The sequence below is a fragment of the Cutibacterium sp. LaCa_89 genome (genome assembly GCF_058177555.1).
On sequence record NZ_CP190889.1, the window covers coordinates 1897416 to 1955086 of the forward strand.

The 57671-nt window shown below is 63.1% G+C and carries 48 protein-coding genes, 1 pseudogene and 2 riboswitches (1 of these 51 only partly in view); of the genes and pseudogenes, 17 read left to right on the forward strand and 32 right to left on the reverse strand.

Annotated elements, in window-relative coordinates; all coding sequences use genetic code 11:
- A pseudogene (locus ACP8LP_RS08720) lies at positions 1-1459 on the forward strand (alkaline phosphatase family protein); its annotated part reaches 768 nt to the left of the window's first position; the annotation flags it as partial.
- 942 nt (positions 1460-2401) lie between these two features.
- Complete coding sequence (locus tag ACP8LP_RS08725) at positions 2402-2722, forward strand: hypothetical protein (protein WP_252908228.1); 321 nt, start codon at positions 2402-2404, stop codon at positions 2720-2722.
- A gap of 77 nt (positions 2723-2799) precedes the next feature.
- Here the strand turns inward: ACP8LP_RS08725 and purH are convergent, their stop codons facing one another.
- From purH to iolG, 11 genes are all read right to left on the reverse strand, one after another.
- Complete coding sequence (gene purH / locus ACP8LP_RS08730; protein WP_063279530.1) at positions 2800-4350, reverse strand: bifunctional phosphoribosylaminoimidazolecarboxamide formyltransferase/IMP cyclohydrolase; 1551 nt, start codon at positions 4348-4350, stop codon at positions 2800-2802.
- Positions 4347-4976 carry a phosphoribosylglycinamide formyltransferase gene (gene purN, locus ACP8LP_RS08735; protein WP_016665977.1) on the reverse strand — a complete coding sequence of 210 codons (630 nt, stop codon included), beginning with the start codon at positions 4974-4976 and terminating at the stop codon, positions 4347-4349. Before purN ends, purH begins: the two co-directional genes overlap by 4 nt.
- 9 nt (positions 4977-4985) lie before the next feature.
- A complete protein-coding gene (ribH, locus tag ACP8LP_RS08740; protein WP_016665978.1) occupies positions 4986-5501 on the reverse strand; it encodes a 6,7-dimethyl-8-ribityllumazine synthase in 516 nt (171 codons plus the stop codon).
- A gap of 2 nt (positions 5502-5503) precedes the next feature.
- Complete coding sequence (ribB, locus tag ACP8LP_RS08745; protein WP_016665979.1) at positions 5504-6799, reverse strand: 3,4-dihydroxy-2-butanone-4-phosphate synthase; 1296 nt, start codon at positions 6797-6799, stop codon at positions 5504-5506.
- Positions 6793-7392: a riboflavin synthase gene (locus ACP8LP_RS08750; protein ID WP_484483115.1), complete on the reverse strand. Its 600-nt coding sequence runs from the start codon at positions 7390-7392 to the stop codon at positions 6793-6795. Before ACP8LP_RS08750 ends, ribB begins: the two co-directional genes overlap by 7 nt.
- A gap of 8 nt (positions 7393-7400) precedes the next feature.
- On the reverse strand, positions 7401-8396 hold the full coding sequence (ribD, locus tag ACP8LP_RS08755) for a bifunctional diaminohydroxyphosphoribosylaminopyrimidine deaminase/5-amino-6-(5-phosphoribosylamino)uracil reductase RibD (protein WP_016665981.1): 996 nt from the start codon (positions 8394-8396) through the stop codon (positions 7401-7403).
- Positions 8397-8466: 70 nt separating this feature from the next.
- Positions 8467-8601, reverse strand: a riboswitch (FMN riboswitch).
- Between the two features lie 104 nt (positions 8602-8705).
- Entirely contained in the window at positions 8706-10289 is a 1584-nt protein-coding gene (locus ACP8LP_RS08760) for a cell division protein PerM (protein WP_016665982.1), read from the reverse strand.
- A 154-nt stretch (positions 10290-10443) separates the two neighbouring features.
- Positions 10444-11337 carry a succinate--CoA ligase subunit alpha gene (gene sucD, locus ACP8LP_RS08765; protein WP_063279532.1) on the reverse strand — a complete coding sequence of 298 codons (894 nt, stop codon included), beginning with the start codon at positions 11335-11337 and terminating at the stop codon, positions 10444-10446.
- A gap of 3 nt (positions 11338-11340) precedes the next feature.
- Positions 11341-12516 carry an ADP-forming succinate--CoA ligase subunit beta gene (gene sucC, locus ACP8LP_RS08770; RefSeq protein ID WP_063279533.1) on the reverse strand — a complete coding sequence of 392 codons (1176 nt, stop codon included), beginning with the start codon at positions 12514-12516 and terminating at the stop codon, positions 11341-11343.
- A 211-nt stretch (positions 12517-12727) separates the two neighbouring features.
- Positions 12728-15163, reverse strand: coding sequence for a DNA helicase PcrA (pcrA, locus tag ACP8LP_RS08775; protein ID WP_484483116.1), 2436 nt, complete (start codon positions 15161-15163; stop codon positions 12728-12730).
- Between the two features lie 114 nt (positions 15164-15277).
- Positions 15278-16264, reverse strand: coding sequence for an inositol 2-dehydrogenase (gene iolG, locus ACP8LP_RS08780; protein WP_016665986.1), 987 nt, complete (start codon positions 16262-16264; stop codon positions 15278-15280).
- A gap of 198 nt (positions 16265-16462) precedes the next feature.
- On the opposite strand from iolG, the gene ACP8LP_RS08785 reads away from it, so the two are divergent.
- A complete protein-coding gene (locus ACP8LP_RS08785) occupies positions 16463-17326 on the forward strand; it encodes a sugar phosphate isomerase/epimerase family protein (RefSeq protein WP_016665987.1) in 864 nt (287 codons plus the stop codon).
- Positions 17327-17453: 127 nt separating this feature from the next.
- Here ACP8LP_RS08785 and ACP8LP_RS08790 read toward each other — a convergent pair whose 3' ends face one another.
- The 4 genes from ACP8LP_RS08790 to ACP8LP_RS08805 form a co-directional block, all read right to left on the reverse strand.
- Complete coding sequence (locus ACP8LP_RS08790; RefSeq protein WP_147612066.1) at positions 17454-18590, reverse strand: zinc-binding dehydrogenase; 1137 nt, start codon at positions 18588-18590, stop codon at positions 17454-17456.
- Between the two features lie 230 nt (positions 18591-18820).
- On the reverse strand, positions 18821-20428 hold the full coding sequence (locus ACP8LP_RS08795; protein ID WP_036975443.1) for an MFS transporter: 1608 nt from the start codon (positions 20426-20428) through the stop codon (positions 18821-18823).
- 152 nt (positions 20429-20580) lie between these two features.
- Positions 20581-21792 (reverse strand): Gfo/Idh/MocA family protein, encoded by a 1212-nt coding sequence (locus ACP8LP_RS08800; RefSeq protein WP_065673822.1) that lies wholly within the window; start codon positions 21790-21792, stop codon positions 20581-20583.
- A 363-nt stretch (positions 21793-22155) separates the two neighbouring features.
- The gene (locus ACP8LP_RS08805) at positions 22156-23649 is read right to left on the reverse strand and encodes a CoA-acylating methylmalonate-semialdehyde dehydrogenase (protein ID WP_016665991.1); all 1494 of its coding nucleotides are present in this window, start codon (positions 23647-23649) and stop codon (positions 22156-22158) included.
- Between the two features lie 490 nt (positions 23650-24139).
- Between ACP8LP_RS08805 and ACP8LP_RS08810 the strand changes: the two genes are divergently transcribed.
- On the forward strand, positions 24140-24376 hold the full coding sequence (locus ACP8LP_RS08810; RefSeq protein ID WP_036975449.1) for a hypothetical protein: 237 nt from the start codon (positions 24140-24142) through the stop codon (positions 24374-24376).
- Between the two features lie 157 nt (positions 24377-24533).
- Here the strand turns inward: ACP8LP_RS08810 and iolD are convergent, their stop codons facing one another.
- Genes iolD through iolC form a run of 4 tightly spaced genes read right to left on the reverse strand, consistent with a single transcriptional unit; the run spans position 24534 to position 29174 of the window.
- On the reverse strand, positions 24534-26432 hold the full coding sequence (gene iolD, locus ACP8LP_RS08815; protein ID WP_016665993.1) for a 3D-(3,5/4)-trihydroxycyclohexane-1,2-dione acylhydrolase (decyclizing): 1899 nt from the start codon (positions 26430-26432) through the stop codon (positions 24534-24536).
- Entirely contained in the window at positions 26432-27307 is an 876-nt protein-coding gene (gene iolB, locus ACP8LP_RS08820; RefSeq protein WP_063279534.1) for a 5-deoxy-glucuronate isomerase, read from the reverse strand. The genes iolD and iolB overlap by 1 nt, the downstream gene beginning before the upstream one ends.
- On the reverse strand, positions 27304-28191 hold the full coding sequence (locus ACP8LP_RS08825) for a Cgl0159 family (beta/alpha)8-fold protein (RefSeq protein ID WP_016665995.1): 888 nt from the start codon (positions 28189-28191) through the stop codon (positions 27304-27306). Before ACP8LP_RS08825 ends, iolB begins: the two co-directional genes overlap by 4 nt.
- Positions 28188-29174 carry a 5-dehydro-2-deoxygluconokinase gene (gene iolC / locus ACP8LP_RS08830; protein ID WP_016665996.1) on the reverse strand — a complete coding sequence of 329 codons (987 nt, stop codon included), beginning with the start codon at positions 29172-29174 and terminating at the stop codon, positions 28188-28190. Before iolC ends, ACP8LP_RS08825 begins: the two co-directional genes overlap by 4 nt.
- 220 nt (positions 29175-29394) lie before the next feature.
- On the opposite strand from iolC, the gene ACP8LP_RS08835 reads away from it, so the two are divergent.
- The 3 genes from ACP8LP_RS08835 (at position 29395) to ACP8LP_RS08845 (ending at position 32186) form a co-directional block, all read left to right on the forward strand.
- Positions 29395-30138, forward strand: coding sequence for a GntR family transcriptional regulator (locus tag ACP8LP_RS08835; protein ID WP_016665997.1), 744 nt, complete (start codon positions 29395-29397; stop codon positions 30136-30138).
- A 102-nt stretch (positions 30139-30240) separates the two neighbouring features.
- A complete protein-coding gene (locus ACP8LP_RS08840) occupies positions 30241-31317 on the forward strand; it encodes a transaldolase family protein (protein ID WP_016665998.1) in 1077 nt (358 codons plus the stop codon).
- 140 nt (positions 31318-31457) lie between these two features.
- On the forward strand, positions 31458-32186 hold the full coding sequence (locus ACP8LP_RS08845; protein ID WP_147612067.1) for a sulfite exporter TauE/SafE family protein: 729 nt from the start codon (positions 31458-31460) through the stop codon (positions 32184-32186).
- A 183-nt stretch (positions 32187-32369) separates the two neighbouring features.
- Here the strand turns inward: ACP8LP_RS08845 and ACP8LP_RS08850 are convergent, their stop codons facing one another.
- The 4 genes from ACP8LP_RS08850 to ACP8LP_RS08865 all read right to left on the reverse strand — a co-directional run bounded on the left by ACP8LP_RS08850 (position 32370) and on the right by ACP8LP_RS08865 (position 36478).
- A complete protein-coding gene (locus tag ACP8LP_RS08850; RefSeq protein WP_016666000.1) occupies positions 32370-33239 on the reverse strand; it encodes a sugar phosphate isomerase/epimerase family protein in 870 nt (289 codons plus the stop codon).
- Positions 33240-33325: 86 nt separating this feature from the next.
- Positions 33326-34333: a Gfo/Idh/MocA family protein gene (locus ACP8LP_RS08855; protein ID WP_484483117.1), complete on the reverse strand. Its 1008-nt coding sequence runs from the start codon at positions 34331-34333 to the stop codon at positions 33326-33328.
- Between the two features lie 48 nt (positions 34334-34381).
- Positions 34382-35314, reverse strand: coding sequence for a sugar phosphate isomerase/epimerase family protein (locus tag ACP8LP_RS08860; protein ID WP_016666002.1), 933 nt, complete (start codon positions 35312-35314; stop codon positions 34382-34384).
- A 123-nt stretch (positions 35315-35437) separates the two neighbouring features.
- Positions 35438-36478 carry a LacI family DNA-binding transcriptional regulator gene (locus tag ACP8LP_RS08865; protein ID WP_063279536.1) on the reverse strand — a complete coding sequence of 347 codons (1041 nt, stop codon included), beginning with the start codon at positions 36476-36478 and terminating at the stop codon, positions 35438-35440.
- 192 nt (positions 36479-36670) lie between these two features.
- Here ACP8LP_RS08865 and ACP8LP_RS08870 point away from each other — a divergent pair, with 192 nt between their 5' ends.
- The 8 genes from ACP8LP_RS08870 to ACP8LP_RS08905 all read left to right on the forward strand — a co-directional run bounded on the left by ACP8LP_RS08870 (position 36671) and on the right by ACP8LP_RS08905 (position 44438).
- Entirely contained in the window at positions 36671-37873 is a 1203-nt protein-coding gene (locus tag ACP8LP_RS08870; protein WP_016666004.1) for a Gfo/Idh/MocA family protein, read from the forward strand.
- A 31-nt stretch (positions 37874-37904) separates the two neighbouring features.
- Complete coding sequence (locus tag ACP8LP_RS08875; protein ID WP_016666005.1) at positions 37905-38903, forward strand: sugar phosphate isomerase/epimerase family protein; 999 nt, start codon at positions 37905-37907, stop codon at positions 38901-38903.
- A gap of 125 nt (positions 38904-39028) precedes the next feature.
- A riboswitch (SAM riboswitch) is annotated at positions 39029-39140 on the forward strand.
- 341 nt (positions 39141-39481) lie between these two features.
- Positions 39482-40426 (forward strand): MetQ/NlpA family ABC transporter substrate-binding protein, encoded by a 945-nt coding sequence (locus ACP8LP_RS08880; RefSeq protein ID WP_016666007.1) that lies wholly within the window; start codon positions 39482-39484, stop codon positions 40424-40426.
- A gap of 30 nt (positions 40427-40456) precedes the next feature.
- On the forward strand, positions 40457-41536 hold the full coding sequence (locus ACP8LP_RS08885; protein WP_016666008.1) for a methionine ABC transporter ATP-binding protein: 1080 nt from the start codon (positions 40457-40459) through the stop codon (positions 41534-41536).
- Positions 41536-42189, forward strand: coding sequence for a methionine ABC transporter permease (locus ACP8LP_RS08890; protein ID WP_016666009.1), 654 nt, complete (start codon positions 41536-41538; stop codon positions 42187-42189). Before ACP8LP_RS08885 ends, ACP8LP_RS08890 begins: the two co-directional genes overlap by 1 nt.
- 87 nt (positions 42190-42276) lie before the next feature.
- Complete coding sequence (locus tag ACP8LP_RS08895; RefSeq protein WP_016666010.1) at positions 42277-43539, forward strand: phospholipase D-like domain-containing protein; 1263 nt, start codon at positions 42277-42279, stop codon at positions 43537-43539.
- Positions 43540-43685: 146 nt separating this feature from the next.
- Entirely contained in the window at positions 43686-43949 is a 264-nt protein-coding gene (locus tag ACP8LP_RS08900) for a GlsB/YeaQ/YmgE family stress response membrane protein (protein ID WP_015582220.1), read from the forward strand.
- Between the two features lie 162 nt (positions 43950-44111).
- Positions 44112-44438 (forward strand): PspC domain-containing protein, encoded by a 327-nt coding sequence (locus ACP8LP_RS08905; protein ID WP_021107796.1) that lies wholly within the window; start codon positions 44112-44114, stop codon positions 44436-44438.
- 67 nt (positions 44439-44505) lie between these two features.
- Here ACP8LP_RS08905 and guaA read toward each other — a convergent pair whose 3' ends face one another.
- On the reverse strand, positions 44506-46059 hold the full coding sequence (gene guaA, locus ACP8LP_RS08910; protein WP_202725738.1) for a glutamine-hydrolyzing GMP synthase: 1554 nt from the start codon (positions 46057-46059) through the stop codon (positions 44506-44508).
- Positions 46060-46261: 202 nt separating this feature from the next.
- Between guaA and cysE the strand changes: the two genes are divergently transcribed.
- The gene (gene cysE / locus ACP8LP_RS08915; RefSeq protein WP_016666012.1) at positions 46262-46834 is read left to right on the forward strand and encodes a serine O-acetyltransferase; all 573 of its coding nucleotides are present in this window, start codon (positions 46262-46264) and stop codon (positions 46832-46834) included.
- 4 nt (positions 46835-46838) lie between these two features.
- Here cysE and ACP8LP_RS08920 read toward each other — a convergent pair whose 3' ends face one another.
- The 4 genes from ACP8LP_RS08920 to mptB all read right to left on the reverse strand — a co-directional run bounded on the left by ACP8LP_RS08920 (position 46839) and on the right by mptB (position 51496).
- Complete coding sequence (locus ACP8LP_RS08920; protein WP_069102561.1) at positions 46839-47189, reverse strand: chorismate mutase; 351 nt, start codon at positions 47187-47189, stop codon at positions 46839-46841.
- 58 nt (positions 47190-47247) lie between these two features.
- Positions 47248-48351, reverse strand: coding sequence for a GuaB3 family IMP dehydrogenase-related protein (locus ACP8LP_RS08925; protein ID WP_023033142.1), 1104 nt, complete (start codon positions 48349-48351; stop codon positions 47248-47250).
- Between the two features lie 34 nt (positions 48352-48385).
- Complete coding sequence (gene guaB, locus ACP8LP_RS08930) at positions 48386-49900, reverse strand: IMP dehydrogenase (RefSeq protein WP_023033143.1); 1515 nt, start codon at positions 49898-49900, stop codon at positions 48386-48388.
- 96 nt (positions 49901-49996) lie between these two features.
- A complete protein-coding gene (gene mptB, locus ACP8LP_RS08935; protein WP_334353275.1) occupies positions 49997-51496 on the reverse strand; it encodes a polyprenol phosphomannose-dependent alpha 1,6 mannosyltransferase MptB in 1500 nt (499 codons plus the stop codon).
- A 284-nt stretch (positions 51497-51780) separates the two neighbouring features.
- Here mptB and ACP8LP_RS08940 point away from each other — a divergent pair, with 284 nt between their 5' ends.
- Positions 51781-53505: an alanine/glycine:cation symporter family protein gene (locus tag ACP8LP_RS08940; RefSeq protein WP_021107803.1), complete on the forward strand. Its 1725-nt coding sequence runs from the start codon at positions 51781-51783 to the stop codon at positions 53503-53505.
- 146 nt (positions 53506-53651) lie between these two features.
- Here ACP8LP_RS08940 and groL read toward each other — a convergent pair whose 3' ends face one another.
- The 4 genes from groL to ACP8LP_RS08960 form a co-directional block, all read right to left on the reverse strand.
- A complete protein-coding gene (gene groL / locus ACP8LP_RS08945; RefSeq protein ID WP_065673842.1) occupies positions 53652-55247 on the reverse strand; it encodes a chaperonin GroEL in 1596 nt (531 codons plus the stop codon).
- An 11-nt stretch (positions 55248-55258) separates the two neighbouring features.
- Positions 55259-55555, reverse strand: a complete 297-nt coding sequence (groES, locus tag ACP8LP_RS08950) for a co-chaperone GroES (RefSeq protein WP_065673843.1) — start codon at positions 55553-55555, stop codon at positions 55259-55261.
- 206 nt (positions 55556-55761) lie between these two features.
- On the reverse strand, positions 55762-56724 hold the full coding sequence (locus ACP8LP_RS08955) for an LppM family (lipo)protein (RefSeq protein ID WP_179856585.1): 963 nt from the start codon (positions 56722-56724) through the stop codon (positions 55762-55764).
- A 102-nt stretch (positions 56725-56826) separates the two neighbouring features.
- Positions 56827-57654 carry an LppM family (lipo)protein gene (locus tag ACP8LP_RS08960; RefSeq protein ID WP_490292896.1) on the reverse strand — a complete coding sequence of 276 codons (828 nt, stop codon included), beginning with the start codon at positions 57652-57654 and terminating at the stop codon, positions 56827-56829.
- Positions 57655-57671: the final 17 nt, after the last annotated feature.

The window sequence follows — 57671 nt, forward strand, 5'->3', positions numbered from 1 at the left end:
GCCAAACACTTCCCCTTCCCGTGGTTCCACTCCATCATCGGCAATGACGGCACTGGCAAGGACTCCTTGACCAAGCCGACCGACGGTGGCATTCCGTCGGACTCCAAGCACATTGCCAACGCCGACGACCCGTCCAACGGACTTCTCGCCGATCTGGCCAAGCCCGCGGACGAGGTGCCGGCCTTCAGCTGGATCACCCCGAACAACTGCTCGGACGCCCACGACGCCACCTGTAAGGGCAACAATCTTTCCGGTCTCTTCGACGCCGACGGCAAGCCGGACTACTCCAAGCCGCTGAGCACCCCGCCGAAGAACCACACCGGTGGCCTCTACGCCGCTGATCTGTGGCTGCGCTACTACATCCCGCTCATCGAGAAGTCGGATGCCTTCAAGGACGGTGGACTCATCGACGTCACCTTCGACGAGGCCAACCCACCCTTCACGAACATGTCGTTCAACAACGCCACCGATGACACCGACGTTGCGAAGGCCGCTCGCAAGGAGGAGCTGTACAACTACTCCCCGCAGACCATCAAGGATCTCGCGGAGGGGTACAAGAAGTACGATGCCAACACCTTCCCGAAGCCGTCCAAGATGTCGAAGAACTACGTCAAGGCCGACCTCGCCGGGCAGAACATCAACGGTGAGAACGTCGACTGGGAGCCGACCGGCCCGAACTCGACCCTCGAGACCGACGAGCACGGCAACCAGTTGTTCCCAGGACCGGGTGACAACGGTTACATCACCCGCCCGCCGTCCTGTGAACAGGACACCGATCTGGTGAACGCCGACAAGTCCAACTGCGTACACGGTGCCAAGAACACCGGTGCCGGCTGGGGCTACTCCAAGGCCAAGACGATTGACGTCAGCAACACTGCTGGCACCTCCAAGCTGACCGGCAAGGTCACCGTCACCGATCTGGGTCGCAAGGTCACCGGCGAGGGCATCCCCGACGGTGCCCACGTCGGCAAGGTCGCCAACCAGGGCCCGAACATGGTCGCCGATCCCAAGGATGATGTGACGAACCCCTCCTTCATCATCGTCGATGCCAACGACAAGCCTCTGAAGACCACCGCCGACGTCACCTCGGTGACCTTGTCGGCAACTGGTGTCCCAGGCCATCTGGCTGACGACGAGTCCCCGCTGGCCACCTTCAACGCCCAGGACGCCACCCCTGGCGGCGGCGCCACCGGTTCCGTGCTCATCTCCCCGTACATCAAGCCGGGAACCGTCTCGAACACCTACTACAACCACTTCTCATGGCTGCGCACCATGGAGGATCTCTTCGAGGTCTCCAAGGGCAATGACACCCGCGAGCTCGAGGCTGGCACCGTCTCCACCGGTCTCGATGGAGACGGCCACCTCGGTTTCGCTGCTCAGGCTGGTCTGGGGACCTTCGGCAAGGACGTCTTCAACAACCTACCGACTGAGCCGAACCCGTCCGCCTCGGCCAGTGCATCCACGCCCGCCTCCGCTGCCCCGACTGCCACCGCCACCTCGAGCACCTCGGCCAGTGCATCCACGCCCGCCTCCGCTGCCCCGACTGCCACCGCCACCTCGAGCACCTCGGCCAGTGCATCCACGCCCGCCTCCGCTGCCCCGACTGCCACCGCCACCTCGAGCACCTCGGCCAGTGCATCCACGCCCGCCTCCGCTGCCCCGACTGCCACCGCCACCTCGAGCACCTCGGCCAGTGCATCCACGCCCGCCTCCGCTGCCCCGACTGCCACCGCCACCAGGAGCACCTCGGCCAGTGCATCCACGCCCGCCTCCGCTGCCCCGACTGCCACCGCCACCTCGAGCACCTCGGCCAGTGCATCCACGCCCGCCTCCGCTGCCCCGACTGCCACCGCCACCAGGAGCACCTCGGCCAGTGCATCCACGCCCGCCTCCGCTGCCCCGACTGCCACCGCCACCAGGAGCACTGCCCCCGGCGCTGCTCCTGGTGACGACGGCAACGGTTCGCGCCCCAGCCTGCCGCGCACCGGTAATGGTGAGGTTTCCGACCCGGCTGCCGCGGAGTCCGCAATTGCCGGTCTGGTCGTCGTCGGTGCCGCCGTCTCCGCCTGGGCTATCCGCCGCAAACGACGCTGAGAGGTGGGGAATGAGTAATCGTCACGCAATCGCCACGGGCCTTCGCAGGGCTGTCGTCATCGGTCTGTGCTCAGGTGTCGTCCTGATCTCGGGATGCTCGGCGTCTGGTCACGACGCTGCCTCGCCCGCGCCGTCGGCCTCGGCCGAGGCTGGCAGCCCCGCCGAACAGCTGGCTACCCAGTCCATGCCTTCCTGGTTGCCCTCGCAGAGCGCCCCGGGAACCGTCGTCGGAACCGTTCAGAAGCCGGCCCTCTCCTATCAGGGAGTCGAGGTCAAGGTGAACCTTGATCGTGGCAACTCGGTGGTCATGAACGTCAACGGTCCCACTGCCCCGCCTGGAACGAAGGTTGGCGCGGAGGAAGCAGACCTCACGTGGACGGTGACGGTCTCCGAGGCGACCGGGACGGTTCCGCTGTCGGTCAAGCAGTTCAACGTCCAGGACGAAGCCGGTGAGTACCACTGGGCACGGCCGGTCAAGAGATCGACGATTCCCACCAAGATCGACAAGGGCCAGAAGGTGACCTTCAAGATCCACACCATTGCCTCCTCGGGCGAGGGCATGGTTCGCTGGGCACCTGACGGCAAGCACGTCGTCGCCCTGTGGGATTACATCGCTGAGCTCGACTGACCTTCCCGAAGAACCACGAGGGGCCCGGACCATCATGGTCCGGGCCCCTTCACGTGTCGTTGGTCCTCGAGCCGGGATCAGTGGAAGAAGTGCCTCGTTCCAGTGAGATAGAGAGCGACGCCAGCCTTGCGGCAGGCCTCGATGGTCTCGTCGTCACGAATCGATCCGCCCGGCTCGACGATGGCCTTGACGTTGGCATCGATGAGAACCTGAGGACCGTCGGCAAAGGGGAAGAAGGCGTCGGATGCGGCCACCGATCCGGCGGCGCGATCGCCGGCCCGCTCCACGGCCAGACGGCATGAGTCGACGCGGTTGACCTGACCCATGCCGACGCCGACCGAGGCTCCGCCATGGGCCAGGAGGATGGCGTTGGACTTCACCGAGCGGCAGGCCTTCCACGCGAAGAGCAGATCGGCCAGGGTGGCATCGTCGACGGCCTCACCAGCCGCGAGGGTCCACTGGCTCGGGTCGTCACCCTCGGCCTGGAAGACGTCCGCCTCCATGGCCAGCAGCCCACCGTCGATCTGGCGCAGCTCCCAGCCGGCCACCTCGGGCGCGGGTGCCTCCAGCAGGCGGATGTTCTTCTTGCGGGACAGGATATCCACGGCCCCGTCCTCGTATCCGGGAGCGACGACAACCTCGGTGAAGATCTCAGCGACCTGCTCGGCCATCGCGACACTGACCGGGCGGTTGGTGGCGATGACGCCGCCGAAGGCGCTCAGCGAATCACAGGCGTGGGCCTTGCGATGGGCCTCGGCAATGTCCGAACCGGTGGCGATGCCGCACGGATTGGAGTGCTTGATGACGGCGACGCACGGCTCCTCGAAGTCGAAGGCGGCGCGACGGGCCGAGTTGGTGTCAACGTAGTTGTTGTAGCTCATGGCCTTGCCATGCAGCTGCCGAGCTCCGGCCAGACCGGGCTCGCCGGGGCTCTGGTAGACCGCAGCAGCTTGGTGGGAGTTCTCGCCGTAGCGCAGCGGATGGATGAGCTCACCAGTCATGCCGACGAAGGCAGGCACTCCCTCGCCGGAGACCCCGTTGCGAGTGGCGAACCAGGTGGCCACCGCGACGTCGTAGGCAGCGGTGTGGGCGAATGCTCGGGCTGCCAGGACGCGACGCTCCTCGCCGGTGTAGCCGCCCTCGGACAGGGCTCGGGCGAGGTCCTCGTACTGGTCAGGGTTGGTGACGACGGCAACGCTCGCGTGGTTCTTGGCGGCCGCGCGGACCATCGACGGGCCACCGATGTCGATCTTCTCGATGCACTCGTCGAAATCTCCCCCGCGCGCCACGGTCTCGGAGAAGGGGTAGAGGTTGCACACCACGAGGTCGAAGGGCTTGACGTCGAGCTCGGCCAGCTGATCACGGTGGGACTCCAGTCGGCGATCAGCAAGGATGCCGGCGTGAATCTTCGGGTGGAGGGTCTTGACGCGACCGTCGAGGCACTCCGGGAACCCGGTGACCTCACTGACCTCGGTCACCGTCACCCCGTGGGAGGCCAGCTCCTTGGCGGTCGAGCCGGTCGAGACGACCTCGACCTTGGCGTCGATGAGGGCCTCGGCCAACTGGCCAAGGCCAGACTTGTCATAGACGGAGACGAGGGCTCGACGGATGGGTTGACGTTCACTCACTGTGGATCCTTCCGGGACGGTTCGGTGCCGAGTTCTTGCGTACCGGGGCGAGCCCCGGCAAGTTCTGTGACGACTTCGACGAGCATCTCTCGTTCCTCCACCTTGATACGTTCGTGGAGGGACTCGACGGTGTCGTCGGTCAGGACGGGCACGGCCCGCTGGGCGAGGATCCGACCAGTGTCGACCCCGGCGTCGACTATGAAGACGGTGGCACCGGTGATCTTGACTCCGTAGTCCAGGGCATCGCGGGGGCCGTGTATCCCGGGGAAGGACGGCAGCAGGGCCGGGTGGGAATTGATGGTGCGTCCCCCGAAACGATCCAGGAAGGTCGTCCCGAGCAGCTTCATGAAGCCAGCACAGACGACCAGGTCAGGATCGAACCGGGAGACGTCATCGGTCAGTCGCGCATCCCAGGCCGCCCTCATGGTGACCCGCTGGTCGGCGTCGGCCCTGGGGAGGGGCTCGGCAAAGGTGGGGATGCCGGCCTTCTCGGCTCGTTGCAGGGCGACGGCGCCAGGCTGGTCGGAGCCGACGGCGACGATGGTCACCTCTTCGGGCAGGTTGTCGATGAGGGATTGCAACAGGGTTCCGGTGCCCGAGACGAGCACGACAACACGAACGGTCACGCCCCCACCCTAAGCCCTCAAGGCCTGTGTGGGGCGCGAGGCTGTGACGGCGGACAGGGTCGTGAAGGTAGCGACTGCGGCTTGAGCGGCCTCATGTCCCTTGTCCTCATGGGATCCTTCCAGCCCCGCGCGGTCGAGAGCCTGAGCATCATCATCGCAGGTCAAGACGCCAAAACCGATGGGGGTCCTGGTGCGTACGGCGACATCCGTGATGCCCCGCGTGGCGGCGTCGCAGACGTAGTCGAAGTGCGGGGTTCCTCCCCTGATGACCACGCCGAGGGCAACGAGGGCGTCGAAGTGGTCGGCGAGGGCGGCACAGGCCACCGGGAGTTCGAAGGACCCCGGCACCCTGACGACGACGGGATCGGCCACCCCTGCGTCGGCCAGGCCACGCAGGGCACCGGCAAGCAGGCCATTCATGACCTTGTCATGCCATTGCGATGCGACGACGGCGACCTGAAGGCCACTGCCGTCGAGGTTGCTGAAGTCAGGGGCGGCGGGCCCCGCATTAGTACGAGAGCTCATGATCATTCTCCTTGGGTGCTCAAGGTGGGTTCAGGGTGATTCGGGTCGGGCGTGGTGATCTCGGGCATGTCGTGGTCAAGTGCCAGCAGATGTCCCATCCGATCGCGTTTCGTACGCAGGTACCGCTCGTCCTCGGGACGGGCCGGAATCTCGAGAGGCGACATCGTCACCTCAAGTCCTCCTTCACGCAGGGCGTCCACCTTGGCAGGGTTGTTCGTGAGCAGGCGGACGGCAGAAACACCGGCATCAGCCAGAATCGCCACCGCCGCGCCGTACTCACGAGCGTCGATGGGTAGGCCAAGGTGAGTCTGGGCATCGACGGTGTCGAGTCCACCATCCTGGGCCCGGTATGCCGCGATCTTGTTGAGCAGACCAGTCGCCCGTCCCTCGTGGCCACGCAGCAGGATGATGGCCCCACCATGCTCATTGACGTGGGCCTGTGCGGCTGTCAGCTGGTCGCCGCAGTCGCAACGCAGGGATCCCAGAGCATCACCGGTGAGGCATTCCGAGTGCACCCTCACCCAGGCTGGGCCACCGTCGTCGGGGTGGATCCCCTTGTCAGACATGAGTAGGACGTGTTCTGCCCCGGTGAGGTTGTCGCGGTAACCGGTCATCGTGAATTGGCCGTGCCGGGTCGGCAATTCCGCGCTGGCAAGGGCCGTCACGCGAGGTGCCGCAGTGGTGTCAGCCGGATCATGGGAGAGCCGCCACTGCGCCAGTTGATCGATGGTGACGAAGGCCAGATCCTCGGTGCGAGCCAGCTCGGCTATGGAGTCGGTACGCAGACACATACCGTCATCCCCCACGAGTTCGCCGATGAGACCGACGGGCTCCAAGCCGGCCAGCCGGGCGAGGTCGACGGCTGCCTCGGTGTGACCGCGCCTCTCCAGCACTCCCCCGGCGCGGGCCCGCAGCGGCAGGACGTGACCGGGGCGGACGAGGTCAGCGGAGGTCGAGGTGGCGCTTGCGAGTACTCGGGCGGTGCGAGCACGCTGGGCGGCATCGATACCGGTCGTTATCCCGGACGCCGCGTCAACGGCGACGGTGTAGCGGGTTCGCAGCGGGTCCTGGTTGGCGGGCCACATGAGGGGCAGACCGAGTTGGTCAGCGTGCTCGTCGGTCATGGGTGCGCACAGGTACCCGGAAGTGTGGCGGACCATCCATCCGACCCAGCGTGGATCAGCCAGCTCAGCGGCGAGGATGGCGTCTCCCTCGTTCTCCCGGTCGGCGTCGTCGGCAACCAGCACCGGACGTCCGGAGCGCAGCTCGGCCAGCGCCTCCTCGATGGTGTTCAGCATGACTTCTCCTTGTTCACGAGGGATTCCAGATACTTCGCGATGACGTCGACCTCGATGTTCACGGGTTCGCCAGGTTCGAGACCACCGAGGACCGTGCCGGTGAGGGTGGTCGGGATGAGGCTCACCTCGAACCACTCGGAACTGACCTCGCAGACCGTCAGGGATGTGCCGTTGATCGCGATCGACCCCTTTTCGACGACGTACCTGGCCAGCGTGGTGGGAAGGCTGAATCGGAAGACCTCCCAGTGGTCGCCGGGAGTACGGGAGACGAGTTCGGCGACCCCATCGACATGCCCCTGGACGATGTGCCCACCGAGGCGTCCCGCCACAGCCACCGGGCGCTCCAGATTGACCCTGCTCCCTGGGACCAGTCGCCCCAGGGCAGTGCGGTTGAGGGTCTCGGCCATGACGTCACAGCCGAAGGTCACCTCGTCGAGATCGGTGACCGTCAGGCAGGTGCCGTTGACGGCGACGGACGACCCGAGCCGGGCGTCGGAACAGACCACGGGTCCGCGGATGGACAGTCGAGCCGACTCCTGTCCCTTGTCGATGGCGACGACCTCGCCAATCTCCTCGATGATTCCGGTGAACATGGGTCTCCTCACTCGTGGTGTGCGCGGATTTGGATGTCAGGGCCCAGCCGGCGCACGTCGTCGATGACGAAGTGGTGGGCCAAGGTCAAGGTGGTGACGGTGGGATCGATGACGGCTGCCCGACCGTCTCCCAACACCGTCGGCGCGATGTGGGCGACGACCTCGTCAACGAGGCCGGCGGCCAGGAATGCTCCGGCCAAGCGTGGACCACCCTCGAGCCAGACCCGGTGGATGCCGCGATGCCACAACACGTCAAGCACCTCGACGGGGTCGTGGCTGCGAATCTGCAAGGTCTCGGCGGAATCGTCGTGGAGATGGCAACCAGCAGGCAGGTCCCTCATCCCCACCACGACGCGCAGCGGCTGACAGGTGACCTCGGACAGCCGGACAGTCAGTCGAGGATCGTCAGCCAGAGCTGTTCCGGTACCGACGACGATCGCCCCGCACCGGGAGCGGCCGATCTGCACTTGGTGACGCGCCTCTTCCCCGGTGATCCACTGACTTGTGCCGTCGGGAGCGGCGCTGCGTCCGTCGAGGGTGGCGGCGTACTTCCAGCACACCCGGGGGCGTCGGTGGATCTGGCTGAACGTCCAGTCGGCGTTGAGAGCCATGGCAGCCTCGGGAAGAACACCCGTGACGACCTCGACCCCGTTGGTGCGCAGGAACTGTTCTCCCCCAACTGCCACCGGATTGGGGTCGGACTGGGCGATGACGACGCGGGAAACCCCGGCCTCGCGCAGGGCATGGCTGCATGGACCGGTGCGTCCGGTGTGATTGCACGGTTCCAGGGTGACGACGGCAGTGGCTCCCCGGGCAGCGTCGCCAGCCTGATGCAGTGCCTCTACCTCGGCGTGTGAGGTTCCCGCCCCGTGATGCCATCCCTGTCCGACAACCTGACCATCGGCGACGATGACGCAGCCGACACGCGGATTCGGGTCAGGGCATGGCGAGTTCGCTGCCAAGTTCAGGGCGAGCGTCATGGCGTCGTCCCACCGCTGGTCCATCTGTCCTCCCGGGCCGTTGCGGCTCCGGGGTGCGCAAGGACGACACACGGGGCTGACGACGCCAGCCACCTGCCGTGCTGCCTCCCATCCGGACTTTAACCGTCGGTACCGGAATTCCACCGGTTCAACCTCACCGTCACGAGGACGGCTCGGGTCGCGGACTATCACCGCCGGTTCGGACTTTCACCGACCCCGGAGCACGTGTGCTTGCGGACAAGTATGCACCCATTTGCCACGGCGTGTGGCGTCATCCCAGGAGTTCATGTCGGCAGGGGGGCAACGCCACTCCTGAAGGCGGTCTCGCCCGGCTCAGGAATGGTGGGTGGTGTCCCCGTTGTCGGGGTTCCCGTGATCGTTCTGAATGGAGTCGTAGATGCCGTGGCCGATGGTCTCTTCCTCGACCGCCTTGATGTCCTTGGACGCAGCCGTGGGACGGGTGGTCCTCCTCGACCCGGTGTCCTTCCACGACGACTCATTTTCGACCGAGGTCGCACCCTCACCAGCATCTAGGTCCTCGGCCTGAACGGCGCGGGTCTCCTCCGCGTCAGCTGCTTTCGCAGCAGCTTTCTTCTCGGCCTTAGCCTGTTTCCTGGCAGCCCGGCTCCGGGCCCTCTCCTCGGACTTGGCTGCGTGGGCTTCCTTGTGTGCCTCGCGACGCTCTGCACGCCCCTGACGCGACTCCTCGGATTGCAGCTGGCGAGTCATACCGACGGCGAACCCGCACAGCATCGTCACCAGGGTGAGGATACCGACCGCGCATCCAGCCATAGCCGGCATGATCGTGCCGACCTCACTAAGGCGTCCATCACCCAGGCTGCCACGACTCAGCAGGCCCAGGATGGCCAACACGAGCCCGGACAACAGACCAGAAAGAGCACCGATACCCGCTCCGATCTCAAACCCGGCCTCCGGCAGGGACTTCATGACAAGAATGCCACCGACGATTCCGGCAACCACCGGGACGGCAAACCAGGCACAGGCAGCCGGGCTCAACGGACCGTTGGAGGGCAAGGCCCCAAGCACTGGCAATGCCGGGACGATCCCGAGGTGTGTTCCGAGCGGGGAGACGAAGGTCTCGGTTCCAAGGGCAAACCCCGGGCCGACCGTCCATGAGGTTCCCCACAGTGCCATGGTGGGCAGCCAGGCCAGTTGCAGCAGGATGAGGCAGACTCCCCCCCATCCGGTGGCTCCGATCTGTTGGTGCAGGTGGACCACGTTGCTCGCATGAACGAGCAGGGCGACGGCTAGTGCGGCTGATCCGCCTGCCAGGCAGATGGCAACGGTCGACCCAACAGCCTTCGGCAGTCCACGAGCCCAGTGGGGCAAGCCGCCGAACGGGTTGACGCGTGCACCGCGACTAGCCCCGACGAGACCTGAGCACAGTCCAATGAGAAGGGCACCAACCATGGCCGTCACCCAGTGGGACGTACCGGCGGCAGCCGTCATGATGATTGCCGCGAGAAGCTCGATGGTGGCGTGGAGGGCAATCGCCTCACCGACATGTCGACGTGGCGGATGTCCGTCGTGGCGATGCCACAAGACGCGGGTGCCATAGCGGCAGGCTTCCTCACCGAGCAGCAGGCTGACGCAGGTGAGCCCCAGCGGGATGAGGCCGACGTGGATCCCGATGATGTCGATGGGCACACCGTGGCCACTCAGCCAGAGGCTCGACGCCGCAACAAGGATGCTCGGGAAGGACCGACCGTTACTGGACAACCACTCCGGGACGATGATCCCGGCCAAGGCGAGCCACTGGGCCAGGATGGCTGCTGCTGCGGCCGCCAGGACGACGACCGGCCATGGCCACGGGACGCGAGGCTCACGAGGTCCGTCAGCCTCGGAGGACTCAACGACGAACCTCGCCGAGGTCGATGTCGAGCCAGATGTGCCCATGTGGGAGTCCTGTTCGGTTCGGGGAAGAAGATCATCTGGAACCCTACCGTCCACCGGCGACGATTCTGAGTCACCACACCTGTGAGCACGACACAACGCACGGAACCCGGCTCCACAATGGGGCCGGGTTCCGTGCGAACACAGGATCAGGGCGTCACTTCTTGAGCGAGTCCATCGCCTCGTGAGCCAGCTTGGCGGTCTCGGTCGGGGTCTTGCCGACGCGAACGCCAACAGCCTCGAGAGCCTCCTTCTTGGCGGCCGCGGTGCCCGAGGAACCGGACACGATAGCGCCGGCGTGACCCATCGTCTTTCCCTCAGGAGCGGTGAAGCCAGCCACGTAAGCCACAACCGGCTTCGTGACGTGCTCAGAGATGTACTTGGCTGCGCGCTCCTCTGCGTCGCCACCGATCTCACCGATCATGACGATGATGTCGGTCTCCGGGTCGTCCTCGAAGGCCTGCAGGGCATCGATGTGGGTGGTCCCAATGATCGGGTCGCCGCCGATGCCGATGGCCGTCGAGATGCCCAGGTCGCGCACCTCGTACATGAGCTGGTAGGTCAGGGTGCCGGACTTGGAGACCAGGCCCACGCGTCCCGGGCCGGAGATGTCGGCGGGAATGATGCCGGCGTTGGACTTTCCGGGGCTGATGATGCCCGGGCAGTTCGGGCCGATGATGCGGGTCTTGCCGGAACGCTGGGCGGCGGTGAAGAACTCCGCGGTGTCCTTGACGGCGACACCCTCGGTGATGCAGACAACCAGCGGGACCTCGGCCTCGATGGCCTCCATGACGGCCGACTTGGTGAACTTGGCCGGGACAAAGATCACGGACACATTGGCGCCGGTGGCCTCGACGGCCTCCTTGACGCTGCCGTAGACCGGGACGGTAACGCCACCGTTGAAGGACACGGTAGTGCCCGCCTTGCGCGGGTTGACGCCACCGACGACGGCGGTGCCGGAGTCGAGCATGCGCTGGGTGTGCTTCATGCCTTCCGAGCCGGTCATGCCCTGGACGATGATCTTGGAGTTCTGGTCGAGAATGATCGCCATGTCTCAGGCCTCCTTGGATGCGAGCTCGGCGGCCTTGCTGGCGGCCTCGTCCATGGTCGGGACCATGGTCACGAGCGGGTGGTTGAATTCCTCGAGAATCTTGCGGCCCTCGGCCACGTTGTTGCCGTCAAGACGGACGACGAGCGGCTTGGAGGCCTTCTCACCCAGCTTCTCGAGAGCGCCCTTGATTCCCAGCGCCACCTGGTCGCAGGCGGTGATGCCGCCGAAAACGTTGACGAAGACGGAACGGACCTGCTCGTCGCCCATGATGAGGTCAAGGCCGTTGGCCATGATCTCGGCCGAGGCGCCACCGCCGATGTCGAGGAAGTTGGCAGGCTTCGGGGATCCCGGGAACTCCTCGCCGGCGTAGGCGACGCAGTCCAGGGTACTCATGACGAGGCCGGCGCCGTTTCCGATGACGCCGACGTTGCCGTCGAGCTTGACGTAGTTGAGGCCGAGCTCACCGGCGCGCAGCTCCAGTGGGTCGGTGGTGGCGCGGTCCACCAGGGCTGCATGCTCGGGCTGACGGAAGGAGGCGTTGTTGTCGACGGTCATCTTGCCGTCGATGGCGAGGATGCGTCCGTCACCGGTCTTGATCATCGGGTTGACCTCGACGAGGGTGGCGTCCTCGTCCCGGTAGGTCTCCCACAGCTTGACGACAGCCGGGACGATGGCGTCCTGCTCCCCCTCGGGGAAGCCAGCCTCAGTAAGGATCTCATGAGCCTTAGCCTCGTCGATACCGTCGATCGGGTCGACCGGCACCTTGGCCAGGGCCTCGGGCCGCTCCTTGGCGAGGGTCTCGATGTCCATGCCACCCTCACGAGAGCACATCGCCAGGTAGCGACGCTCACCACGGTCGAGCAGGATCGAGAAGTAGTACTCCTCGGCAATGTCAGCTCCCTCGGCGATCATCACCTTGTGAACGGTGTGACCCTTGATGTCCATGCCCAGGATGGCCTTGGCGTGCTCGGCCGCCTCCTGAGGGGACTTGGCGATCTTCACGCCGCCAGCCTTGCCACGGCCACCCACCTTGACCTGCGCCTTGACGGCGACGACGGGGGTGCCGAGCTTCGCTGCGGCCTCGGACGCCTGCTCGGGAATCTCCGCGACGACGCCTCGAAGCACAGGCACACCGTGCTTCTCAAACAGGTCGCGGGCTTGGTATTCGTACAGGTCCACAATCTCTCCACTCTGCGAGTCGACCGGCCGTTGCCGGGCCGGGAACGGGGCTGACGGCAACCTGCCATCTCGAACAGAAGAATGTTCACAATGAGGTCGACGCGGTTGGTCGTTTGCCCACCGAGAACAGATTAACAACCCCGACGGTCCAGTGCCCACCCGGTGTCACGACGTCGAGCGATCCGACGTGGGAAAACTCCCGAGGCAGTGCTCACAGCTTCTCGAGCGGAGCGAACTTCAGCGCCAATCTCTTGAGACCAGCCGACCCAAAATCGACGTCAGCCTTGGCGTTCTCACCCTGACCAGAAGTGGCTTTGACGGTGCCGAGTCCGAAGGTGGAGTGCAGCACCTTGTCCCCCACGGACAACGAGAGGGACTTGCTCCTGGGAGCATTCGCGGGTCCCCGTCCGGACCCGAAGGCAGGGGTGCCGTCATTCAAGGATCCGCGTGCCGAGCGTGAGCGACCACTCGCGGAGGTCGACCATCCCACCGAGACCTGGCCGAGCCTCTCCCACTCGATGAGGCGCTCGGGAATCTCGTCGACGAATCGGCTCGGCGGGTTGTACTGGGCCTGCCCCCACATCGTCCGCACCGCGGCCCGGGACAGGAACAACCGATTGCGAGCACGGGTGATGCCCACATAGGCCAGCCGTCTCTCCTCCGCCAGTTCGGTGGCGTCTGCCAGCGACCTCATGTGGGGGAAGACGCCGTCCTCGAATCCAGTGATGAAGACGGTGTCGAACTCCAAGCCCTTGGCGGTGTGCAGGGTCATCAGGGTGACGACCCCGTCGGAACCGGTCGGTAACTGGTCCGAATCGGCGACCAGGGCGATCTGTTCAAGGAAGGCCGGCAGGGAGTCGTCGGCCGACAACTCGAGGTCCTCGACGTCGCCTTCCTCTGCGGCATCGATGTCGATGGCGTGGACCCTGGCCACGAATTCCTGGGCCACCGAGACCAGCTCGACGAGGTTCTCCAGCCGCGTCTCGTCCTGGGGGTCCTTGGAGTTCTCGAGCTCGGCGATGTAGCCGGATTCCTTGAGGATGGAGCTGGCGATCTCATCAGCTCGCCTGCCCTGCTCGACCATCGCGATGTGGTCCTCCATCAGGCTGACGAAGGTTCGGATCTGGTTGACCGATCTCGTTGCCAGTCCATTGATCTCGTCGATCCGCCTGAGGGCCTCCCAGAAGCTGATCCGTCGAGCAGTGGCGAACATCTCGATGGCGGCCTCGGCCCGCGCACCAATGCCGCGGCGTGGGGTGTTGAGGATGCGTCGCAGCGAGACGTCGTCGGAGGGGTTGGCGATAGCGCGCAGGTAACTCACCGCGTCGCGAACCTCCTTGCGCTCGTAGAACTTCACGCCTCCGACGACCCGGTACGGCAGACCGGTACGAATGAAGACATCCTCAAAAGCTCGCGACTGGGCGTTGGTGCGGTAGAACACCGCGACCTGTCCGTAACTGGTGCGCCCCTCGTCCACGAGCTCGTCGGTGCGTCGCGCCACCCAGGCCGCTTCGTCATGTTCGGTGTCAGCGACATATCCGACGATCTTGTCGCCGTCACCCTGATCGGTCCACAGATTCTTGGCCGGACGGTTCGGGTTGACCTTGATGAGATTGTTCGCGGCAGTGAGGATCGTCTGCGTGGAACGGTAATTCTGTTCCAACAGGATCGTCCGAGCGCCGGGAAAATCCTTCTCGAAATCAAGGATGTTACGAATCGTCGCGCCACGGAAAGCGTAAATCGACTGGTCCGAGTCACCCACGACCATGAGCTCGGGCGGATCGACGCTGCGCGCTCCGTCAGCCAATGGCACCGGATCATCCCCGCACAGCTCCCGGATGAACTGATACTGAGCAGTGTTGGTGTCCTGGTACTCATCGACGAGGACGTGGCGGAAACGGCGGCGGTACTGCTCACGCACGTCCGGGAACCGCCTCAACAGGGTGACGGTGCACATGATGAGGTCGTCGAAGTCCAGGGCGTTCGCAGCACGAAGGCGACGCTGGTACTCGACATAGACCTCAGCATTCGTTCGATCGTTTCCGCTACTGGCATTCTCGAGAGCCTGATCGGGAGTGATGAGCTCGTTCTTCTGGTTCGAGATCCAGTTCATGATCGCCCGTGGCTGGAACTTCTTCGGGTCCAGATTCTGATCGCGGGTCACCAGGGTGATAAGTCGTTTCGCGTCGGTGTCGTCATAAATGGAGAAATTGCGCGAGATGTCCAGACGATCAATGTCGGTCCGCAGCATTCTCACCGCAGCGGAATGGAAGGTCGACACCCACATCGGCTTGGCCCGGTTGCCCACCAGATCGACGACGCGCGCCTTCATCTCAGCCGCAGCCTTGTTGGTGAAGGTGATGGCCAGAATGGAACCGGGATGGACACCGCGCTCCCCCACTAGGTGCGCGAAACGACGGGTCAGGACACGGGTCTTGCCCGAACCAGCACCGGCCACCACGAGCACCGGCGACCCCGTGTGCAGCACCGCCTCACGCTGGGGCGGGTTGAGATGGTCCAGAAGCTCATGGACGTCGACCGCCCGCCCCATCCCGGTACGTGCCACATCCGCTGGCAGCGTCCCGGGCCCGGCTGAACCCTGGGACGGGCGAGACGCGAAGAAGGCAGACAGGTCGGGCTCAGTCATGGTCAGTAACTCTAATTGGTGTGGGGCATGACGTTGTCCTCATGCCCCACATCTTCCCGCAGCGCAACCGTGGATCGGGCGGACCGTCTGCCGCATGTCCCCATCCAGGACGCGTCAGAGAGTTACGACGCGATGCTCCTCCACGCTGCGCCTCGCGGCATCGGCCAGGACAAGTGCCTCGTAACCATCGCGTACCGATGGCGAGATGACACCGCCATCGACGATCGAGTCAAGGAAGGTCTCCAGCTCGATGCGGTAGGCATCCTCGTACCTTTCCAAGAAGAAATCCATGATCGCGGTCTTGGCATCGGTCTGGGTGCTGGTGGCCTTGCGTACTGCGGTCTCGGTAAGATTGTCTGCGCTGAGCATGCCATCGGCACCGAATGCCTCGATTCGCTGGTCGTAGCCGAAAGCGCAGGTCCGCGAGTTGATGATGGTGGCAAGCTTGCCCTCACGGGACTTGAGGGTGATGACCACCTGGTCGAGATCACCCTGTTCCGCGATCTGTGCAGACACATTGGTACCCACGGCATTGACTTCAGCGATGTCCCCGAGGAAGTGCCGCACCATGTCGAAGTCATGGATTGTCATGTCCTTGAAGATGCCCCCGGATCCGGCGATGTAGGAGACCGGCGGAGCAGCCGGATCTCGTGAGATGACGGTGAGCTGCTGGAGGTCACCGATCTCCCCCTCATCAAGGCGACTCTTCAAGGCGTGGAAGGTTGGGTCGAAACGACGGTTGAATCCCATCATCACCTGATCGGCGCGCTCCCCCAGCTGTTCGATGCACCTCCTTGCCGACTCGAGATCGAGTGCAATCGGCTTCTCACACATCACCCGCTTGCCAGCGCTGACGGCCTTGAGGATGTGGTCGACGTGGAACTTCGTCGGCGACCCGATGACGACTGCATCGATCATCGGGTCCGAGAACACGTCGTCCGGCTCCAAGCAGTAGCGCACATCGTACTCCTCGGCGAGGGCACGTGCGTTCTGCTCGAATGGGTCGCAGACAAGTGCCAAAGTGGCATCGGTACGTCCGGCGACGGCTCGAGCGTGGACGTGGCCAATACGTCCAGCCCCAATGATGGCGATCCTGATCATGCTGTGAACCCCTGTGTTCGACATAGCTGGCTCTCAGCCAGCACCTACAAGATACTGTTATGTTAGCACAAATATCGATCACACCAGCATGTCCCGCGGAGCAAAGAGGCCATTGTCACCCTTATTGACCGGACATATACTACTGTCATTGGCCTGACGCACAGAAGCTCAGACCCTCAACACACAAGGAGCACATCGATGAAGATTGCTGGAGCACCCATCAGCTGGGGTGTCTGCGAGGTCCCGGGCTGGGGCTATCAGATGACACCGGAGCGCGTTCTCACCGAGATGAGGCAGATCGGCCTCACCGCCACCGAGTTCGGCCCCCAGGGCTGGCTGCCCATCGAGGCCGAAGCCCGCGCCGCAGAGGTGAAGAAGTACAACCTCAAACCCGTCGGAGCCTTCTTCCTCGCCATCATGCACGATCCGGATTTCGACCCGATCCCCATGGTCAACAAGGAGCTCGACGCCTTCGAGGCCGCCGGCGGCGACTATCTCATCCTCGCCGCCGATTCCGGTCGTGACGGGTACGACGCACGCCCCGTCCTTGACGAAGCAGGTTGGAACACCCTGTTCAGCAATCTCGATCGCATCCGCGAGGTCTGCGCCAGCCGCAAGGTCACCGCCTGCCTCCACCCGCACTGGGGGACGATGGTCCAGAACTACGACGAGGTGGTCAGGGTACTCGACAACTCCTCGATCGGGCTGTGCCTGGACACTGGCCACCTGGCCTGCGGTGGCACCGACGTCGTCGAGTTGGTTCGCAAGTATGCAGATCGTGTCGACATCGTCCACGCCAAGGATGTCCACAAGGAGATGACCGACAAGCTCTTGCCAGGTGAGATCACCTGGTCCCAGGGCATCCGAGCCGGCATGTTCGCCCCCATCGGCGAGGGAGACATCGACTTCGCCGCGATCGTGACACTTCTCGACGAGGCCGGATTCGACGGCTACTACGTTCTGGAGCAGGACATCATGATCGACGGGGAACCCCCTGCTGGCGGTGGTCCGGTCCTCAATGCCAAGAAGTCCCACGAGGCTCTGGCATCGCTCGGACGATGAGCTCCTGATGCTGGCTCGCTCAGCCTGAATTACCGAATGGTGGCCCGCCCCTTTCAGGGGCGGGCCACCATCATCTCGAAGCTGTCGTCATCTCAAGGCAGGTGTCGGCCTTGGGACGATCAAGATCTCACAACGCCATGTCGATGACCCCTCGGCCCACCATCGAACCGTCATGGAGCATGGCGTAACCCTCATTCACCTCATCAAGGCTGAATGTCTTGTGGACCACCCTGTCGACGTCGATCACGCCACGAGCGGCCATGGAGACAACAGCTGGCAGATCCACCCGGGTACGTGCGCCATAAGACCCCAGGATCGACTGGCCACGCCGCACCGTCCGATTGATCTCCACACCAGCAGTCTGCACACCCGCGCTCAGCCCCACTGGCACCATACGTCCACCATCTGCGAGGGCATCCAGAGCTGTCTTCCAGGTGGCAGGAATACCCAGTGCCTCGAAGGACACCTCGACACCTCGGCCACCCGTGATCTCGAGGACTCTCTGCCTGACGTCTTCGGTCGTGGAATTGACGGTGTGGGTGGCGCCGAGCCCCCTGGCCTCCGCCAGCTTTTCCTCCTTGACGTCAATGGCGATGATCGGATCGGCACCCATCGCGCTGGCGAACTGCAGGATGTTCGATCCCACTCCGCCTGTGGCGACGACTGCCACTGACTCTCCGTATCGCAGGTCTGCGCCATGCCGGACCGCACCATAGGCAGTCATGGCCGCACACCCGAGGATCGCGGAGTTGACAGGATCGAGGCCGCTGGCCAATGGCGCAACAGCCGTCGCCGGGACGACGCAGTACTGCGCCAGGGCACCCATGGAGTACATCGACACCGGCTCACCGTCGGGAGTGAACAGACGGGTCTGCCCGTCGTAAAGGGTGCCGTGCAGTCGATTCATCTCGAAGAACGGGCCACACAGATCATCTCGTCCCCGACGACACGCCTCGCACTCGCCGCACGGCATGAGAAATCCGCCGGAGACGGGCTGTCCGACGTCGAGACCGGAATGACTCAACCCATCACCAAGTTCGGCAATGACACCACTGACCTCATGCCCCAGGACGGCTGGCACCGGGAAATCGATCGCTCCACCCAGGACGTGCAGGTCCGAGTGACACAGACCACAGGCAGTGACCTTGAGAAGAACCTCGCCATGACGGGGTCGAGGAACATTGAGGGTTTCGATGACGAGCGGCTCACCGGGCTTCCGCAGCACCGCGGCACGCATGGTTGTTGGTAGGGGGGCCATAGCCATACACTCCTTTGTCCTTACATTTAATTCCATTAAATCACGAACCTGCTGACCCGACAAGACCCCCGCGACAATCTCGAACCCATGACGATGAGTGGATCCCACATTTCACGAGCGAAAGAACATGAATCCCACATCTCCAAAAGAGATGCGATGGCACACCCAATTCTGAAAACAAGAATGGGGTGAGTGCATCCATGAATGCACTCACCCCATTTCAATGAGAGGAACGATCAGGAGTAGCGCTCCTCCATGTACGTCTCGATCTGTTCCAGGGACTTGTCGTGGGTCTCCGGCATGACCTTGAACAGGACCACGGCAATAACGAGGTTGAGAACACCGTAGATGGTGTACGTCAATCCGCCACCCAGACCAGCCATCATTGACGGGAAGGTGAACGTGATGATGGCATTGACCACCCACATGAAGAAGATGGCCGTGCCATTCATGATCCCACGAACATTTGCCGGGAACATCTCACCCATCATGGTCCACACCACCGTGCCGTTGGTGGACTGGACGATGAGCATGAACACCGCCATGAGGCCGAGGATGAGGAACGGGGCCCATGCTGGAGGAGCCGTCTTGTCGGCGATGTGTGGGGCAATGGTGAACTGGAATGTTGCCGCAATGGCGAGAAGGGTGACGCCCACGGCCGTGACGTCGAAAATGAGCAGGCTGCGCCGACTGAACTTGAGGATGAGCCACAGACCAGCAGCCGAACCAATGACGGACATGACACCATTGGCCACCTGCGCCGTGATCGACGCCGAAGTCGTCATGCCCGCGTACTCCAACACCTTGGGCGCGTAATACATGACGGTGTTAACACCCGTCGTCTGGTTGACAATCGCCAGGAAGATACCCACGAGCATGAGCTTTCGCAGCCACGGCGTCTTCCACACATGGGCGAAGGCATTGCCGTGGTACTTGTTCTCCAGCTCGCGCTGCTGGGAGACCAACATCTCCTCGACCTCGGCGTCCAGAGGCCCGTCCTTCTCGGGATCCCGCACTCGCTTGAGAGCCGCGATGGCGTCAGCCACACGTCCCTTGGCCAGGTACCAGCGAGCGGACTCCGGCATGAGACGGATACCGATCCACAGAGCGATGGCAGGAATGGAGCACAGCACGAGCATCCAACGCCACGCAGCACCGTTGCCGGACTGGATGACGAGGTTCTCCACGAATGTGCGGTACTGGGACTCGTCCAGAGGACCACCCTTGGATGCCTGGAGCGCGAGAATCTGATCCCAGGAGTAGCTACCGTTCGTGATCCCGAGACTGTCTGGGTTGTTGTTGGCCTTGACAGTCAGTTGCGGCCCACCATGAGCGGCATTGATGGCGGCATTCATGGAGAAGGCCAGAAGCTGACCGGTGACGATCATGAGCTGATCGATGGCCACGATCGACCCTCGAATCCGTTTTGGCGCCGTCTCGGCCAAGTACACCGGAACCGTGGCCGAGGCAGCACCCACTGCACACCCCAGCACGAACCGGAAGATGTACATCACTGCCACGTTTGGCGAGAATGTCGTTCCCAGGGCACCCAGCAAGAAGATGATCGCAAGGATCGTGATGTTGTGACGGCGACCCCATCGGTCCGACATGATGCCCCCGGTCACCGCTCCAATTGCGGCTCCTATGAGGAGCGTGCCGCCAATGGCACCCTCCTGGACAGGGGTGAGTGCCAGACCACCGGCCAGGTCGGGCATGTACATGTACGGGAGCGCTCCGGAAATGACACCCGTGTCGTAGCCGAAGAGCAGCGAGCCCAAGGTCGCCACGGCAGCGAGCGCACCGATTCCTCGATGCTTGCCAGATGGAGGGGTTTCCTCAACCATCTGACTGATGTCTTCTTTGATGTGTGAAGGTGTACTCATGTCACCCTTTCGGTCAGGGGCGGCTCTCGGCCCTCGATATCAACCGGTTGGTCCATTCCCACCGGTGGCCCGGCTCCGATGCCAAGCCTTCTCGGAGACACGCGATGACGCGGTCACTTGTCGAATGTGGTTCTTCCCGACACCGGCTCCACGTCGTGCCAGGCACGGTCGGCACAGGACGCGATGATCGCGTCGTTGATCTCCGCCGAGGCCCAACCGTCGGCAACGGATGGACCATACTGCTGTCCGTCCAGAACACCTCGGACGAACTTCGCAGCTTCGACGACCTTCATGTCGTCAAAGCCCATGGATGTCCCGGCTCCGGGCTGGAAGCGCAGGAACTCAGGATAATCAGGTCCTGCCATGCAGTTGATGTATCCCTGGAGAGCGCCATTGTCGCGTCCCAGACAGACCTGCAGGTGATTGAGGTCCTCGAAGTTCCATCGGATCGACCCCTCGGTCCCGTAGACCTCAATGATGTATTCCGCACGCGGTCCGACACTGACTCGACTGGACTCCAAGGTACACGTCACCCCATCCTCCATACGTGCCATGACAGCGCAGTAGTCCTCGTTGCCAACCGGCCCGAGTTCGTCGGAGACAACCCACCCGGTATGTCCGACACCTTCCTTGAGTGGCTTGGGACGTTGCCGGATGAATGTGTCGGAGATGGCCGAGACTTCGGTGATCCGCTTCTTGAGCAGGTACTGGACGAGGTCCTCGCCGTGACCCATGAGGTCGAGGATGACACCGGCACCGGCTCTCTGCCTGTCGTAGCGCCATGTGAGCGGTCCGCGGGGGTCCGAGGCATAGTCGGCGATGAGCCAAACCCTGGCGTTCGTCACCGTGCCGAGTCGACCGTCGGCGATGAGCTGGCGCGCGAACTCGACCGCGGGGGTGTGGCGGTAGTTGAACCCGACCGAGGTCACCAGCTCCTTGTCCTCAGCCGCCTCGGCGATCTGTCGGGACTGTGCTGCGCTGATCCCCATCGGCTTCTCGATCCAGAATGGTTTTCCCGCCTCTGCTGCCGCAAGAGCAATGTCACGGTGCAGGAAATTCGGTGCACAGATCGAGACGACATCAACCTCGGAGTTCTCGATCACGTCATGATAGTCATCGACCGCGGTGGAGAATCCCAGGCGATCCACAGCCTGTTGTCTGTTCTCCTCCAGCAGATCGCAACATGACACGAGTCGAACGCCTGCATCGATTTCTGGGAACTTCTCTGCGAGCGACTTGTAGGCGCGGGTGTGCAATCTGCCCATCCAACCCAGCGAGACAAGACCCACGCCAAGGGTTCGGTTACGTTTCATCATGACCCCCATGAATCACCATCGGCTTGGGTAGCCGAATGACATGTGCACCACCCCGTGCATATGTCCTGTCAAAAGGATAGCACGCCGAACACACATGTCCAGTGCCCCCGGCATTCAGTGTCACTCATCTCGAGCAAGCTCCCGTCATGATCACTCCGATACGGCAACAGGCCTGCATCGCACCATTCATCCCTTCCCGACAGCCACGCACGAAGAACGACCACTGCCTCGAAAACACCCATGAGCAGGGAACCTCGACAGCTGAGTGAACACAGTGGGGTGGAGCACGACATGCGCACTCCACCCCACTGCCATCAGCATCACGGACACGACTGCACGATCAACGGCGCCCGAGGCTGTTGTGCTCGGACCTCACTCGTCACGCTGGAACGACATGGTCGCCGCGTAGGTCTTCTCCGTTGGCCACCGCTCGGTGATGGCCTTGGCACGGGTGTAGAAGGTGACACCCTCGGGACCATGAATGTGGGTGTCACCCAGGAGCGACTCCTTCCACCCACCGAAGGAGTAGAACGCGACAGGGGTCGGGATCGGTACATTGACACCGACCATGCCCGCCTCCACATCGAGGGTGAAGCGACGGGCCACACCTCCGTCATTGGTGAAGATTGCCGAACCGTTGCCGAAGGGCTGGTCATTGACGATCTTGAGGGCTTCTTCGTAGGTGTCGGCGTGAACAATGGCGAGCACCGGACCGAAGACCTCCTCGGTGTAGACCGGGGCGTCCAGGGGAACATCGTCAAGGATGGTCGGTCCAAGGAAGTGACCATTCTCGTAACCGGGGACGGTGAGGCCACGACCGTCGAGGACGACCTTCGAGCCGCGCTCCTGCGCGTCATCAATGAGGCCGACGATACGGTTCTTGGCCTTGGCAGAGATGACCGGCCCCATCTCAACACCGTGACCCATGCCTTCGCCGACCTTGATGGCTTCGGCATGCTTCTTGACCTTCTCAGCCAGTTTCGGGCCACAACCTCCCACGGCGACGACCACGGGAAGAGCCATGCAACGCTCACCGGCGGCACCGAAGGCAGATGCGGAGATGTGCTGGGCAGCGAAGTCAAGATCGCTGTCGGGCATGACGATGGCATGGTTGTTCGCACCGCCGAGAGCCTGGACGCGCTTGCCATGGCTCACGCCGGTGTCTTGGACGATGTGAGCCACTGGGGTCGAACCAACGAAGGAGATGGCATCAATACCCGGGTGGACCAAGATGTCCTGGACACTGCGACGATCGCCCGAGAGCACGTTGAACACACCGTCGGGAAGTCCAGCCTCCTTGTACAGCTCTGCCGTGAGAAGCGATGCCGACGGTGTGGGTGAGGCCGGCTTGAGGATGAAGGCGTTTCCGGTCGCAATGGCCAGCGGATGCATCCACATCGGGACCATGGCCGGAAAGTTGAACGGGCAGATACCTGCGACGACACCGACCGGCTGGCGGGTGGTGTGGATGTCGACCCCGGTGGACACGTCGTGGGAGTACTCGCCCTTGAGAGCCACGTTGATGGCGGTCGCGAAGTCAAGGGTTTCCCGGCCACGCTGGATCTCACCGATGGCGTCGGAATAGTTCTTGCCATGCTCCTTGACGATGAGCCGTGCCATCTCGTCCTGATGATCGAGAACGAGCTGACGCATCCGGAACATGATGGCCACTCGTTTCGACAGCGAGTAGCTCGCCCACTCCTTCTGCGCCTCGCGTGCCACCTCGACGGTGTGGTCCAGATCCTCCTTGGACGCCTGCAGCAGTTCTGCGGTCACCTCACCAGTCGCAGGGTTCTCAACGGGAATCACACCCAGCGGGGATCCCTCGTAGTATTCACCGCCGACCCAGTGCTTGATGGTCTTCATGCTCGAGAACTCCTTCGTTGTCGATGGACGTCGGTGTTGGCCAGCTGTGTGACCAACATCTTCAGGATAGCCCATCAAGCGCTATTTGTACTAACAAATATCACCATTCAGACAGATCCCACTTCTTGTGCTGTCCGTCCGGAGGCATGTGCGCCAGTCAGGACAAGGGCTGGGCCTGCGACACCCTCCAACAGGTCGCCGTTGACGCACCCTTCAAAACCAGGAGGTGTGACCGGTGGGAGACCACAGTTCGACCCGACCCGGGGCCTCCGGCTGGCTCCACATCGTCGAGGGAGTCCCTCGGGAGTCAATGGGACTGCGTCAAGCTCACGACCGCAATCGGTGCAGGCTCACGGTCAATTGTGTTAACATGGGCTCCGGTGGGTGCCAGCCCACCCGCCCGAAGCACTCTTCGGGCGTGCACACGGCCGTGCCGAGCGCGGCCGTGCAGCCGTGTCTCGGCGTCCGAGAGGAAGTTAAGACACCGCACATGACCTACAGCCATGTCGAATCTGGAATCACCCTGAACCCCTTGGCCAGCGCGAGATCGGGCATGCAGCATCACGCAGTCACTCTGCTCCGTTTCATCCTGGCAGCACTGGTCCTCTTCGCCCTGGCAATCGCAGGGCTCGTCAGCGATGCTCCATACCTGACCATCGTCTCCGGCCTCTTGACCGCCACCGCGTCAATCGCGTTGAGCCTGATGCATTTCTTCGACAACGCCTGAACGCACTCGGCCCCAGTCCAGGTCGTGACGATCACGAGGTGACACGTGGTGCACGGACGGTGAGGGACCACAACACTGAGGGGATCCCCCGCCTGAGCGGGGATCCCCTCCACATGTCTCACGCCGTCAGTCGTTGCGGCACCGGCCTGCGAGCCAGTCAGAAGAACCTGCGCTGTGCGGCAACCTGTTCGACGTACTCGGCGTGGGCTCGCTGCGTCGACTCCAACCGCGACTGCGCAGGCACCGGGACGTCCCACCAACCCGAGGCAGGCGGGTTGGGTCCGTACAAGTCGGTCTCAATGTGGATCATCGTGGCACGATCAGATGCCTCGGCCTGGCGATATGCCTCCTTGAACTCGTCAATGGTGTGGACCTTCAAGACGTTCACCCCCCACGAACGAGCATTGGCCGCAATGTCGAGAGGCAGCAGGGCATCGTCCCCGACGACGTGTCCCTGACCACCGTCGTGCTGCCGATACTTCGTGCCGAATCGCTGAGATCCGTGGGACTCGGAGAGCGCACCGATCGATGCGAAACCATGGTTCTGGAGCAGCACGAGGATGACCTTCGCCCCCTCCTGGACGATCGTCGCCAACTCCATCGGGAGCATCTGGTAGGTGCCGTCACCCACGATGGCCACGACCTCGGAGTCCGGCCGTGCCATCTTGACGCCCAAGGCCGCCGGAATCTCATAACCCATACATGAGAACGCGTACTCGACGTGGTACTGCACGGGAGTGCTGGCGCGCCACAGACACTGCAGGTCACCAGGCATCGACCCTGCGGCATTGATGATCACGTCATCGTCACCCATGAGTTCATTGAGAGCCCCGAACACCTCGGTCTGCGCCGGCAATGGACCGTGGTCCAGGTGGTAGCACCGATCGGTCACCTTGGCCCAAGCATTGGCCTCCTTGACGGCGAGATCGCTCCATTCCTGGGGAACGTGGTAGTCCGCGAGCTCATCCGACAGCACCATCAGAGCCTCTCGAGCGTCTGCCAGCAGCATCTGGGCACCTTGTTTGGCTGCGTCGAAGGATCCCACATTGACATTGACGAAGTTCACGTCCGGGTTTCTGAAGGCTGTCTGCGAACCAGTGGTGAAATCGGAGTACCGGGTGCCGATACCGATGATGAGGTCGGCCTGGGCAGCCAACGCATTGGCCGAGTCGGAACCGGTCGCCCCAACACCGCCCACTGCACACGGATGATCCCAGTTGATGGCACCCTTTCCAGCCTGGGTGTCGGCGACCGGAATACCGGTGGCCGACGCGAAATCACGCAGTTCCTGGGATGCCTCGGAGTAGATCGTGCCTCCACCAGAGATGATGAGTGGGCGTCGTGCACCACGAATCGCCTCCACCGCCCGGGCGACGGCGGCACGGTCGGGGACCCTCCGGTCAATGTGCCAGACCTTCTTGGCGAAGAAGGACACCGGCCAGTCGTAGACCTCGGTCTGCACGTCCTCGGGCAGGCAGATGACAGCGGCGCCGGTGTCCACGGGGTCGGTGAGCACCCGCATCGCGCGCGGTAGTGACACCATGAGCTGATCCGGGCGATTCACCCGATCCCAGAACTTCGAGACGGAACGGAACGCATCATTGCATGACACGTCGGGATTGGTGGGGTCCTCCAACTGTTGCAGCACGGGATCGGGCGCACGGTTAGCGAAGATGTCCGCCGGAAAGAGCAGAACCGGCACCCGGTTGGTGGTGGCCAGGGCCGCACCAGTGACCATGTTGAGGGAGCCGGGACCGACGGACGCCGTGGCAGCCAATGCCTGCAACCGGTTGGTGGCACGGGCAAAGGCCGAGCAGGCGTGAACCATGCCTTGTTCGTTACGGCCCATCCAGTAGTCAAGATGCCCTTCCTCATCAACGGGATCCACCTCGTTCTGGAGGAGGGCCTGCCCCAGACCAGTGACGTTCCCATGACCAAAGATCCCGAAGACCCCAGGGATGAAGCGATGCTCGACTCCGTCACGCTCCGTGTACTGGTGCGTCAGGTACCGCACGATGGCTTGCCCGACGCTGAGCCTCACAGTCTGTTCAATCATCATCGCTCCTTCGTGTCGTCCACTGCCATCGGCAGACGGGGATCAATTCCCTGGTTCTCCCACGTCTGGCGGATCCACCCGTAGTGCGGGTCGTCGACTGACTTCCACTCGGCCTTCCCGGGCCCAGCCATGACGTTGAGGTAGTACAGGTCGTACCCGGGAGCAGCCGCACACGGCCCGTGCCAACCGTGCGGCACCAGGGCCACATCGCCATTGGCGATCATCTCTGCCACATGGATCGGGCGCTCGGGCGTCCCGTAGGTTCCATGGAAGGCCATTCCCGGACCGTGCTCGTCGCCACGGATCTCGAAATAGTAGATCTCCTCGAGCTCGCGCTCGACCTCCGACTCCTCGTCATGTTTGTGCGGAGGGTAGGACGACCAGTTGCCACCTGGGGTGAGAACCTCACAGGCCAGCAACCGGGACGTGCGCACCGGGTTGGCAACAGCATAGTTCACCACCTGTCGCGAGCAGTTGCCTGCCCCACGCAGCTCGACACGTACTTCTTCCGCCGGACAGTACCTGGGCTCGAGGTCCTCGTCGGCAAGGGCATGTGGCAGCGCCACTCGTCCATCGCCGAGCGCAGTGATGCTGATTGTGCTGTGACGGGGCACGAAGACGTAGTCAGTCACCTCACCCCAGATGGTGCTGCGCCCGGCAAGATCAGCGTGCACGTCACCGACCTGCACGGCGAACGCCCCTTCCAGAGGCAGGACCAGGTACTCATGGCCGTTGGTGTCCAGCTCGAGGGTCTCGCCCTCCGCGAGCTTCGCAACGGTGAGACCGGAGTATGTCCATCCAGCTCGCTCAGGGGTGACGTCAACGTCACAGGAACCCGAGCCCGTGCTCCCAGATCGAAGAACCAGTTCAGTCATGCTTGTGCTCCCAACAGTTGAACAGCGTTGTCAATGGCAGCTGCCACGTCTGAGTCCGGCGGGTAGAGGACAGAACGTCCCAGGACGAGTCCGCGGACGTTGCGTGGGGCGAGCGCCCTGGCCCAGCGACGCCGAGTCGACTCGGGGTCCTCACTCACCTCTCCCCCGAGCAGGAGGATGGGCAACGACGTGGCACACGCCACCTTCTCCATGTCATCGACCGCTGGCAGCTTGAGCCAGGTCCACGACGTATCTGCACCAAGCCCTGAAGCCATGGCCACCGACTTGACGACTGCGTCGGTCGAGAGGTCGTTGACGACCCTACCGTCGGCAGTACGGTGACAGATGAATGGCTCCACCATGGCGATTCGCCGCGCCCTGGCCAAGGCAGTCACGTTCTCAGCGCACGTCTGCACCGTCTGGACCGTTCCCGGATCGGACAGGTCGAACCTCAACAACATCTTGCCCCCGGCAAGGTCATCAGTGACGACGCCGTTGACGTCGTAGCCGGTCATCCGGTCATCGAGTTCGAAGGACGCACCAGCGAATCCACCTCGGTTCATGGATCCAAAGACGACCTTGCCGTCCAGCGCACCAAGGTTGGCCAGATCGGCGACCATGTCAGCGGTTCCCAAGAACCCATTGACCCCGGGACGTCCCAGGGCGGTGACGCACCGCTCGAGGAGTTGCTCCCGATCTGCCATGGCATCAAGCTGACCACCGGCGGCGAGCGCACCACGGGCGGGATGATCAGCTGCGACGATCATGAGCGGGTCGGTGGGAGACCACGTGGCCCGCGGACGTTGCCTGATCCGAGCCGCAAATCCCACCGCGTCGGAGAGTCGAAGATCCACCAGCTTGTCGATGAGTGGTGTACCTGTCATGACAGATGTTCCTCCTTGACGGCGACATCCGGATGGTCCGCCATCATCGCAAACAGTTCCGGCTCCGAGGGCATGGCGGTGGAGCACTCCAACCGAGTGGCCACCAAGGCACCCGCAGCCGACGCCGCCTGGATCGTCTCGGTCAGGCTCCATCCCTCCAGCAGACCATGACACAGGCTGCCACCGAAGGAATCCCCGGCTCCAAGCCCATTGGTGACATCGATCGGAGTGGGGGCGACCTCCACCCGCTCATCACGAGTCATGGCCAAGGTACCCTTGGGCCCCTGCTTGACGACGGCGAGCTGAACCCCAGCGTCCAGCAGTGCACGGGCGGCTCGATCGGGGTCCGTCTCACCCACGGCCACCTCGCACTCCTCGCGATTGCCAACCGCGACCGTCACCTGCGGCAGGATCTCCGAGACTGCCTCATGGGCCTCCTCCTTGGACTCCCAGAACATGGGACGGTAGTCCAGGTCGAGAATCGTGTGCTCCGTCCTGCCCCTGATCTCCAGGGCACGGCGATGTGCATCCCGGGAAGTCTGCTGACACAGACCAGTCACCGACAGCCACAGGACCCGAGCATTCTGCACAGCCTCCTCGGGTATGTCATCCGGAGTGATCCCCAGATCCGGAGCGGTGGGGCGTCGATAGAAGTACAGCGGGAAGTCGTCCGGCGGGAAGATCTCGCAAAATGTCACCGGGGTGGGAAGGTCGTCATCGACGAGCACGTAGTCGTCGTAGACGCCAAGCCGAGCCATCTCACGTCGGCAGAATCGGCCGAATGGATCGTTGCCCACTGCTGTGACCACAGCTGCGGAATGACGAAGCCTGGCTGCAGCAACGGCGACGTTGGTCGGGCTGCCACCAAGGAACTTGCCGAACGAGGTGACGTCCTCCAACCCCACTCCGTACTGCAGGGGATAGATGTCGACACCGATACGCCCCATCGTGAGCACATCGAGATCACGCCGACTGGATACCATGACCACTCCACTTCATCGAGGATGCCGGACGTCTCGCATCCTACCAGCCGAAGGCACTATGTCAATACAAATAAGATCGGCGTCCGATACGCCATCAGCAGGATGGGCAGCACATGGACCATCACATCCGTAGAATCGCCCAGGACGAACGTTCACAGCACCACCCGGCGCATTACCCCAGTTGAACGCATACCGACACACCCATGAACGAGGAACGGCAGTGGAGAACGAGACCTACATCGCTGACATCATCATTGACAGGTCAAGCTCGGAGCCGCTCCACAGCCAGATCGCCGAACCCTTGGCAAGGCTCATCGAATCCGGGGAACTCGCCCCCGGCACCCGCATCGAGGACGAGGTGTCTATGGCTGCCCGTCTGCACGTGTCGCGCCCCACGGCACGGCGGGCCTTCGAGACCCTCACCCAACGAGGACTCGTCATCCGCCGACGCGGCGTAGGCACCCAGGTGACCCCCACTCGGGTGCACCGCTCCATGAACCTCACAAGCCTTTACGACGACCTGCAGGCCTCTGGTCAGACTCCACGTACCAGCGTGCTCGACTGGAACGTGGAAGCAGCTCCACCTGCCATAGCCGCAGCGCTCGGACTGCCCAACGACTCCCAGGTGGCCCATTTCCGTCGACTGCGCATGTCACGCGACGAGCCTCTCGCGATCCTGACGAACTGGATGCCGGTGGACCTCGCCCCCAGCGCAGACGAGCTCGCGGACACTGGCCTGTATGACCATCTGCGCAACAGGGGTGTCGTCGTTGCCGTGGGACACCAGAAATTCAGCGCCCGACTCGCCACATCCGATGAGGCACGCCTGCTCAACGAACCACCTGGCGCCGCGCTGCTGACGATGCAGCGCACGGCATGCGACGACTCCAACCGTGTCATCGAGTTTGGCCAGCACGTGTACCGCGCATCCATCTACTCCTACGAGAACACGGTGTACGCTTGATCCACCGGCACGCTCATTTGACAGGACAATGCCTGGGGTGTTCACTGTACTCATGGACTCGGCGACGACGACGCGCCGACAAGATCTCGCACAGGAGCTGCCATGAGCATCGAGTACACCCCCGGTCCACTCCTTGACGCTTCCCGCACAACGCCCACTGCGCTGTGGAACGACTCGGCCGACCTGGATGAACTTCGTCAATCCATCGCGTATGGCGGCGTCGGCGCCACCTGCAACCCCGTCATCGGTTACACGACGATCAGGAAGCACCCAGATGTCTGGGAGGACCGCATCCGCGTCATCGCCGAGAACAATCCCACCTGGGGAGAGTCCCACATTGGGTGGCAGGCCATCAAGGACATGTCGGTCGAGGCCGCACAACTCTTGGAACCCATCTTCATCGAACACAAGGGCCGCAATGGCCGCCTCTCCATCCAGACCGATCCGCGCCTGCACCGTGATGCCGAGGCACTGGCGGACCAGGCCGAGGAGTTCAGCAACCTTGCACCGAACATCATCGTGAAGATCCCCTGCACCTCGGTGGGCATCAAGGCCATCGAAGAGGCCACTTACCGTGGCGTCTCGGTCAACGTGACGGTGTCGTTCACCGTTGCCCAGGCAGTGCGTTCCGCCGAGGCCATTGAGCGCGGGCTGCAGCGTCGCGTGGACGAGGGCAAGCCCATTGACGAGATGGGGCCGGTCGTCACGATCATGGCCGGGCGACTCGACGACTGGCTCAAGACAGTTGCCGAACGCGACCGCCTCTTCATCGACCCCGGGCACCTGGAGTGGGCCGGTATCGCAGCGATCAAGCGCGCCCACCGCATCTTCACCGAGCGCGGATTCCACTCCCGGGTGCTGTGCGCCGCGTTCCGCAACGTCCTCCAGTGGTCCGAGCTGGTCGGCGGCGACCTCGTCGTCTCCCCTCCGTTCAAGTGGCAGAAGCGCATCAACGACTCCGACTACAAGGCCGTTGCCCGCATTGACGAGCCGGTTGCTGCAGAGCGTCTTGACGCCCTCATGCAGATGCCGGAGTTCGTGCGTGCCTATGACCCGGATGGAATGACGATCGAGGAGTTCGACGACTTCGGCGCCACCCGCAAGACCCTCCGCCAGTTCCTCCAGGCTGACGCCGACCTCGACGCCTTGGTACGTGACGTACTCATTGCAGCTCCCTGACCCCACTGATCACCAGAGCACAGGTGGGCCTACCGTGACGTTCCCACGGTAGGCCCACCTGTATCCCCCTGAGACCTCACACGATCGACAATCGCACCTTGCCGTGCGACACCAAGAGATGGACCTTATTCGTGCTGACAATGATGTCTCTCCTTGACTGGTTCCTCCTCACGACAGCCGCGATCTGCATCGGCGTCTCGAAGACGGCTCTTCCAGGCGCAGCGACCCTTGCCGTCGCACTGTTCGCTGCCGTGCTTCCCGCAAGGGCGTCCACCGGAACCATGCTCGTGCTGCTGCTCGTCGGCGACGTCCTTGCCGTCTGGACGTACCGTCACGATGCGGACTGGGACACCTTGCGTCGGCTCGTCCCCGGAGTGCTGATGGGGATCGTCCTCGGCGCCGTCTTCCTGAGATTCGCCTCGGACTCCATGACGAAGGTGTTCATCGGCAGTCTGTTGCTCGTCCTCATCGCCGCCACGCTCGTCCTCATGCGACTCCCTCACCCGCCCGAGGTGCAGGGCCGGATTGGCAGAGCCACGTACGGCACTCTCGCTGGGTTCACAACCATGGCTGCCAATGCCGGTGGGCCGGTCACCAGCATGTACTTCCTGGCATCTCGCTTCCCCGTGTCCACCTTTCTGGGCACCACGGCATGGTTCTTCTTCCTGGTCAACGTCATCAAGGTGCCGTTCTCCATCGGTCTGGGAATCATTCAGCCGGGGACGCTGATGATCGATGCCATTCTGGCCCCCGTCGTCATCGGCTCCGGGTGTGCAGGACGCGCTCTTGCCAGGAGGATGACCGACAAAGTCTTCACGCCGATCGTCACGGTTCTGACGATCATCTCTGCCCTCTACCTGCTGATGTGAGACATGCGGCTCTCGAGGCAACGCACCGACGCAGAACCGATCACACTCAACAACAGCGTCACGGCGCGCCCGGGATCGACACCCGGACCACGTCGTTCCCCGTACCGCACCGCAAGGGTGTGGTGCTTCCAGGAAGGTTGCCCTCCCCCACAAGCACCACATCAGCAGAGTTGTCGAACCCTCTCAACCAAGTTCGTCCTTCAACCGTTTCAGGACCGCGCGGTTGTAGTCGTCTGCGTACTCATGCCAGCCGAAGACGCACACACTCAGCACGCCATCGAACTTCACCTCGCGCAGCGTCGAGAAAACTTGTTCCCACGGCACCTCGCCCTGCCCGATGGCATTGTGCTGGTGCACGGTGACGTCGGCACCGGGGGGATTGATGATGTACCTGTTGCCATCATTGGCGCGGTGGTTGAAACCATCTGCGACGTGGACCTCACGCAGCTTTCCGGCCTGAGCAGCAGTACGAATCATCCGGGACACGTCTCCGGCCCCATCCGACAGGTGGAAGGTGTGCGGGCAGCAGTACTCGTAGCCGACCCAGTCCTTGTCGATGGACCGGACGAGTTCCAACGCCCGGTCATGGAGCTCGACGAAATCGTACGGATGGGCCTCCATGGCGAGTCGGACACCGTACTTCTCGAAATCAGGGATCAACTCCTCCATCGATCGGTACCACTGCTGTTCCGATCGGCTGGCCCGATTGCGATCACCAGAGAACTCCGAGACGATGTCGCGCACGTCGAGATAGTCGGCGATCTCGAGAAGACGACGCCAGTTGCGCACCTGGGCCCGGCGCTCGGCCTCGTCGGGGGAGGACCAGTTGAACACCGGGTTGAGGGTACGTACCTTCACCCCGGTCTGATTCTCGGCACGAAGAATCTCGTCAAGGAATGCGCGATCGGCCTTGGGATAGTGATGCCACAGGTGCAGCTCGTTGTTGGGTGACAGTTCCACGAAGTCGAAGCCCAGTTCACGTGCCTTTCGCAACGTGTCCGGAGTCGACATCGTCATGTAGTACATGTTGGGATCAAGGGCAATGTCCACCATGGGTGTTCCTCTCCGACCCTGGCCTCGTCACCACGAGGCGACTGTCACGCCTCCTGGATGTGTCAAGGCCACGGGTCACATACAAATCAGCGATACAGACTGGGACGTTCGACGAGGTCGACGGTCACGGTCCGACCGTCATTGTCCAAGGATTCCACCGCAGCTTCGACGACGGCCGTCGCCGCATATCCATCCCATGTTGTGGAGCCAGTGTGCTCATCAACGGCAACGGCATTGATCCACGACTGGACTTCCGCATTGAATGCGCCCTGGAACCGGTCGATGTGCGACTGACACATGGCGTTCCGATCGCCGTGGATGTCACGAATGTGGATCTTCTCCTGATCGCCCAGTCGCACCGCAGCGTTCTCCATGACGAGCTCACACTCGATGGAGTACCCGTACTCCAGGTTGACATTGACCTCATCGTCGATGAGCACGCCGGACTCGGTGCGCATGACGACGACCACAGGATCGATGAGATGGTCGAATCGACGCTGGGTGAGCTTCGGTCGATCGATTCGGACCTCGGTGATCTCCTCACCCAGCAACCACCGCATGGTGTCGATCTCATGGATCGCGGTGTCATCGATGGCCATTCGCGAGGTGTACGATTCCGGGACGCTGGGGTTGCGGTGCCGGTTGTGCACCAAGAGCGCCTCTCCGTTGGCTCCCCTGTCCAGAATCGTCTTCATCTCGTTGTAGGCGGAGTCGAACCGACGCATGAAGCCCACGGTGACGAGCTTCTTGCCGGCCTTCCCCTCCGCCGCCATGATGTCGAGGCAGTCCTGTGCCGTGGTTGCCAGGGGTTTCTCACACAGGACGTACTTGCCAGCCTCGATGCATTTCAGGACATCGGGGGCATGCACCTTGCCGAAGGTCGCGATGACGATGGCGTCAACCTCGGGATCATTGATGAGGTCACTGGAGTTGTCACACACCTTGGCACCACAGGGTTCCGCTGCGCAGCGCACGGCATCGTTGACCACGTCGGTCACTGCCACGACCTGTGCACCTGCGAGATCGTCGTGGATACGAGCCAGATGGGCACGTCCCATCCCACCGGCACCGATGAGTCCAATTCGTACTGTCATCGTCCTTGTCCTCCGTCTGAACAGTTACATGGAAGGTGTCGAATCCGGTCAGGCCAGTCCGAGCCCGCACTCAGCCAGGTACGAACGCATCTTCATGGCGTTGGGCTTGGGGAAGGAGGGGTCACAGGGGTAGCAGTCCTGCTCACAGATGGCGTAGATCGGCTTGTCGAGGTCGGCCAGAGCATTGACGAACTCATGCATCTCGGGCAGGCCTTCGGGCGGACACACCGATGCCCCCTTGGTGACAGCCTCACCGAATGGCCAGTCCTTCTCGTGGGCTTCCTTGGTGATGGCCTCGTCAAAGGCCTTGATGTGCACGTAACCGATTCGCTCGGGGTACTTCCGGCACAGCTCGACGGGGTCTCCCCCGCCATAGACGACATGCCCGGAATCCAGGCACAGGTTCACGTAGGTGGGATCGGTCGCCTCGAGGATGCGCGCGATCTCCTCGGGGGTCTCGATGTGGGAGTCTCCGTGAGGATGCAGCACCATCTTGAGGCCGTACTCGTCAAGAAGCATCTGGCCCAGCGCATTGGCGTGTTCGACGTACAGCTTCCAGGTGTCACCGTCCAGAACACGCTCATCCGTCCACTCCCACGTCTTGTCGTCACGGTACAGCGGAGGAAGATGGACGATGTACTCTGCACCCACCGCGGCATGGGTCTGTGCGATGGCGCGGAACGTCTTCAACGTCTGGGGCCACGCCTCCTCCTTGTGCAGGATTCCCCAGCCGGTCCCGGCGACGACACGCATCCCGTAGTCGTCACACCACTTCTGGAGTTCCTCGGGATCGGTGGGAAAGTAACCAAATGGACCGGTCTCGACGACATCGAACCCGGCCTCGGCCATCTCCTGCCACGCCTGTCGCGGATCCATCTGTGCGGGGTCGTCGGGGAACCACACTCCCCACTGGTCTGGACACACACCGATGGTGAGTTGGGAAAACTTCGGGTCAACAGTGTTGATCGCTTTGGACATCATCGTCACTCCTCTGGTCAATGACTCAGCGCGAAGGTCATCCGAATCGTTTCGGATGACCTTCAGGATACATGTCCGATCCAGTTTTCGTCAGTATTTGTTCTTACATTTTTGAGAACACGTCCATCACCCCTGCGTCGTCGTTCTCCGAATCACCCGAGCTGGAACGGTGTAGACCACTCCACCACCGGCACTCTGCGCGCGATGCACGTCGAGACCCGTGGGCATCTGCACCCCACCATCCTGGCAACCCAGCCGACTAATGAGATGACGCACCGAAACCTCAGCGATGACATCGACATCCTGACGCACTGTCGTGAGCCCAACTGCACTCAACGCCGAGGCCGCAATCCCGTCGAACCCAGCCAGGGCAACCCTCTCGGGGATGTGTACCCCGCGTCGGCGAAGCTCCAGCAGCCCACCCAGTGCCGCGTGATCGTTGTAGAAGAGCATGGCCTGCGGCAGACCAGGCCCCTCAGCCAGGTCACAGACCGCGCGAATACCCGCTTCCTCCGTCTCACCGCCGTTCATGACCTGCGCCTTCAGCCCGTGGGCTCTCATCGCTGCCCGAAAGGCTCTGGCCCGCAACTGCGTCGACGGTGCTTCCCCACCGTCGACGTAGACCACATCGTGGCGCCCAGTCATGACGATCTCATCGACCAGCCGAGTCAGTGCCACCTCGTCCTGGGAGCGCACCGCATCAGCTCCCGCGCATGGCTCTCGACACATCAGCAGAAGAGGCACCCCCTCAGCAGCAGCCAAGAGCTCACCGGGCGCCACACGAGAGTCGACGACGATGATGGCCTCACAGCGGTTGCGCACCAGAGCCCTGATGCCATCGACCTCACCATGACGCGGGGTGGACGCCGTGAGATCGAGTCCGTGCCCACAGGACTCAGCTGCCCGATACAGCGCATCGACGAGCTCAGCCTGAAAGGCCTGCCCGGGCCGGTATGACACGCCGATGAGGCCAGTGTGTGACGCGCGCATGAGACGTGCACGAGGGTTTGGCCGGTATCCTAGCTCTGCCGCTACCCGCAAGATGTCCTGGCGGGTCTGCGGGGCTACTCCAGGTGCCCCATTGAGGGCAGCAGACACCGTGGAGATGGATCGACCGGCCGCTCTGGCCACCGCGACGATCGTCACACCATCCTTCCCACTGCGCACTTCTGCTTCCTTTCGCTCACGTCCTGATGACAAAAACGTTTCTGATCCCCCTTCCTCAACCCCGGCACCAGCGCTACACTCACTGAAACCGCCAATAAGTCCGGACAAATCCTGAGATCTCCATGGACGCTCACGGACACCCTCACAAGCGCCTCCACCGAGGCTCCCCGCCAATGTCAAGGAGGACACATCGTGGACAAGACACTATCGGTCGCCGTCATCGGCGCCGGAATGGCCGGGACAACACATGCCAATGCGTGGCGACAGGTCGGCACGGTCTTCGATCTCGGCCTGCCCAAGGTCAGGCTCGCTGCCATCGCCGACGCCTACGAACCCTTCGCCCAGGACGCAGCACAACGCTACGGCTATCAGCGAGCCGTGACGGACTGGCATGAGATAGCCGATGATCCCGACATCGACATGGTCTCCGTCGTCGTCGGCAATGCCCTGCACCGTGAGATCGCCGAAACCATGATCCGGGCCGGAAAACACGTCCTGTGCGAGAAACCTCTGGCCGACACCTTGGAAAATGCCAAGGCAATGGCCCAGGCCGAGGAGGATCATCCCGAAATCATCACCTCCACCGGGTTCACCTACCGTCGCAATGCGTCCGTGGCACAAATCAGGAAACTCGTGGAGACCGGGCATCTGGGCACGATTCACCACATCAACGCCCGCTACTGGTGCGACTACGGCGCCGACCCCTCCACTCCGATGGCCTGGCGCTACAGCGGGCCCATGGGGTCGGGGGCCCTGGGGGACGTCGGATCCCACCTCATCGACACTGCCGAAACCATCTGCGGACCACTCGTCTCGGTGGCAGGTGGCACCTTCCTCACCGCCATCAAGGAGCGTCCGGTCGCCCGTGGCCATGTCACTCGGGGTACCACGTTGGACAATGCCTCGGCCGAGATGGCCTCGGTGACCAATGACGACGTCGCATCCTTCACCGCAACCTTCTCCAATGGTGCCGTGGGCACCTTCTCGGCGTCCCGAATTGCCTGGGGAATGCCCAACGCCATGATGATCGACGTCCACGGATCACGGGGTCGCGCCTACTGGGACCTGGCGCGCACCGGCGAGATCATGGTCGACGACGCCAGCGCCCCGGCCGGGTTGTCCGGACCACGCCAAGTGCTCGTCAACCCCACCTTCCCCTATTTCGAGCGAGGCTCGTCCATGGCCTTCGGAGGGGTGGGCTGCACCCAGATCGAGCAGTTCACATACCAGGCATATGCGTTCCTGCAACAAGTCGCAGGAATGGAAGAAGATGACTCATTCCCTCGTTGCGCAACATTTGCCGACGGATATCGAGAAATGCTCATAGCCCAGGCAGTCGCCGAATCTGCTGCACGCGGAGGGGCCCGTGTCGACGTCTCCCACCTCAACAACTGACCATGCCACACTCAACGACAGGAGAACTCCCATGACGATGGCATACGGCGCCTACACAGCCTGTCTCTCCAGCTACAGCCTTTCGGAGACACTCGACATCCTCAAGAGCACTGGTCTCACTGGTGCCGAGGTGAATGTGGGCGGATTCATCCCGTCCCCCCACTGCCCGGTGGACTCACTTCTCTCCTCCCAGACAGCGCGTGACGACTACCTGGGGCTGTTCGCCGAAAAGGAGATGAAGATCATCGGTCTCAACGCCAATGGCAATCCGACCTCCCCACTTGCCGAGGAAGGAATCAAGCATGCCGAAGACCTGAGGAACGCGATCCGTCTTGCCGGGAAGCTCGGCATCAAGGACGTCGTCACCATGTCTGGCACACCTGGAACCGACCCCGACGCCCACTACCCCACCTGGATCGTCAATCCTTGGAACGGGATCGACATGGAGATCCTCGACTACCAGTGGAGCGTCGCCGTCCCGTTCTTCAAGGAGATTGATGCGCTGGCTCGCGACAACGACGTCAACGTGTGTCTGGAGCTGCACCCACGCAATCTCGTCTTCAATGTGCCCAGTTTCGAGCGGCTCATCTCGGAGACTGGAGCGACGAATCTGAGAGTCAACATGGATCCGTCCCACCTGTTCTGGCAGCAGATGGATCCCATCGCCATCGTGGAGCGCATGGGTGAGCTCATCGGTCACGTCCACGCCAAGGACACGGCGATTCTGCCTGGAGCCGCATACCGTGGTGTGTTGGACACCGACTTCGGCCACGTCCCCGCCGAAGCGCCGAACAAGACCCCCGTGGCACCCGGTTACTGGTGCACCTCATGGCCCGAGGACCCGGCATGGCGTTTCGTCGCATTCGGGCTCGGACACGATGTCGAGTACTGGACAAGGTTCCTGCGAGCCGTCCACACCGCCACTGCCACCATGAACGTCAGCATCGAACACGAGGACGCCGAGTACGGCGATGTCGAGGGACTGAGGATCTCGGCGCACAATCTCCTGGAGGCTGCCGACAACCTGTGAGCAGGCCTCACCACCGTCCGAGGGGGACGAGACGGGAATGTCTTCATCAACCTTTCCCGACTCGTCCTACCACATGAACACCACGAGTTGACATCGCGACCTCCACGCCCATAGCCTGCCGACAAGGTCTTGAGATCCGGTGTCAAGCCACGGCTTGCCGGACGGCAACCCATCGCGAGAGCAGGGTGCCCCGTGTGACGACCTGGTCGTGTCCAGACGGCACGACAAGCGCGACGGTGCCCCAAGCACCCCAACACAGGAGCAGGAATCATGGCAGTGGTCTTTCGCCACCTCGTGGACGCCCACCAGTGCGCCGTCGAGATGTTCGCCATGATGATGTGCACCTCACGAATGACCGGCACCCGCTGAACGGATACGTCGTCGTTCACCCCAGCGGGACCACGAGAGCAGTGGCCTGATACTCGCCACACACCCTTCCTGCGAGAAGCTCTGTGCATTGAGCATGATCGGGCCCGCGAGCACGACACCGAGTCGGCACGTCCGACCTGCGACCCCCATCTCGCCCCATCCCAGCCTCATTCGTCGTCCTTTCCGGACCAGATTTCAGGAGCATCACCATGACCACCGCCGAAGCACTCCCCGACAAGCCCCACAACCGTCCCTCCAAGGGTGTCATCGTCGCGATCATCGTCATCGTCGTCGCACTCATCGCCGGCATCATCTTCGCGGTGAACAAGAACAAGGGTGACGACTCAGCAGCTGGCGGGACGACAACCGTCAAGATTGGTACCACCGAGGCCGCCAACGACTACTGGAAGGTCCTCAAGAAGAAGGCCTCCGCGGAGGGCATCAACATCGAGGTCGTCAGCTTCAACGATTACACCCAGCCCAACGTCGCTCTCTCCCAGGGGCAGGTCGACCTCAACGTCTTCCAGCACCTGCTCTTCCTGGCTGATTACAACGTCAAGAACCACGACAACCTCACCGCGATCTCCGCGACCTACGTCGTCCCGTTGAACATCTACTCCAAGAAGTACCAGCAGGTCTCCCAGCTTCCTGCCGGGGTCACCGTTGCCATTCCGAACGACGCCACCAATCAGGGACGTGCCCTTCTCGTGCTGCAGAAGGCCGGACTGCTCAAGCTACGCAACGGCGGGTCTGCCCTGTCGACCCCTGCCGACGTCATTGCCAACCAGTCCAAGGTGAAGGTTAAGGCCATTGACGCCGCCCAGACGGCTGCCTCCCTCGACGGTGTCGATGCCGCGGTCATCAACAACAACTTCGCCGCCGACGCCGGCCTGGATCTCAACAAGGTTCTCTACAAGGACAACGCCACCGGCAAGTCGGCCGACCCCTACGTCAACATCATTGCTGCCAAGGCCGCTGACAAGAACAACGAGACCTACAAGAAGGTTGCCAAGCTGTGGTCGGACCCCGAGGTTCAGAAGTCGATCATCAAGCAGTCCGGCGGCACTGCCAAGGTCGTTTCTGATCGTTCCCAGGCCGATCTCGACAAGATCTTGGGCGATCTGACCACCGAAATCAAGAAGTCGAATTCCTGATCCCTATCCGATTTTCCAGCGAGGCTCCCCATGGCAACAGATGTCGCGCCTGCTTCGGCGCCGCAGTGTCCTGATCACATCGTCTTCGAACACGTCACCAAGGACTTTCAGACCCGTACCGGGCCGGTGCGAGCCTTGGACGACGTGAGCCTGGCGATCAAGAGAGGTTCCATCTCAGCGGTCATCGGACATTCCGGCGCTGGAAAATCCACCCTGGTGCGCCTCATCAACGGGTTGGAATCCCCGACGAGCGGGCGGGTACTGGTTGACGGCACCGACGTCTCCCAGCTCTCCGACAAGGCGATGCGCCCGCTGCGAACCGACATCGGGATGATCTTCCAGCAGTTCAACCTGTTCGGGTCCCGGACTATCTACGACAACGTCGCCTACCCACTCAAGCTGGCTCGCTGGAAGAAGGCCCAGGAGAAGGAGCGCGTCACCGAGCTGCTGAGCTTCGTCGGGCTGACGAGCAAGGCATGGGATCATCCCAACCAGCTCTCCGGCGGACAGATGCAGCGAGTCGGAATCGCCAGGGCGCTGGCCACCAAGCCGTCGATCCTGTTGGCTGACGAATCCACCTCCGCCCTCGACCCGGAGACGACGGCTGACGTCCTCTCCCTACTCAAGCGGGTCAACGAGGTTCTCGGGGTGACGGTTGTCGTCATCACCCACGAGATGGAGGTCGTCCGTTCCATCGCTCAGCAAGTCTCGGTGCTGGAAGCTGGACACCTCGTCGAGACCGGGAGCGCCCGGCAGGTCTTCGCCCATCCACAGTCCGAGACCACCCAGCGCTTCCTGTCGACGATCATCGGTCAGCATCCCAGTGGGGAGGAAGAGGCCCGGCTGCGCTCGGAGAACCCTGGCACTCGCCTGGTCGACGTCAGCTCGGTGTCCAGTGACGCCTTCGGGGACGCGCTGGCTCGTATCGGCCAGACCGGGGCTTCCTTCCGGATCGTCCATGGTGGAGTCATCGAGGTCCACGGCGGCTCGCTGGGCAATTACACCGTGGCCTTGTCGGGCTCCGACGAGGCCGTCGAGAAGGCTGCCCGGATCCTGACCGACGCCTCCGACACGGCTGCCACCACGACCACCAGTCAGGAGGACCACTGATGAGTGATTACCTGCGTCCGATATATCTGCAGTCCATCTGGGAAACCCTCTTCATGGCCCTGATCACCCTGGTGATCGGTGGTGTCTGTGGACTGGTGCTGGGCATCCTGCTCTACGCCACCCGGCGCGGTGGGCTGCTCGCCAACAAGGTCGTCCACACCATTCTCAACGTCATCGTCAACATCATCCGGCCGATTCCGTTCATCATCTTCATGACGGCGATCGCTCCACTGACACTCAAGGTCGTCGGAACGACGATCGGCGTTCGTGCCGCCACCTTCCCACTGTGCATCGCGGCCACCTTCGCGATCTCCCGAATCGTCGAGCAGAACCTCGTCACCGTCGAGCCCGGTGTCATCGAGGCTGCGCGCGCCATGGGCGCCGGTCCGTGGCGGATCCTCTTCGACGTCGTGGCCCGTGAGGCCCTAGGCCCGCTGATTCTCGGATACACCTACATCCTCATCGCGATCGTCGACATGACGGCCATCGCCGGTGCTCTGGGCGGTGGCGGCCTGGGTCAGTTCGCCATCACTTACGGTTATCAGCGGTACGACTGGACGGTGACGGCCATTGCCGTCGTGACGATCATCATCATCGTCCAGCTGGCCCAGTTCCTGGGTAACTGGTTGGCGCGACGGGCACTGCGCCGGTGATCAACCAGTCGTCATGACACAACGTTTCCAGGCCCTCGACGCCGACTGCCTCGCAGCCGGTGTTCGGGGGCCCGGTACCCTGAGCACATGACCCGGGCCCCTCGCCAGAAAACCACCCTTCGCCGCGTCCTGCACTGGGTAGCAGGCGGAACGGTTGCCGCCCAGATGGCCACGATGGCAGGGCTCGTCGTCTTCAACGGCGTCAGGAGACGGGGTCGCCGTCCCTACCGCTTCCCCACCGCCCCGGTGGAATCCCTCGAGGTGGGCGATCACCAGGTCGAGATCTTCACCTTCGGACGTGACCTCTACGCTGCGATGATCGCCGACATCGAGGCGGCTCAGCACACCATTTATCTCGAAACCTTCATCTGGAAGAACGACGAGGTCGGTCGACAGTTCCGCCAGGCCCTCGTCGACGCCGTTGCCCGAGGCGTCGAGGTCTATGCGATGTGGGACACCTTCGCCAACCTCGTCGTCGATCCGCGCTTCTTCCGCGAGCTGCACGGCGTCCATGTGCGCGCCCAACCGCTCGTCACCCCGTCGTGGATGCCAACCATCCGCAACATGGGACGCGACCACCGCAAGCTCCTCGTCGTCGATTCCGGCGTCGCCTACATCGGTGGGTACAACATCGGGTCCCTCTACGCGGATCGGTGGCGTGACACCCACGCCCGTATCACCGGCCCGGCCGTCGGGGAATTGGAGAACACCTTCGTCGACATGTGGAACCAGCGACCCAAGGGGGCGTTGGTCTCGCGACGCAACCAGCCGGTGTTGCCCTCCCCTGGGGTGCGCTACTGGGACACCCCCTTCGCGGTACACCGCAACTCCCCGCGGATGGCCGTCTATCCCATTCGGAACATGTACCTCGAGGCCATTGACCGTGCCAGTGAGCGGATCTGGATGACCCAGGGTTATCTCATTCCGGACGACGACGTCGTCGCTGCCCTTCACCAGGCGACCTCTCGCGGGGTCGACGTGCGTATCGTCGTTCCCGCCGAGTCGAATCACGTCATCGCCGACTGGCTGAGCCGTGGCTACTACGACCGGCTCCTTCATCAGGGAGTACGGCTCTTCCTCTACCAGGGGGCCATGGTGCATGCCAAGACCTGCACCATTGACGGCATCTGGTCGACGATCGGCACGGCCAACCTCGACAGGTTGTCCCTCCAGGGCAACTATGAGGTCAACATCGCCATCACCGATCCCACTGTCGCCGAGCGGATGGCTGAAATATTCGAGATCGACATGGCGAACTGCGTGGAGCTCACCCTCGACGAATGGCAGTCGCGATCCAACGTCGCAAAATTCACCGAGGCGCTGTTGTCCCCATGGCGACCATTTTTCTGAGATTCCGTCGCCAGCGTAAAAAATGACGTATTACCTAGCCAGGCAACTGTTGTCGCTGGTAACAATACGCACTTTTGGTTAAGTACTCGGCTACGATCCGTGATCGTTACTGGACGTTTTGACCCATCGTCAACGACACTGGACGCATGGGATTCTTTGCATGGATTGTTCTCGGACTCATCGCCGGCGCCATCGCCAAGGCCATCATGCCGGGCAAGCAGGGCGGCGGCATCCTCGTCACCCTTCTTCTCGGCGTCGTGGGCGCGGTTCTTGGTGGCTGGCTCGGCTCCCTCATCTTCAACAAGCCCCTTGGCGACTTCTGGAACCTCTGGACCTGGCTCATCTCAATCGTCGGTGCCCTCATCGTCCTGTGGATCTGGGGTGCCATCACCAAGAAGAAGAGCCAGTGACCTACTGATCTCTCATCCTCTCTCCAGCGAGGCCCCGTCCTTGGACGGGGCCTCGCTGCATGTATGGGCACCTCCGGGACACCCCGCGCTCATTGATGTCTCCGTGCGCCTCACAGACACATGGCACGATGGATGTAAGCCACTAGTCAGGAGGACCGACCTATGGCCACCAAGATCACCCGGCCCGAGGAGGGCCGCATCGTCGGCGGCGTCTGCCAAGGCATTGCCAACGCCTTCGATCTGGACCCGACCATTGTCCGCATCGTCGCAGCGGTCTTGATTCTCGCTGCCGGCTCGGGACCACTCATCTACCTCGTGTTGTGGGTGATCATCCCGGATGAGCGCAGCGGCGCGAGCATAGCTGGTGATGCCGCCCGAAAGGCACGGGACAAGCAGGAATCGCGTCGCTCAGGAAATACCTGGAACTTCAATCAGACGACAGCTCCCCATCGTCCCGACGAGACCTTCAACCCGTACAAGGAGGACTGACCTTCAGCTACATGACAGGGCCCGCACCGATCCATCGGTACGGGCGCTGTCATGTCCTGGAGCCGTCTCACTCCCACTCAATGGTGGCCGGCGGCTTCGAGGTGATGTCGAGAACCACCCGGTTGATCTGCGGGCAGGCGTTGGTGATCCGGGTGGAGATCTTCTCCAGCACGTCATAAGGAATGCGGGCCCAATCAGCGGTCATGGCGTCCTCACTGGTCACCGGGCGCAGCACAATCGGCGAGCCGTAGGTACGTCCGTCACCCTGCACACCCACCGAGTGGACGTCACCGAGCAGAACCACCGGACACTGCCAGACCTTGCGATCCAGACCAGCCGCGCTCATCTCCTCGCGGGTGATGGCATCGGCGGTACGCAGCACCTCGAGGCGCTCCTTGGTCACCTCGCCGATGACGCGAATACCCAGGCCCGGGCCTGGGAAGGGTTGGCGCCACACGATGTCCTCGGGCAGGCCCAGCTCCAGGCCGACGGCTCGCACCTCGTCCTTGAAGAGGGTGCGCAGCGGCTCGACGAGGCTGAACTGCAGATCGTCGGGAAGGCCTCCGACGTTGTGGTGGCTCTTGATGTTGGCGGCTCCCTCGCCACCGCCGGACTCGACGACGTCGGGGTAAAGGGTCCCCTGCACCAGGAAGTCGATCGTCTGATCGGCGTTGAGCCGTTTGGCGACGTCCTCGAAGGTGCGAATGAACTCGCGACCAATGATCTTGCGCTTGGCCTCGGGATCGGTGACTCCGGCCAGGGCGTCCAGGAAACGCTGGGACTCGTCTGCCACCACGAGGTCGGCGCCAGTGGCCTCGACGAAGTCGTGCTTGACCTGCTCGGCCTCTCCCTGACGCAGCAGACCGTGATCGACGAAGACGCAGGTGAGCTGGTCGCCGACGGCACGCTGCACCAGAGCGGCCGCGACCGCGGAGTCGACGCCGCCAGACAGTCCACAGATGACACGACGGTCACCGACCTGGCCGCGGATCTGAGCGATCTGGTCTCCGACGATCGAGCTGGCATTCCAGTCCGGACGGCATCCGGCGATGTCGAAGAGGAAGTGCTCCAGAACCGTCTGCCCGGATTCGGAATGCTGTACCTCCGGGTGCCACTGCACACCGACGAGCTTGCGCTCCACGTTCTCGAAGGCGGCCACCGGGGCACCTGCAGTACGAGCGAGGGTCGAGAACCCCTCCGGAGCACGGGAGACGGAGTCACCGTGACTCATCCACACGCTGATGGTGTGAGGGATACGGGAGAGCAGTTGACCTGGGGAGGTGATGCACAGGCTGGTACGTCCGTATTCAGAGGCTCCGGTGTGGGCGACCTGACCACCGAGGGCCTGAGCCATGGCCTGGAAGCCGTAACAGATGCCCATCACCGGCACACCGGCGTTGAACAGGGCCGGGTCGACGCTCGGGGCCCCATCCGCGTAGACCGAGGCCGGGCCTCCGGAAAGGATGATCGCGGCAGGTTCCTTGGCGAGCATCTCGCGGACTGGCATGTTGTGCGGGACGATCTCGGAGTAAACGTTCACCTCGCGCACCCGGCGGGCAATGAGCTGGGCGTACTGCGCCCCGAAGTCGACCACCAGAACGACGTCGTGGAGTTGTTCCATGAGGCCGAGTCTATGGCCCAGAGCCCCCAGTCGCGCCACTCGACCGGTCCCCGACTGCGCGAACATCCACCCGATGGGCGTCGAAATGCCGTCAGATGACCACGAAGTGGAACTCCGCCCGCCCTTTCCATTGGTCGACAGGTCTGGGCTCGATATGGTTCATTCACCGGTACCACTCACTGCAGCAGAACTGAGGCTGGCCATGACGAATGAGACGACGGAACTCCTCCGGACCCTCAAGCGATGGAAGGAACGCGCCATGGAGGACCTCGACGCCGCCATGCGTGAGGACCCCGCCGCCACGTCGAAACTCATGGTCGCCATCGCATACCAGGGCGTCCATGCCATCTGGGCACACCGTCTCGCCCATGCCATCTGGGTGAAGTATCCGGCGCTGCGCCCACTGGCTCGTCTGCTGTCCCAGCTCTCCCGCAATCTCACCGGAATCGAGATCCATCCAGGAGCGACGATCGGGCGTCGGTTCTTCATTGACCACGGCATGGGGGTGGTCATCGGGGAGACGGCGGTCGTGGGTGACGACGTGCTGATGTACCACCAGGTCACCCTCGGCGGACGCGCGCGCGGACACTTCAAGCGTCACCCCACGATTGGCAATCGTGTCCTCATCGGCGCCGGTGCCAAGATCATTGGTGACATCACCGTCGGTGACGACTGCAAGATCGGCGCCAACGCGCTGGTCATCAAAGACGTCGCCCCCGGAACGGTCGTCGTCGGTATCCCGTCGAAGGTTCACCAGGGCGACGTCATCGCCTGACCCATCAGTTGCCGAATGCCTCCGAGGTGGACGCATCCGCTTCGGGGGCGCTCGCAGGGTCGTCCTGGGACTCGTCTGCAATGGCCTCGTGGTGACGCACCACCTCGGCAACGATGAAGGTGATGACCTTCTGGGCGAACTCGGGATCGAGGTTCGACTCGACGGCGAGCTGACGCAACCGTGCGATCTGTTCGGCCTCACGGGCCGGATCTGCCGGCGGCAGTCCGCGCTCAGCCTTGAGGCGGCCCACCTCGCGGGTGATCCGGAACCTCTCGGCGAGCAGATGGATGAGGGCGGCGTCCATGTTGTCAATCGCGCCGCGCAACACGACCAATTCTTCGGGCACTTCGCTCATGCCCGAAGGTTAGCCAGCCATCCCGTTCGCCGGGACGGTGTCCTGATTGATGGGACGATCAGCGAATCGTCAGCTCGATGCGCTGGAACTCCTTGACCTCCGAATAGCCGGTGGTGGCCATGGCCTGACGCAGCCCACCGACGAGGTTCATGGTGCCGTCCGGGACGCGCGAAGGCCCGCTGAGCACCTCCGCGAGGGTACCCACGGGCTCGAAGTGCACCCGAGAACCACGCGGCAGGTCAGCGTGCCATGCCTCGGCACCCCAGTGCCATCCCCTGCCAGGGGCCTCGGCGGCCCGGGCCAGTGGGGATCCGACCATGACTGCGTCAGCACCACAAGCGATGGCCTTGGCGATGTCCCCGGAATGTCCCACCGAGCCATCGGCGATGACGTGGACGTAGCGTCCCCCCGACTCGTCCATGTAGTCGCGACGGGCCTCGGCCACGTCAGCGATCGCCGACGCCATCGACACCTCGATGCCAAGGACCTGGCGGGTGGTGTGGGCCGCTCCCCCACCGAAGCCGACGAGCACGCCAGCCGCGCCGGTCCGCATGAGGTGCAGGGCCGTCTGGTAGGTCGCGCATCCACCGACGATGACCGGGACGTCGAGCTCGTAGATGAACTTGCGCAGGTCGAGGACGTCGTCCCCACTACCGACATGCTCGGCCGACACCGTCGTGCCACGGATGACGAAGAAATCAGCCCCGGTGTTGACGACAGTCTCGGAGAACCGAGACGCATTCTTCGGCGACAAGGACCCGGCTACCGGCACTCCGGCGGCCCGAATCTCGGTCATCCTGGCGGTGATGAGCTCGGCCTTGATCGGCTCGGAGTAGATCTCCTGCATACGGCGGGTGGTGGCGACGTCGTCACTCAGCCCGGCCAGCTCCTCGAGGTACGGCGTGGGGTCCTCGTAACGGGTCCACAATCCCTCGAGGTTGAGCACACCGAGGCCACCCAGACGCCCGAACTCGATGGCCGTCGCCGGGCTCATCACCGAGTCCATCGGAGCGGCCATGATCGGGAAGTCGAAGGTGAGAGCGTCGATGCGCCACTCCAAGTTCACCATCTCGGTGCCGCGGGTGCGCCGGGAAGGGATGAGAGCGATGTCATCCAGGCTGTACGCCCGGGTGGCACGCTTGCTGCGTCCGATGTCGTACATGATTCCTTTCCTGCCGGATTCTCCGGCTCGCCCGTCAGTGGGCGGAGTAGTTGGGGGCCTCGACCGTCATCTGAATGTCATGCGGATGAGACTCCCGCAGACCGGCCGAGGTGATGCGCACGAAACGACCACGCTCGTGCAGCTGGCCAATGGTGCGGGCGCCGGTGTAGAACATCGACTGACGCAGACCGCCAACCAGCTGGTAGGCCACCGCCCCCAGCGGGCCACGGTAGGCAACCTGACCCTCAATGCCCTCCGGGATGATCTTGTCATTCGTGGTGACGTCACCCTGGAAGTAGCGGTCCTTGGAATAGGACAGCTTCTCGCCACGCGCTGACATGGCACCCATCGATCCCATGCCACGGTAGGTCTTGAACTGCTTGCCGTTGATGAAGGCGAGCTCACCCGGGGACTCCTCGCAACCGGCCAGCAGGGATCCGAGCATGACGGAATCGGCACCGGCGACCATGGCCTTGGCGATGTCGCCGGAGTATTGCAGGCCACCGTCTCCGATGACCGGCACGCCGTACTGGCGAGCAGCGCGGGACGCCTCGAAGATGGCAGTCACCTGGGGGACGCCGACACCGGCAACCACACGAGTGGTGCAGATCGAGCCCGGCCCGATGCCGACCTTGATGCCGTCGGCTCCGGCCTCGCAGAGCGCCTTGGCGGCCTGGTAGGTGGCGATGTTGCCGCCGACGACGTCTACCCCCTTGGCGGCAGGCTCGGCCTTGAGCTTGGCGATCATGTCGAGAACGCCCTGGGTGTGGCCGTGAGCGGTGTCGACGATGATGAGGTCGACACCCTCCTCCACCAGTGCCATGGCGCGTTCCCACGAGTTGCCGAAGAAACCGATGGCAGCACCCACGCGTAGACGTCCCTGAGGATCCTTGGTGGCGTTGGGGTACTTGTCGGCCTTGACGAAGTCCTTGAGGGTGAACAGGCCGCGCAGCTTGCCGTCGGCGTCGATCAACGGCAGCTTTTCGATCTTGTGCGCGGCCAGCAGGGAAAGGGCGTCGGACGGACTGGTGCCCACCGGAGCCGTGACCAGCGGGGCCGGGGTCATGACCTCGCGGATGAGGCGCCGCGGGTTCTCCTCGAAGCGCATGTCGCGGTTGGTGATGATGCCGACGAGGTTCTCCTTCTCGTCGACGACCGGAACACCGGAGATGCGGTAAGTGTGGCAGAGCTCCTCGGCATCGGCCAGGGTGGCGTCCGGGGAGATGGTGATGGGTTCGTCGACCATTCCGGCCTCCGAGCGCTTCACCTGATCGACCATCGCGGCCTGGTCCTCGATGGACAGGTTGCGGTGCAGGATGCCGAGGCCACCCTCACGGGCCATCGCCACTGCCATCCGAGTCTCCGTGACGGTGTCCATCGCTGCGCTGACAAGCGGGATTGCGATGTCGATGTTGCGGGAAACCTTGGTCGTCGTGTCGACCTGGGAGGGGATGACGTTGCTCTCAACAGGCTGGAGCAGGACGTCGTCAAAAGTGAGGGCCAGTGGTGCCAGCTCCTCAATCGTGGTCGGGCGGGAGTCCGAGGTCATGAGCCACCTTTCGCCGGGATAAACGTCATCCTATCGCCGCGGGCGTCGAGGTCGCCCAGCCGATCGCCCCGAGCTGGCCGGGAACGCTGGTCGCCGTCAGGTCGTGGCCGTCACGAAGGCCCACGCCCTCGGGACCCGCCGGACGATGAGACATCCGACGATGACCAGCGGCAGGCACACGTAAGGCGACCAGTACCACTGCAGATGGGCCAGGACACTGACGGCCACCACTCCGACGATGACGATGTCGCGGTGGGTGCGACGCAATGGAATCGAGGCGACCAGGGCCAGCGGCCCGATGAGGTACCAGGGTTGCAGGGAGGCCCCGAAGACAGCGAAGGCGATCATGACGCCGGCCTGCAGTCGCAACGGACTGCCCAGCTGTCCGATGGAGTCGTCCATGCGTCGCAAGGATGGGACAGGGCCCCATCGGGCCCAGCACCACACCATCGCGACCAGGGTGAGGACCAGGCTGACGATGATGGCCGGGCCGACCAGCTCGTCCAGCGGGATCCGACCACTTCCCCGCAGGATCTGAACCACCAGGGCGATCGGTGAGTCGCTCGTTACGGAGACGGGACTGCCTGCCGTCGGGTTGAGCCATCCCAGCCCCAGACCATGGATGGCGGAGATCCCGCCGAATACCGCCAGGGCCGGAATGGCTCCAGCAGCGGTGCGGGCGAGGAGGGCCGACCAACAATTCCGGTTCGTCCAACGGTGGCCGCCATGACGCACTGCATGGACGTGGGCCAGGGTGACGACGCCTACCCCGGCCAGCACGCCCGGCTGCTTGATGGTGCCGGCCAGACCGACGATCGCCCCACCAGCAACGAGTCCCAACCATCCACGTCCGGACAAGATCAGGTGGATCGCCACGATCAGCGCCGCAAGGGACAGGCCGACCTGGAGCCCGTCATTGTGCATGCCGCCGATGATGCTCAGGGTCGTCAAGGGGCAGCATGCCCCCAGCCAGAGGGCATGATCGGGGTCGGCACCGGCATACCGCGCCAGCTGCGGCATCGTCCAGAACATCAGAGCGATGCCGATGATGGCCGGCACGCGCATCAGCAGCACCGACCACAACGGATCGGCGTGAGCGATCGTCACCATCGCTGCCTGGATCCACAGCGATCCCGGCGGATACACCGCTGTCGTACCCCCCCACGGAGTGCCGACGGCCTGACCAAGCACGCCTGCCAAACCCTGGGGAACCACGTAGGGGTCCAGACCCTGAGCCAGGACCCACCCCTGAGCAGCATAGGCCCAACCATCCCGACTGAGCAGCGGCGGACCGAACAACAGCGGTAGCGACCACGTGACGAGGGCGAGGAGGCGAGTGCCGACAAGTTTCCGGGAACGCAACCACGCGATGATCATGGCGCTCAAGCCGACGACACTGCTGGCAACCACGGCCACCCCGATGGGACGCACCTGCTCCGGCATTCCGGCATGGGGAGAACCCCATCCCCACACCACCATCATGACGGAGCCGACGAATCCCATCACGAGCACCTCGACGAGGCGGCGTCGATCGTGATGGGAATGGGCCAGCGCAGGCTGACGATCATGGAAGTGGGTCGTCGTGGTCATCAGCATTCAGCGTAGGGGAACCACACAGCCAGACGACGAGAGAAGACACGGTGTCGAGCGTTTTGGGCCAATTGTCACCCCAACCCGCTAAGGTGCATGAGGCGGTTGTGCTCCGCCACAGGTGCGGCCCTGCCCCCTGATACCGGAGTGTGGTGTGGTCGTGCCCACCGGGTCTCTGGCCCCTGTGCGTGTTGAGATCGGTCGGGAAAAGACCGGTACCGCATTGCGGTGTCGCCGGGCTCGGTGTCCAACGTCGTCAACGGATAGGACCGTTCGTGCCACCTGGCATCATGTCATCGCCCGTTTCCGCAATTCTCGAGGCCCCGATTCCAGCTCCGCTGAGCTTGGACCAGGCCATCGACAAATTCTTCTCCCCCATCGCCACCACCATTTCTGACGCGGTGTTCTGGGCCATCCCATTGCCCGGAGGCAATGAATTCCCGCTCATCCTCGCGTGGCTGTTGGCAGCTGGAGTCTTCTTCACGATCTACCTGGGCTTCCAGCAATTGCGCCCAGCCTCAATTCGCCATTCCAGCCATGTGGTGCGAGGACACTTCTCCCGTCACACCGATCCTGGTGACGTCACCAGCTTCCAGGCTCTCGCCACCGAGTTGTCGGGCACCGTCGGCCTGGGAAACATCGCCGGTGTCGCCATCGCCATCGCAACTGGCGGACCAGGCGCATCTTTCTGGATCGCTGTTGCCGGTCTGGTCGGCATGAGCGTCAAGATGTCCGAGGCGACCCTCGGTGTGAAGTTCCGCATCGTCAATGAGGACGGAACCACCTCCGGCGGTCCGATGTACTACCTCCGGGATGGCCTGGCCTCGATCGACAAGCCCAAGCTCGGTCGCGTCCTCGCCACCCTGTTCGCCGTCTGCACCGCCTTCGGCGTCATCGGCGCGGGCAACATGTTCCAGTCCAACCAGGCCGCCTACCAGCTGGCGATGTTCGCCGGTGGCAAGGACTCCTGGATCGGCACCCACATGTGGGTTGTCGGACTGGTGTTCGCGATCCTCGTCGGCATCGTCATCGTCGGCGGCGCCTCCAAGATTGGCGCTGCCACCTCCAAGATCGTCCCCTTCATGGGCATCCTCTACGTCATCATGTGTCTGGCTGTGATCGGCGCGAACATCACCGAAGTTGGTGACGCCTTTATGGCCATCTGGTCGGGCGCCTTCACTGGCCATGGCATCGCCGGAGGCGTCCTCGGCGTGCTCATCGTCGGCGTTCAGCGTGCTGCCTTCTCGAACGCAGCCGGTGTCGGTACTGCGGGCATCGCCCACTCTGCCGTGAAGACTCGTCGCCCGGCCCAGGAGGGCTTCGTCGCTATGTGGGAGCCGTTCATCGACTCCGTCGTCATCTGCACCATGACGGCCATCACCATCATCATCACCGGTGTCTACAAGGATCACGACGCCGATGGTGTTCAGATGACCGCCCACGCCCTCAAGACGGTTGCCCCGTGGTTCAGCTCCCTGCTGACCCTGGCTGTCGTCCTCTTCGCCTTCTCGACGATGCTGTCGTACTCCTTCTACGGCAAGAAGGCTGTTGGCTTCCTGTTCGGGAACTCGGCCACCGCCGAGCGCATCTACAACGGCATCTTCCTGCTCCTGCTGGTTGTCGGTGCGGCCACGAACATGGCCTCGATCCTCGCTCTGGCCGACGCCATGCTCTTCCTCATGGCTGTTCCGAACGTGATCGGCATGTACTTCCTCGCTCGGGTCGTGGCTCGCGAGATCAAGGGTCATCGGGAGCGTGTGGACGCCGGCGTCATTCCTCAGGTACCTGAGGATGCCCAGGCCGGCATGATCGTCGCCAACGAGGCCACTCCTGAGCAGCTCGAGACTGCTGACGAGGAGTACGCCCTGCGTGCGGCAGCCATGGACGCTCGTAGTGAAGAGCTCGATCTGGGACACACGGCCCCAGACACCGAGCGTGACTACCTGGATCATCTGCCCGAAGACCATGAGTTGTTCAACACCATGGACCGTGACGGCAAGCCGCTCAAGGACTGAGCCATCGCGTCGTGAGTGCACGGGGCCCGGGGAATGCTCCCCGGGCGCATCACGAAGACCGACCGGTCACCGGCACGGACGTATAGCAACGGGCCCCGGAACCAAAACGGTTCCGGGGCCCGCAGTGATCAGCGAGGATCAGTGACTCACTTGTCGTCGTCTTCTTCCTCCGGCTTGTCCACCACGAGGGTCTCGGTGGTGAGCAGCAAAGCGGCGATGGAGGCGGCGTTGGCCAGCGCGGAGCGGGTCACCTTGACAGGGTCGATGACACCGTCGGCGATGAGGTCCACGTACTGACCAGTCTTGCCGTTGTAGCCGTGTCCGGGCTCCATCTCGGCAACCTTGGAGACGATGACATAGCCAGGCTCGCCACCGTTCTCGGCAATCCAGCGCAACGGCTCGCGAACGGCCTTGGCGACGATCTGGACACCGGCCTTCTCGTCACCCTCGAGGTGAAGGTTCCCGTCAAGCACGTGCGCGGCATGGATGAGGGCGGAGCCACCACCGGCGACGATGCCCTCCTCGATCGCTGCACGAGTCGCGGAGACAGCATCCTCGATGCGGTGCTTCTTCTCGTTGAGCTCGACCTCGGTGGCCGCACCCACGCGAATGACACACACACCGCCGGCGAGCTTGGCAATACGCTCCTGGAGCTTCTCGCGGTCCCATTCGGAGTCGGAGTTGTCGTACTCAGCACGCAGCTGGGCGACGCGTCCCTCGACGTCGGCCTTGGAGCCGGCGCCGTCGACGATGGTGGTGTTGTCCTTGGTGACGACAACCTTCTTGGCGCGACCCAGGACCTCGAGGCCCACCTGGTCGAGCTTGAGCCCGACCTCGGGAGCGACGACCTGACCACCGGTGAGGGTGGCGATGTCCTGCAGCATGGCCTTGCGGCGGTCACCGAAGGCCGGAGCCTTGACGGCCACCGAGTTGAAGGTGCCGCGGATCTTGTTGACGACGAGGGTACTCAGGGCCTCCCCGTCGACGTCCTCGGCCACGATGAACAGGTTGCCGTGGGCGGCGATGACCTTCTCCAACAGCGGGAGCAGGTCGTTCATCGACGAGATCTTGCCGGAGTGGACGAGGATGTAAGGATCCTCGATCACGGCCTCCATGCGGTCCTGGTCGGTGACCATGTAGGGCGACAGGTAGCCCTTGTCGAACTGCATGCCCTCGGTGAAGTCGAGCTCGGTGCCGAAGGTCTGGGACTCGTCGACGGTGATGACGCCGTCCTTGCCAACCTTGTCGAAAGCCTCGGCGATGAGCTCACCGATCTTCTCGTCACGGCTGGAGATAGTGGCGACACTGGCCATGTCCGAGGTGGTGTCGATGGCGCGCGAGATAGAGCGAAGCTCCTCCACGACGGCGTCGACGGCCTTCTCGATACCGTGCTTGAGACCGACCGGGTTGCCCCCGGAGGCCACGGCGCGCAGTCCCTCGTGAACGAGGGCCTGGGCGAGCACGGTGGCGGTGGTGGTTCCATCACCGGCCACGTCGTTGGTCTTGGTGGCGACCTCCTTGGCGAGCTGGGCGCCGAGGTTCTCGTAAGGATCGGTGAGATCGACCTCCTTGGCGACGGTCACGCCGTCGTTGGTGATGGTCGGGGCTCCCCACTTCTTGTCGAGAACGACGTAGCGCCCCTTGGGGCCGAGGGTCACCTTGACGGTGTTAGCGAGGATGTCGACGCCGCGCTCGAGGGAGCGACGGGCCTCCTCGTCGAACTGAAGCTGCTTGGCTGCCATGTATCAGCGCCTCACTTCTCGACGACGGCGAGGATGTCGCGAGCGTTGAGGAGCAGGTACTCCTGGCCATCGTACTTGACGTCGGTGCCGCCGTACTTGGAGAAGATGACGACGTCACCCTCCTTGACATCCATGGGAACGCGGGTGCCCTTGTCGTCGACGCGACCGGGGCCAGCGGAGATGACCTTGCCCTCCTGCGGCTTCTCCTTGGCGGTGTCCGGGATGACGAGTCCGGAAGCGGTGGTCTGCTCGGCCTCGAGAGGCTGGACGAGGACGCGGTCCTCGAGCGGCTTGATCGTGGTTGCCACGTCAAGACCCCTTTCTACTGAAGACGGATTGTGTCATTGTCTCTCGCCAGGGGTTGCGAGCCCCGAGCGCGACGAACCATCGGCGTCGCGGGTGCTTCAGGTCCGTTGGCACACTCACCACGAGAGTGCCAACCACGAAAGTACACCCGTAGTTGGCACTCAGGCAACGGGAGTGCCAGAAACGGCCCTCCAAATATCGGCACCAATCAGTTGGATCCGTGGTTCTTCCAGAAGTCATCAGGGTTTGAGGGCGGCTGCTGATCAGGCTGAGGAGCCCCGGTCACATTCCCCGGGACATGTCCCCATGGCTGACCTGGCTGACTCTGGCTCGGGTTCTGGTAGGGCGACTGTTGTGCCTGAGGATTGCCCCGGTCGGGTTGACTGCCCCACTGCGGGGTCTGGCTGTTCCACTGCTGAGGCTGTTGCCCCTGCGGCTGCCCCGGATACTGCATCGCCCACGGGGCATCACCGTTCTCCGGCTCGCTCGCCTTCGGACCCTTCTTCTTGAGCACGACAGCCACGACGATCCCGATGATCGCCAAGGCCGCCACCGCGACGACGATCCAGACCCACGCCGGCACACCATCGTTGCGCTCACCAGTGGCGCTGAGCCCCTCGCTCGAGAACACGTCCTTGGGATCGGTCCAGGTGACGGTGTTCCCGTCGACCTTGCTCGATCCCGAGTGGCTCAACACCTTGCCGGGGAAGATGATGGAGACCTTGAAGTCGCTGAGCATGCTCGCATCGAGGGACTCGGTGGAACCACCTGCGTCATTGAAATAACCCGCATTCATCTTGAAGGTCACCTTGTCTTTGTCGAAGGTGATCTTGCTGCCGTCATCCTTCTTGTTGTACTCGGCTGCCGTGATGTCGCCCGAATAGGCGCAACCGATGTACTGATCATCCTCGAACTTTTCACCCTTCGCGCTCGAGGCCCCGCCGCCCATGCCCTTGACGTCACTGCAGTTGGAGAACTGGGAGGTGAGATCCTCCCCCGACATGTCGGCCATCGACTTGGAGATACCAACCGTGGCCTTGACGTGGATGTGATCCTCGTCCTTGATCTCCATTGCCGTGTCGAATTTGACGCACCCGGCGAGCAGCAACAGGGGTGCAAGAAGCAAGACCAGATAGCGTCTCATATGGCGCGAAACACTCAGCATGCCCACATGGAATCACAGGCATGGGGCCTGGCGGTAGGCCCACATGTGCAAACCAATGAAACGGAGCCCTGGAAGCCATATGGTTCCAGGCCTCGTACGAGCTTGCGGTCAGTGTGCGTTTGGACCTGGCTCAACGCCAGGAACATGGGGTGGCCGACGGCCTCCCTGAGCGGCCTTCCTCTTGTCCACGACCACGGCTGCAATGGCACCACCAATGGCGACGACGACCACCGCGAGAACCACCCATGTCCAGCCGGGGAAGCCACCTCCGCGCTCGCCTGAGGCCTCCAGGCCCGAATACGATTTGAGGTCCTCGATGTCAGTCCAGGTCACGGTCTTGCCGTCGACCTTGCTCGCCCCCGAATGACTGAGGACCTTGCCAGGGAAGGTCACAGAGACCTTGAAATCAAAACCCTTGGCTGAGCCACCCAATTCCGAGGAGCCAAACCCAGAGATGGCGTCCTGCAGATCAGAACCATCAAGACGGAACCGGATCTTGTCGTCATCAAAGGCGATGAAGATAGGGCCGTCGCCCGCAAAACCCTTCGAAGGTGTGGTCGACGGTTTCGCACTACTCGAGGATGAGGATGCTTGGCCCGTCAGCTCAGCGACCGTCATCGTGCCGGTCACCGTGCAGCCCAAATACTTGTCGTCGTCAAAGGGTTTGACCGTCATCTTGTCGGCAGCGTTCTCATCCAACTCATATGATTTCTTGAGTTCCGAGCAATCGCGAAGCTCTTTCGTGACCTCCTCGGCCTCACTTCCCGTGAACTCGTCGAGGACCGACTTGAGAACTCCGACGGTCAAGGTTGCATCAACATGGTTTTCGTCCTCGATGACGAAACCAGCGTTGAACTTTCCGCACCCCGACAGCAGGAGGAGCGGAGTCAACAGCAGTGCAGTGAGGTATCTTGCCGAGTGCCGAGTGGCCACCATGAGCACATGACATCACA

Coding starts and splice junctions, on each gene's coding strand:
- ACP8LP_RS08725 (WP_252908228.1), top strand. CDS start 2,402: ATGAACGTCAACGGTCCCACTGCCCCGCCTGGAACGAAGGTTGGCGCG.
- ribH (WP_016665978.1), bottom strand. CDS start 5,501: ATGAGCTCTCGTACTAATGCGGGGCCCGCCGCCCCTGACTTCAGCAAC.
- ribB (WP_016665979.1), bottom strand. CDS start 6,799: ATGCTGAACACCATCGAGGAGGCGCTGGCCGAGCTGCGCTCCGGACGT.
- ACP8LP_RS08750 (WP_484483115.1), bottom strand. CDS start 7,392: ATGTTCACCGGAATCATCGAGGAGATTGGCGAGGTCGTCGCCATCGAC.
- ribD (WP_016665981.1), bottom strand. CDS start 8,396: ATGGACCAGCGGTGGGACGACGCCATGACGCTCGCCCTGAACTTGGCA.
- ACP8LP_RS08760 (WP_016665982.1), bottom strand. CDS start 10,289: ATGGGCACATCTGGCTCGACATCGACCTCGGCGAGGTTCGTCGTTGAG.
- sucD (WP_063279532.1), bottom strand. CDS start 11,337: ATGGCGATCATTCTCGACCAGAACTCCAAGATCATCGTCCAGGGCATG.
- pcrA (WP_484483116.1), bottom strand. CDS start 15,163: ATGACTGAGCCCGACCTGTCTGCCTTCTTCGCGTCTCGCCCGTCCCAG.
- iolG (WP_016665986.1), bottom strand. CDS start 16,264: ATGATCAGGATCGCCATCATTGGGGCTGGACGTATTGGCCACGTCCAC.
- ACP8LP_RS08785 (WP_016665987.1), top strand. CDS start 16,463: ATGAAGATTGCTGGAGCACCCATCAGCTGGGGTGTCTGCGAGGTCCCG.
- ACP8LP_RS08790 (WP_147612066.1), bottom strand. CDS start 18,590: ATGGCTATGGCCCCCCTACCAACAACCATGCGTGCCGCGGTGCTGCGG.
- ACP8LP_RS08795 (WP_036975443.1), bottom strand. CDS start 20,428: ATGGTTGAGGAAACCCCTCCATCTGGCAAGCATCGAGGAATCGGTGCG.
- ACP8LP_RS08800 (WP_065673822.1), bottom strand. CDS start 21,792: ATGGGGGTCATGATGAAACGTAACCGAACCCTTGGCGTGGGTCTTGTC.
- ACP8LP_RS08805 (WP_016665991.1), bottom strand. CDS start 23,649: ATGAAGACCATCAAGCACTGGGTCGGCGGTGAATACTACGAGGGATCC.
- ACP8LP_RS08810 (WP_036975449.1), top strand. CDS start 24,140: ATGACCTACAGCCATGTCGAATCTGGAATCACCCTGAACCCCTTGGCC.
- iolD (WP_016665993.1), bottom strand. CDS start 26,432: ATGATTGAACAGACTGTGAGGCTCAGCGTCGGGCAAGCCATCGTGCGG.
- iolB (WP_063279534.1), bottom strand. CDS start 27,307: ATGACTGAACTGGTTCTTCGATCTGGGAGCACGGGCTCGGGTTCCTGT.
- ACP8LP_RS08825 (WP_016665995.1), bottom strand. CDS start 28,191: ATGACAGGTACACCACTCATCGACAAGCTGGTGGATCTTCGACTCTCC.
- iolC (WP_016665996.1), bottom strand. CDS start 29,174: ATGGTATCCAGTCGGCGTGATCTCGATGTGCTCACGATGGGGCGTATC.
- ACP8LP_RS08840 (WP_016665998.1), top strand. CDS start 30,241: ATGAGCATCGAGTACACCCCCGGTCCACTCCTTGACGCTTCCCGCACA.
- ACP8LP_RS08845 (WP_147612067.1), top strand. CDS start 31,458: ATGATGTCTCTCCTTGACTGGTTCCTCCTCACGACAGCCGCGATCTGC.
- ACP8LP_RS08850 (WP_016666000.1), bottom strand. CDS start 33,239: ATGGTGGACATTGCCCTTGATCCCAACATGTACTACATGACGATGTCG.
- ACP8LP_RS08855 (WP_484483117.1), bottom strand. CDS start 34,333: ATGACAGTACGAATTGGACTCATCGGTGCCGGTGGGATGGGACGTGCC.
- ACP8LP_RS08860 (WP_016666002.1), bottom strand. CDS start 35,314: ATGATGTCCAAAGCGATCAACACTGTTGACCCGAAGTTTTCCCAACTC.
- ACP8LP_RS08875 (WP_016666005.1), top strand. CDS start 37,905: ATGACGATGGCATACGGCGCCTACACAGCCTGTCTCTCCAGCTACAGC.
- ACP8LP_RS08880 (WP_016666007.1), top strand. CDS start 39,482: ATGACCACCGCCGAAGCACTCCCCGACAAGCCCCACAACCGTCCCTCC.
- ACP8LP_RS08885 (WP_016666008.1), top strand. CDS start 40,457: ATGGCAACAGATGTCGCGCCTGCTTCGGCGCCGCAGTGTCCTGATCAC.
- ACP8LP_RS08890 (WP_016666009.1), top strand. CDS start 41,536: ATGAGTGATTACCTGCGTCCGATATATCTGCAGTCCATCTGGGAAACC.
- ACP8LP_RS08895 (WP_016666010.1), top strand. CDS start 42,277: ATGACCCGGGCCCCTCGCCAGAAAACCACCCTTCGCCGCGTCCTGCAC.
- ACP8LP_RS08900 (WP_015582220.1), top strand. CDS start 43,686: ATGGGATTCTTTGCATGGATTGTTCTCGGACTCATCGCCGGCGCCATC.
- ACP8LP_RS08905 (WP_021107796.1), top strand. CDS start 44,112: ATGGCCACCAAGATCACCCGGCCCGAGGAGGGCCGCATCGTCGGCGGC.
- guaA (WP_202725738.1), bottom strand. CDS start 46,059: ATGGAACAACTCCACGACGTCGTTCTGGTGGTCGACTTCGGGGCGCAG.
- cysE (WP_016666012.1), top strand. CDS start 46,262: ATGACGAATGAGACGACGGAACTCCTCCGGACCCTCAAGCGATGGAAG.
- ACP8LP_RS08920 (WP_069102561.1), bottom strand. CDS start 47,189: ATGAGCGAAGTGCCCGAAGAATTGGTCGTGTTGCGCGGCGCGATTGAC.
- ACP8LP_RS08925 (WP_023033142.1), bottom strand. CDS start 48,351: ATGTACGACATCGGACGCAGCAAGCGTGCCACCCGGGCGTACAGCCTG.
- guaB (WP_023033143.1), bottom strand. CDS start 49,900: ATGACCTCGGACTCCCGCCCGACCACGATTGAGGAGCTGGCACCACTG.
- mptB (WP_334353275.1), bottom strand. CDS start 51,496: ATGCTGATGACCACGACGACCCACTTCCATGATCGTCAGCCTGCGCTG.
- ACP8LP_RS08940 (WP_021107803.1), top strand. CDS start 51,781: ATGTCATCGCCCGTTTCCGCAATTCTCGAGGCCCCGATTCCAGCTCCG.
- groL (WP_065673842.1), bottom strand. CDS start 55,247: ATGGCAGCCAAGCAGCTTCAGTTCGACGAGGAGGCCCGTCGCTCCCTC.
- ACP8LP_RS08960 (WP_490292896.1), bottom strand. CDS start 57,654: ATGGTGGCCACTCGGCACTCGGCAAGATACCTCACTGCACTGCTGTTG.